54 protein-coding genes, 1 tRNA gene and 2 pseudogenes (1 of these 57 cut by a window edge) are annotated in these 57207 nt (G+C 65.4%); 26 read left to right on the top strand and 31 right to left on the bottom strand.

Annotation, left to right across the window (positions count from 1 at the left end; genetic code table 11):
* Together ACQP2D_RS21735 and fadD11 are read left to right on the top strand one after the other, a co-directional pair.
* On the top strand, positions 1-108 hold the 3' end of the coding sequence (locus tag ACQP2D_RS21735; protein ID WP_433677742.1) for a methyltransferase. 1005 nt of this gene lie to the left of the window's left edge; only the last 108 of its 1113 coding nucleotides appear in the window; its start codon lies off the left edge, out of view; it ends in the stop codon at positions 106-108.
* 279 nt (positions 109-387) lie between these two features.
* A complete protein-coding gene (gene fadD11, locus ACQP2D_RS21730; protein ID WP_433685728.1) occupies positions 388-2211 on the top strand; it encodes a fatty acid--CoA ligase FadD11 in 1824 nt (607 codons plus the stop codon).
* A 79-nt stretch (positions 2212-2290) separates the two neighbouring features.
* On the opposite strand, the gene ACQP2D_RS21725 is transcribed toward fadD11, so the two are convergent.
* Complete coding sequence (locus ACQP2D_RS21725) at positions 2291-2485, bottom strand: ferredoxin (protein ID WP_433677741.1); 195 nt, start codon at positions 2483-2485, stop codon at positions 2291-2293.
* Entirely contained in the window at positions 2482-3912 is a 1431-nt protein-coding gene (locus ACQP2D_RS21720; protein ID WP_433677740.1) for a cytochrome P450, read from the bottom strand. The genes ACQP2D_RS21725 and ACQP2D_RS21720 overlap by 4 nt, the downstream gene beginning before the upstream one ends.
* A 109-nt stretch (positions 3913-4021) precedes the next feature.
* On the opposite strand from ACQP2D_RS21720, the gene ACQP2D_RS21715 reads away from it, so the two are divergent.
* On the top strand, positions 4022-4681 hold the full coding sequence (locus ACQP2D_RS21715) for a TetR/AcrR family transcriptional regulator (RefSeq protein ID WP_433677739.1): 660 nt from the start codon (positions 4022-4024) through the stop codon (positions 4679-4681).
* A gap of 6 nt (positions 4682-4687) precedes the next feature.
* On the opposite strand, the gene ACQP2D_RS21710 is transcribed toward ACQP2D_RS21715, so the two are convergent.
* Positions 4688-5734, bottom strand: a complete 1047-nt coding sequence (locus ACQP2D_RS21710; RefSeq protein WP_433677738.1) for an MBL fold metallo-hydrolase — start codon at positions 5732-5734, stop codon at positions 4688-4690.
* 309 nt (positions 5735-6043) lie between these two features.
* A complete protein-coding gene (mshC, locus tag ACQP2D_RS21705; protein ID WP_433677737.1) occupies positions 6044-7282 on the bottom strand; it encodes a cysteine--1-D-myo-inosityl 2-amino-2-deoxy-alpha-D-glucopyranoside ligase in 1239 nt (412 codons plus the stop codon).
* Positions 7283-7952: 670 nt separating this feature from the next.
* Between mshC and ACQP2D_RS21700 the strand changes: the two genes are divergently transcribed.
* Positions 7953-8825: an LLM class flavin-dependent oxidoreductase gene (locus ACQP2D_RS21700; RefSeq protein ID WP_433677736.1), complete on the top strand. Its 873-nt coding sequence runs from the start codon at positions 7953-7955 to the stop codon at positions 8823-8825.
* 186 nt (positions 8826-9011) lie between these two features.
* On the opposite strand, the gene ACQP2D_RS21695 is transcribed toward ACQP2D_RS21700, so the two are convergent.
* From ACQP2D_RS21695 to ACQP2D_RS21680, 4 genes are all read right to left on the bottom strand, one after another.
* Positions 9012-9809, bottom strand: coding sequence for an SCO1664 family protein (locus tag ACQP2D_RS21695; protein WP_433677735.1), 798 nt, complete (start codon positions 9807-9809; stop codon positions 9012-9014).
* A 3-nt stretch (positions 9810-9812) separates the two neighbouring features.
* A complete protein-coding gene (locus ACQP2D_RS21690; RefSeq protein ID WP_433677734.1) occupies positions 9813-10397 on the bottom strand; it encodes a DUF3090 domain-containing protein in 585 nt (194 codons plus the stop codon).
* 83 nt (positions 10398-10480) lie between these two features.
* Positions 10481-11239 carry a histidine phosphatase family protein gene (locus ACQP2D_RS21685; RefSeq protein WP_433677733.1) on the bottom strand — a complete coding sequence of 253 codons (759 nt, stop codon included), beginning with the start codon at positions 11237-11239 and terminating at the stop codon, positions 10481-10483.
* A gap of 16 nt (positions 11240-11255) precedes the next feature.
* Positions 11256-12185 (bottom strand): undecaprenyl-diphosphate phosphatase, encoded by a 930-nt coding sequence (locus ACQP2D_RS21680; protein ID WP_433685727.1) that lies wholly within the window; start codon positions 12183-12185, stop codon positions 11256-11258.
* 339 nt (positions 12186-12524) lie between these two features.
* On the opposite strand from ACQP2D_RS21680, the gene ACQP2D_RS21675 reads away from it, so the two are divergent.
* From ACQP2D_RS21675 to ACQP2D_RS21655, 5 genes are all read left to right on the top strand, one after another.
* Positions 12525-13499, top strand: coding sequence for an aldo/keto reductase (locus ACQP2D_RS21675; RefSeq protein WP_433677732.1), 975 nt, complete (start codon positions 12525-12527; stop codon positions 13497-13499).
* A gap of 20 nt (positions 13500-13519) precedes the next feature.
* Entirely contained in the window at positions 13520-14560 is a 1041-nt protein-coding gene (locus ACQP2D_RS21670; RefSeq protein WP_433677731.1) for a heme/hemin ABC transporter substrate-binding protein, read from the top strand.
* Positions 14561-14645: 85 nt separating this feature from the next.
* Entirely contained in the window at positions 14646-14840 is a 195-nt protein-coding gene (locus ACQP2D_RS21665) for a hypothetical protein (RefSeq protein WP_433677730.1), read from the top strand.
* 38 nt (positions 14841-14878) lie between these two features.
* The gene (locus tag ACQP2D_RS21660; protein WP_433685726.1) at positions 14879-15952 is read left to right on the top strand and encodes a FecCD family ABC transporter permease; all 1074 of its coding nucleotides are present in this window, start codon (positions 14879-14881) and stop codon (positions 15950-15952) included.
* Positions 15953-16097: 145 nt separating this feature from the next.
* Positions 16098-16961, top strand: coding sequence for a heme ABC transporter ATP-binding protein (locus ACQP2D_RS21655; protein ID WP_433677729.1), 864 nt, complete (start codon positions 16098-16100; stop codon positions 16959-16961).
* Positions 16962-16981: 20 nt separating this feature from the next.
* On the opposite strand, the gene ACQP2D_RS21650 is transcribed toward ACQP2D_RS21655, so the two are convergent.
* From ACQP2D_RS21650 to ACQP2D_RS21635, 4 genes are read right to left on the bottom strand one after another with little or no spacing between them, the layout of a single operon-like run.
* On the bottom strand, positions 16982-17332 hold the full coding sequence (locus ACQP2D_RS21650; RefSeq protein WP_433677728.1) for a YrdB family protein: 351 nt from the start codon (positions 17330-17332) through the stop codon (positions 16982-16984).
* Between the two features lie 34 nt (positions 17333-17366).
* Positions 17367-19460, bottom strand: a complete 2094-nt coding sequence (locus ACQP2D_RS21645) for an MMPL family transporter (RefSeq protein WP_433677727.1) — start codon at positions 19458-19460, stop codon at positions 17367-17369.
* The gene (locus tag ACQP2D_RS21640) at positions 19461-19988 is read right to left on the bottom strand and encodes a hypothetical protein (RefSeq protein ID WP_433677726.1); all 528 of its coding nucleotides are present in this window, start codon (positions 19986-19988) and stop codon (positions 19461-19463) included.
* A 6-nt stretch (positions 19989-19994) separates the two neighbouring features.
* Positions 19995-20351 carry a hypothetical protein gene (locus ACQP2D_RS21635; protein ID WP_433677725.1) on the bottom strand — a complete coding sequence of 119 codons (357 nt, stop codon included), beginning with the start codon at positions 20349-20351 and terminating at the stop codon, positions 19995-19997.
* Between the two features lie 155 nt (positions 20352-20506).
* On the opposite strand from ACQP2D_RS21635, the gene ACQP2D_RS21630 reads away from it, so the two are divergent.
* Genes ACQP2D_RS21630 through ACQP2D_RS21620 form a run of 3 tightly spaced genes read left to right on the top strand, consistent with a single transcriptional unit; the run spans position 20507 to position 22966 of the window.
* Positions 20507-21565 (top strand): YncE family protein, encoded by a 1059-nt coding sequence (locus ACQP2D_RS21630; RefSeq protein WP_433677724.1) that lies wholly within the window; start codon positions 20507-20509, stop codon positions 21563-21565.
* Positions 21565-21885 (top strand): DUF5703 family protein, encoded by a 321-nt coding sequence (locus ACQP2D_RS21625; RefSeq protein WP_433677723.1) that lies wholly within the window; start codon positions 21565-21567, stop codon positions 21883-21885. Before ACQP2D_RS21630 ends, ACQP2D_RS21625 begins: the two co-directional genes overlap by 1 nt.
* A gap of 4 nt (positions 21886-21889) precedes the next feature.
* Positions 21890-22966 (top strand): quinone-dependent dihydroorotate dehydrogenase, encoded by a 1077-nt coding sequence (locus ACQP2D_RS21620; protein ID WP_433677722.1) that lies wholly within the window; start codon positions 21890-21892, stop codon positions 22964-22966.
* Between the two features lie 207 nt (positions 22967-23173).
* Here the strand turns inward: ACQP2D_RS21620 and ACQP2D_RS21615 are convergent, their stop codons facing one another.
* Genes ACQP2D_RS21615 through ACQP2D_RS21605 form a run of 3 tightly spaced genes read right to left on the bottom strand, consistent with a single transcriptional unit; the run spans position 23174 to position 24119 of the window.
* On the bottom strand, positions 23174-23551 hold the full coding sequence (locus tag ACQP2D_RS21615) for a hypothetical protein (protein ID WP_433677721.1): 378 nt from the start codon (positions 23549-23551) through the stop codon (positions 23174-23176).
* A complete protein-coding gene (locus ACQP2D_RS21610; protein WP_433677720.1) occupies positions 23548-23832 on the bottom strand; it encodes a hypothetical protein in 285 nt (94 codons plus the stop codon). Before ACQP2D_RS21610 ends, ACQP2D_RS21615 begins: the two co-directional genes overlap by 4 nt.
* Positions 23829-24119 carry a hypothetical protein gene (locus ACQP2D_RS21605; RefSeq protein ID WP_433677719.1) on the bottom strand — a complete coding sequence of 97 codons (291 nt, stop codon included), beginning with the start codon at positions 24117-24119 and terminating at the stop codon, positions 23829-23831. The genes ACQP2D_RS21610 and ACQP2D_RS21605 overlap by 4 nt, the downstream gene beginning before the upstream one ends.
* A gap of 460 nt (positions 24120-24579) precedes the next feature.
* Here ACQP2D_RS21605 and ACQP2D_RS21600 point away from each other — a divergent pair, with 460 nt between their 5' ends.
* Both ACQP2D_RS21600 and ACQP2D_RS21595 read left to right on the top strand, forming a co-directional pair.
* Entirely contained in the window at positions 24580-26082 is a 1503-nt protein-coding gene (locus ACQP2D_RS21600; RefSeq protein WP_433677718.1) for a PfkB family carbohydrate kinase, read from the top strand.
* A 144-nt stretch (positions 26083-26226) separates the two neighbouring features.
* Positions 26227-26952 carry a GTP cyclohydrolase II gene (locus ACQP2D_RS21595; protein WP_433677717.1) on the top strand — a complete coding sequence of 242 codons (726 nt, stop codon included), beginning with the start codon at positions 26227-26229 and terminating at the stop codon, positions 26950-26952.
* Between the two features lie 231 nt (positions 26953-27183).
* Here ACQP2D_RS21595 and ACQP2D_RS21590 read toward each other — a convergent pair whose 3' ends face one another.
* The 3 genes from ACQP2D_RS21590 to ACQP2D_RS21580 form a co-directional block, all read right to left on the bottom strand.
* Complete coding sequence (locus tag ACQP2D_RS21590) at positions 27184-27720, bottom strand: YbhB/YbcL family Raf kinase inhibitor-like protein (RefSeq protein ID WP_433677716.1); 537 nt, start codon at positions 27718-27720, stop codon at positions 27184-27186.
* A gap of 17 nt (positions 27721-27737) precedes the next feature.
* Positions 27738-29099 carry a M20/M25/M40 family metallo-hydrolase gene (locus ACQP2D_RS21585; RefSeq protein WP_433677715.1) on the bottom strand — a complete coding sequence of 454 codons (1362 nt, stop codon included), beginning with the start codon at positions 29097-29099 and terminating at the stop codon, positions 27738-27740.
* 232 nt (positions 29100-29331) lie between these two features.
* Positions 29332-29688: a winged helix-turn-helix transcriptional regulator gene (locus ACQP2D_RS21580; RefSeq protein WP_433677714.1), complete on the bottom strand. Its 357-nt coding sequence runs from the start codon at positions 29686-29688 to the stop codon at positions 29332-29334.
* Between the two features lie 61 nt (positions 29689-29749).
* Here ACQP2D_RS21580 and ACQP2D_RS21575 point away from each other — a divergent pair, with 61 nt between their 5' ends.
* The gene (locus ACQP2D_RS21575; protein ID WP_433677713.1) at positions 29750-30703 is read left to right on the top strand and encodes an NAD(P)-dependent oxidoreductase; all 954 of its coding nucleotides are present in this window, start codon (positions 29750-29752) and stop codon (positions 30701-30703) included.
* 109 nt (positions 30704-30812) lie between these two features.
* A tRNA-Leu gene (locus ACQP2D_RS21570) sits at positions 30813-30897 on the top strand.
* Positions 30898-32025: 1128 nt separating this feature from the next.
* Here the strand turns inward: ACQP2D_RS21570 and ACQP2D_RS21565 are convergent.
* Both ACQP2D_RS21565 and ACQP2D_RS21560 read right to left on the bottom strand, forming a co-directional pair.
* Positions 32026-33582, bottom strand: a complete 1557-nt coding sequence (locus ACQP2D_RS21565) for a toll/interleukin-1 receptor domain-containing protein (protein WP_433677712.1) — start codon at positions 33580-33582, stop codon at positions 32026-32028.
* 165 nt (positions 33583-33747) lie between these two features.
* Complete coding sequence (locus ACQP2D_RS21560; RefSeq protein WP_433677711.1) at positions 33748-34011, bottom strand: hypothetical protein; 264 nt, start codon at positions 34009-34011, stop codon at positions 33748-33750.
* Positions 34012-34266: 255 nt separating this feature from the next.
* Between ACQP2D_RS21560 and ACQP2D_RS21555 the strand changes: the two genes are divergently transcribed.
* Complete coding sequence (locus ACQP2D_RS21555) at positions 34267-34686, top strand: DUF4231 domain-containing protein (protein WP_433677710.1); 420 nt, start codon at positions 34267-34269, stop codon at positions 34684-34686.
* Between the two features lie 104 nt (positions 34687-34790).
* On the opposite strand, the gene ACQP2D_RS21550 is transcribed toward ACQP2D_RS21555, so the two are convergent.
* The 4 genes from ACQP2D_RS21550 to ACQP2D_RS21535 all read right to left on the bottom strand — a co-directional run bounded on the left by ACQP2D_RS21550 (position 34791) and on the right by ACQP2D_RS21535 (position 41734).
* Positions 34791-36356, bottom strand: a complete 1566-nt coding sequence (locus tag ACQP2D_RS21550; protein ID WP_433685725.1) for an ISL3 family transposase — start codon at positions 36354-36356, stop codon at positions 34791-34793.
* A 230-nt stretch (positions 36357-36586) separates the two neighbouring features.
* Positions 36587-37957, bottom strand: a complete 1371-nt coding sequence (gene ltrA, locus ACQP2D_RS21545) for a group II intron reverse transcriptase/maturase (protein ID WP_433677708.1) — start codon at positions 37955-37957, stop codon at positions 36587-36589.
* Between the two features lie 1050 nt (positions 37958-39007).
* On the bottom strand, positions 39008-39904 hold the full coding sequence (locus tag ACQP2D_RS21540) for a GNAT family N-acetyltransferase (RefSeq protein ID WP_433677707.1): 897 nt from the start codon (positions 39902-39904) through the stop codon (positions 39008-39010).
* 315 nt (positions 39905-40219) lie between these two features.
* A complete protein-coding gene (locus ACQP2D_RS21535) occupies positions 40220-41734 on the bottom strand; it encodes a hypothetical protein (RefSeq protein ID WP_433677706.1) in 1515 nt (504 codons plus the stop codon).
* Positions 41735-41924: 190 nt separating this feature from the next.
* Between ACQP2D_RS21535 and ACQP2D_RS21530 the strand changes: the two genes are divergently transcribed.
* Positions 41925-42470: a TetR/AcrR family transcriptional regulator gene (locus ACQP2D_RS21530; RefSeq protein WP_433677705.1), complete on the top strand. Its 546-nt coding sequence runs from the start codon at positions 41925-41927 to the stop codon at positions 42468-42470.
* A 77-nt stretch (positions 42471-42547) separates the two neighbouring features.
* Positions 42548-42796, top strand: a pseudogene (locus ACQP2D_RS21525) (sterol desaturase family protein); the annotation flags it as partial.
* 107 nt (positions 42797-42903) lie between these two features.
* Here the strand turns inward: ACQP2D_RS21525 and ACQP2D_RS21520 are convergent.
* Together ACQP2D_RS21520 and ACQP2D_RS21515 are read right to left on the bottom strand one after the other, a co-directional pair.
* The gene (locus ACQP2D_RS21520; protein WP_433685724.1) at positions 42904-43509 is read right to left on the bottom strand and encodes an Lrp/AsnC family transcriptional regulator; all 606 of its coding nucleotides are present in this window, start codon (positions 43507-43509) and stop codon (positions 42904-42906) included.
* A gap of 279 nt (positions 43510-43788) precedes the next feature.
* Positions 43789-43908 (bottom strand): annotated as a pseudogene (locus ACQP2D_RS21515) (AsnC family protein); the annotation flags it as partial.
* Between ACQP2D_RS21515 and ACQP2D_RS21510 the strand changes: the two are divergent.
* From ACQP2D_RS21510 to ACQP2D_RS21500, 3 genes are all read left to right on the top strand, one after another.
* Positions 43850-44902, top strand: coding sequence for a VOC family protein (locus tag ACQP2D_RS21510; RefSeq protein WP_433685723.1), 1053 nt, complete (start codon positions 43850-43852; stop codon positions 44900-44902). The pseudogene ACQP2D_RS21515 and the gene ACQP2D_RS21510 sit on opposite strands and share 59 nt — an antisense overlap.
* The gene (locus ACQP2D_RS21505; RefSeq protein WP_433677704.1) at positions 44902-46245 is read left to right on the top strand and encodes a carboxylesterase/lipase family protein; all 1344 of its coding nucleotides are present in this window, start codon (positions 44902-44904) and stop codon (positions 46243-46245) included. Before ACQP2D_RS21510 ends, ACQP2D_RS21505 begins: the two co-directional genes overlap by 1 nt.
* Positions 46246-46668: 423 nt before the next feature.
* Positions 46669-47892 carry a glycoside hydrolase family 19 protein gene (locus ACQP2D_RS21500; RefSeq protein ID WP_433677703.1) on the top strand — a complete coding sequence of 408 codons (1224 nt, stop codon included), beginning with the start codon at positions 46669-46671 and terminating at the stop codon, positions 47890-47892.
* Positions 47893-48093: 201 nt separating this feature from the next.
* Here ACQP2D_RS21500 and ACQP2D_RS21495 read toward each other — a convergent pair whose 3' ends face one another.
* On the bottom strand, positions 48094-49365 hold the full coding sequence (locus tag ACQP2D_RS21495; RefSeq protein ID WP_433677702.1) for an FAD-dependent monooxygenase: 1272 nt from the start codon (positions 49363-49365) through the stop codon (positions 48094-48096).
* A gap of 79 nt (positions 49366-49444) precedes the next feature.
* On the opposite strand from ACQP2D_RS21495, the gene ACQP2D_RS21490 reads away from it, so the two are divergent.
* Positions 49445-50008 (top strand): TetR/AcrR family transcriptional regulator, encoded by a 564-nt coding sequence (locus ACQP2D_RS21490; protein ID WP_433677701.1) that lies wholly within the window; start codon positions 49445-49447, stop codon positions 50006-50008.
* A gap of 649 nt (positions 50009-50657) precedes the next feature.
* Here ACQP2D_RS21490 and ACQP2D_RS21485 read toward each other — a convergent pair.
* The 4 genes from ACQP2D_RS21485 to ACQP2D_RS21470 all read right to left on the bottom strand — a co-directional run bounded on the left by ACQP2D_RS21485 (position 50658) and on the right by ACQP2D_RS21470 (position 53223).
* On the bottom strand, positions 50658-51317 hold the full coding sequence (locus ACQP2D_RS21485; protein WP_433685722.1) for a response regulator transcription factor: 660 nt from the start codon (positions 51315-51317) through the stop codon (positions 50658-50660).
* 15 nt (positions 51318-51332) lie between these two features.
* Positions 51333-51779, bottom strand: a complete 447-nt coding sequence (locus tag ACQP2D_RS21480; protein ID WP_433677700.1) for a sensor histidine kinase — start codon at positions 51777-51779, stop codon at positions 51333-51335.
* 38 nt (positions 51780-51817) lie between these two features.
* On the bottom strand, positions 51818-52006 hold the full coding sequence (locus ACQP2D_RS21475) for a hypothetical protein (protein WP_433677699.1): 189 nt from the start codon (positions 52004-52006) through the stop codon (positions 51818-51820).
* A gap of 116 nt (positions 52007-52122) precedes the next feature.
* A complete protein-coding gene (locus ACQP2D_RS21470; RefSeq protein ID WP_433677698.1) occupies positions 52123-53223 on the bottom strand; it encodes a PucR family transcriptional regulator in 1101 nt (366 codons plus the stop codon).
* A gap of 211 nt (positions 53224-53434) precedes the next feature.
* Here ACQP2D_RS21470 and ACQP2D_RS21465 point away from each other — a divergent pair, with 211 nt between their 5' ends.
* The 3 genes from ACQP2D_RS21465 (at position 53435) to ACQP2D_RS21455 (ending at position 57066) form a co-directional block, all read left to right on the top strand.
* Positions 53435-54970, top strand: a complete 1536-nt coding sequence (locus tag ACQP2D_RS21465; protein WP_433677697.1) for a class I adenylate-forming enzyme family protein — start codon at positions 53435-53437, stop codon at positions 54968-54970.
* A gap of 15 nt (positions 54971-54985) precedes the next feature.
* Positions 54986-56347 carry a thiolase family protein gene (locus tag ACQP2D_RS21460; protein WP_433677696.1) on the top strand — a complete coding sequence of 454 codons (1362 nt, stop codon included), beginning with the start codon at positions 54986-54988 and terminating at the stop codon, positions 56345-56347.
* Positions 56348-56694: 347 nt separating this feature from the next.
* Entirely contained in the window at positions 56695-57066 is a 372-nt protein-coding gene (locus ACQP2D_RS21455; protein WP_433677695.1) for a DoxX family protein, read from the top strand.
* Positions 57067-57207: the final 141 nt, after the last annotated feature.

Here is a 57207-nt window from a genome sequence, read left to right as displayed (position 1 = left end):
GATCGGATCGACACCACACCAAGGCATTCCCGCCCGAAAGACACCAGTGATCCACTACATGCCGCCCGAGCCATGGAGGTCACCTCACTGTGGCGGCTGGTCCACTAGATACGGTGCTGCGGTCACGTCCGAGGACACGACGGCGCGGTCCGCGCCGGTGACGGACCCAGCCGGCGCGGCGTGCGAGCACGTGACTCGCCAGCAGTTGCAGCAGGTGCTGGACGCGAGCCGCGTCTCGTCGGCGCGATCGTGCTCGGAGACCCCGCCGTCGGACATATCGCCACCATGGTCGGCGATGCGGCGCCGCAGCGAAATCGAGCGAAAACGGCACGCACGCACCATCTCGCGACCTACGGTCGGGAAGAAAATCCGGCCGTAGTGATTGTGATGGGTGCGATGACCGAACCGAATACCTCCTGTGCCGCGTTCCAGCGCGTTGCGGCAATCGATCCCGATGCGATCGCGGTGCGCTCCATCGGTGGCGGGCAAGCACTGACCTGGCGCGAGTACGCCGAACAGGTCCGGGCTATCGCAGCGGGTTTGCACGGGCTGGGGATCGGGCGCGGCGATACGGTCGCGCTGATGATGGGCAATCGGGTCGAGTTCTATCCGATCGAGGTGGGCGCGCAGCACACCGGCGCCACCTCGTTCTCGGTGTACAACACCCTCGCGCCCGAGCAGCTGAACTACGTCTTCGGCAATGCGGGCAACCGAGTGGTGATCTGCGAGGAACAGTACGTCGAGCGGGTTCGCACCTGCGGTGCGCAGATCGAAACCATTGTGTGCATAGATGCCGAGCATGCCGGAACGATCAGCCTCGCCGAGCTGAAGGCCAAGGGCCGCAATGATTTCCACTTCGAGGCAACCTGGCGGGCGGTGCGTCCCGACGATGTCGCGACGCTGGTCTACACCTCCGGCACCACCGGGAATCCGAAGGGCGTCGAGATCACCCACGCCAATCTGACCGCCGAGGCGCATGCGTTCAATGCCGTGCTTCCAGTCGAATTCGGCGACCGGCAAACCTCCTACCTGCCGACCGCGCATATGGCCGACCGGTTCACCGCGCTGTATCTGCAGGAGTATTACGGCACCCAGATCACCGTGGTGCCCGACCGATCCCAGCTGCCCGCGGCATTAGTGGATGCGCGGCCCACGATCTGGGGTGCGGTGCCGCGAGTGTGGGAGAAGTTCAAGGCGGCGATCGAATTCTCGGTCGCCAAGGAACCCGACGAATCCACCAGGGCCGCACTGCAATGGGCGCTCGGCGTGGCCGCGCGCAAGGCCGCCGTGCTGCTCGACGGGCGCACCGTCGATGCGGAACTGGCCGCCGAATGGGCCAAGGCGGACGTGCTGGTGCTGTCCAACCTGCGTGCCAAACTCGGCTTGGACCAACTGAAGTGGGCGATGTCGGGCGCCGCCCCGATCCCGCCGGAGACCCTCGGCTTCTTCTGCGGCCTCGGCATCCCGATCAGCGAGATCTGGGGCATGTCCGAACTGACCTGCGTGGCCAGCGCCAGCCCGCCCGCCGAGGCCCGCCTGGGCACCGTCGGACGGATGCTGCCCGGCTCGGAAGCCAAAATCGCCGAGGACGGCGAATTCCTGGTCCGCGGACCACTGGTGATGAAGTGCTACCGCAAGGAACCGGGTAAGACCGCCGAAGCCGTCGATGCCGACGGCTGGCTGCACACCGGCGATATCCTCACCCGCGACGCCGACGGCTACCTGCGGGTGGTCGACCGCAAGAAGGAACTCATCATCAACGCGGCCGGAAAGAATATGTCCCCCGCCAATATCGAGAACACCATCAAGGCCGCCACCCCGCTCGTGGGTTCGATCGTCACCATCGGCGACGCCCGCCCCTACAACACCGCCCTGATCGTGCTCGACGCCGAATCCGCGACCCCCTATGCGGCCCAACACGATCTCCCCGAAGCCTCCGCCGCCGCACTCGCCACCACCCCGAGCGTCATCGCCGAAATCGCCAAAGGTGTCGCCGCGGGCAACATGAAACTATCCCGAGTAGAACAAATCAAACGCTTCGCCATCCTCCCCACATTCTGGGAACCCGGCGGCGACGAAGTCACCCTCACCATGAAACTGCGCCGCACAACGATCGCCACCAAGTACGCCACCGAAATCGAAACCCTCTACACCCCAACCCCACCCACCACAGTCCACCAACCCGCTGCCGAACTCGCCTCAGAGGTCTAGTCCCAGCTGGACATTCCCTCACTGTGCGCTGGTGCAGGCAAACGCCGGGAGCGGCGCTGCGCCAGCGCATTCTCGCGGGTCAGTCGGGTGGGTGGTGGAGGGCTTGGACGGGGCAGCTTTCGATTGCCAGTTCGGCGTCGGGGTGGTCGGGGGCGGATACCTCGTCGACCAGGATGCGGACCTTGCCGGAGTCGTCGACCTGGAAGATGTTCGGTAGTAGGGCTTCGCACATGCCGTGGCCTTCGCAGCGGGAGCGGTCGGCGGTGATTTTCATGCGGGCCGCCGGGATTCGAGGCGAGTGGTTTGCAGGTTGATGGGAAGGCCGTCGAGGGGGATGGGGCCGGTTGCCCATCCCATCGGCGGGACGTAGCCGGTGGGGACCGACCAGCGATAGTGCAGCAGCATGCGGTGCATGATCGCCTTGACGGTCATGCCGCCGAAGTACAGGCCGATGCATTTGTGTGCGCCGCCGCCGAAGGGGGCCCAGGCGTAGCGGTGCGATTTGTCCTCGTGCCGCTCGGCGCTGAAACGTTCTGGATCGAACACATCCGGGTCGTGCCACCAGCGGTCGATGCGCATCGCGGGATGCGAGCCGATGACGACTATGGTGCCCGCGGGGACGAAATGGCCCTGAAGTGCGGTGTCGCGCACCGTCTCGCGGATCTGCTGACCGACCGGGGAATACATCCGCAGGATCTCCTTGAACACCAGATCAAGGGCGGGTAGCCGGTCCAGATCGTCGTAGTCGAGCGAATCCTTGCCCAGCTCTTGCGCTTCCGCGCGCAGCCGGTCCTGCCATTCGGGGTGCAGGCCCAACTGATAGCCCATCATCGACAGCGCGATGGTGCTGGTGTCGTGCGCGGCCATCAATACGAAGATCAGATGGTCGACGATGTCCTGATCGGTGAAGGTGTGGCCCTCATCGCTGGCGGTATGGCACAGCACGCTGAACAGGTCATCGCCGCGGCACGCACGTCTCGCGGGCATTTCCGCGCGACAGTAGTCCTCGAGCACCTTGCGCCCGCGCAATCCCTTCGCCCACAGACCCCCGGGCAGATTCGTGCGCACCAGCGCCTGTCCACCGCGTACCGCATCGATGAACGCCCGCTCGAGCCGCGCGGCCTCGGGGCCGAGGCGCGCGCCCATGAACACCTCCGACGCCATCCGCAGCAGCAAATCTTTGGTCGCGGGGAACAGCTGAAAGTCATTGCCTGGCAACCAATCACGCATGCCGCGCGCGATCGCGGGAGTGGTGATGTCGAGATAGCCGACCAGCCGCTGCCGGGTGAACGCCTGCTGCAGGATGCGTCGGTGGTAGCGGTGCTCGTCGAAGTCGCGCAACAGGATACCGCCGTGGAAGAACGGTCCGATGAAGAAGTCGTAGCCGCGCCGGGCGGAGTACACCTTGTCGCGGTCCGCGAGGACCTCCTCGATCGCCTCCGGGCTCACCACCATGACGACCCGGCGGCCGAGCATGCCCGACCACTGGACCGGACCGTACTTCTCGAATCGGCGCCGGGCGAAGTCGAGATTGTCGGTCATGGCCGGAAGCGCGTATCCGATCACCGGCAATCCGTAATCGCCGAGCACCGGCCGCAATTCGCTGCCCGCGGGCGGATCGGCGAGGGTTCGGGTCCGCGCGGGATACCGCTCGGCCAGTGCGGCCGCCGCGTACTTTGCCCGGAGGCCAATGGTCGCCATGGTCGTGATCCTCTCGCGCCTTTGCGAAGCTCCTGTGACCCAGACCATACCGGAATCAATAGTTTCCGTAAACGCTTGTTTCCTGATTGTGCTGCGGCATACTGGCCCTGTGACACGGGCAGCGACCGGGACCTACCGCGGCGCCTCCGCCGAACAGCGGCGCGAGGAACGCCGACGTCGTCTCATGGACGCCGCACTCGACATCATCGGCACCCAGGGCTGGGCCACCACCACGGTGCGCGGAGTCTGCGAACAGGCCAAGGTCGGTCCCCGCTTCTTCTACGAGAGCTTCCCCGACCTCGACGCCCTGGCCGCAGCCGTGCACGACGAGATCATCGACACCGCCATCCGCAGTTCCCTCGACGCCCTCGCTGCGGCACCCGACGGCATTGCGGCCAAGACCCGAGCCGCGGTCACCGCCATCCTCACCTCCGTCATCGATGACCCGCGCCGAGCCCGTGTCGCCTTCGCCGAGGCGCACGGCAGTGAAACCCTGATGCGCCGCCGCTCCGCCGCCATGCGCACCATCGCCGACGTCGTCGCCGATCAGGAACGCGCCCTGCTGGACCCGCCGCCGGGCAGCGACATCCTCGTGCGCGCGGTCTCGCTGATGATCACCGGCGGCGCCGCCGAACTGGTGCTGGTCTGGCTCGACGGCGGCATCGACGTCAGCCGCGACGAACTCATCGACCTCTGCGCCGAATTCGTCCTCACCTTCGCCGACAATCTGGCCACCATGGCCGCGCGCCTGCCACCCAGACCTCACTGACGCGAGCTACAGGGGAAACGTCAGGCGGTGGGGGCTGAGGTAGTCGAACGGGTCGTGCATGGGCCGGAACTGCGGGCGTTGGTCGGCGGTGATGCGGGCCAACTCGCCGCGCAGGGGTGCGTCGTAGCGGGCGGCTGAGGCGGTGAGACCGGGCAGCCAGTTGTCGTGGTGGCTGGGCACGAACAGTTCGGGGCGGATCGCCTCGATGTAGCGGCGGGGGTCGCGCAGACCGTTCCTGATCTGGTTGAAGCCCTGGACCGCGCCGATCTGCACGGTGGTGGCCGGTAGATCAGCGAAGACGTCGAAAACCTGCGGGGCCTTTTCGGTGAGCGGACCCGAGGAGTCGTGCCAGAGCAAGGAGAATCCGGGTACGCGGAATTGATAGAGCAGGCTGCCGCCCTCGGGGTCCTTGAGGCGCGGCGCGCTCTGCAGCACACCCGCCAACGTGGGTGGATGCTGCACGAGCGCACGCAACTCCGGCTTCGGGAAGAACGGCGCGGATCCACCCGGCCGCTCGGGGGCGGTCCGTGCGGAATGCACGTGGCGGACCGCGGTCACCTCGACCGGGCCCACGGTGAAGTCGTGCCGCTCCCCCGGCCGCGAACTGCTGTCCCCCAGCGTGACCGTTTCGAACGTCGGATCCGCCACCTGTGCACGAATATTCGCACCGTGCTCGGCGGTTCCGTACACGACAGCGCCGCAGGCCTGCGCGATCCGCCCCGCATCACCGGCGTGATCGAAATGCCCGTGCCCGATGAAGATCGCCTCCGGTGCCAGATCCGCCAGATCCTGCGCGGTCGCGGGCACATACCCGGTACTCGTCAACCGCGGCACCCACGCATCCAGCAGGAACACCGAACCAGCCATGGCGAACGCATAGGTCGTGCACCCCACCCAGGACAACACCACCCGATCCGCACGCACCGCACCGGTATCCGGATCCACCACATCCGCCCCGAAGAACCGCGTCCGCGCCGCAACAGTCCGCGCATCCCCCTGCGCGCCCGAGCTTTCCAACCGCCCCGCCGCGAGCACACCCCCCGCCTCGATCACCCCACGAAGCCTGTTCCGCCAACCCATCAATCCGCGAGGATGAATACCGCACACCCGTGTACAACACCACGGATCGCCGTGCCGAACAACCCATCCGCCGCCCCACGGCCCCACCTGAATCCGCCGATCATTCCGCCACGGCACGTACGCTGTCACACCGCACCTGCCCTGCCGGGCTGGGGTGAACCTTGGTGTCGCGACGTGCCGATCAAGGCGGTGACCTGTGGCCCGCAGTCGGTGCGGCACGCCTGGCAGCGCATCGACTGCGGTCGAGATTGCGGTGCAGTGCCCGGGTGGGCCAGCTGTGAGCTACAGCCGCACGCCGAGCAGACCGTCCACGGCGGTGGCGATGAGGGCCGGGGCTGCGGTGTCCTGGCCGCCGTAGTTCAGGGCTTGGGTGGCCCAGTTGTCGAGGGCGGCAAGGGCTTTCGGGGTGTCGAGATCGTCGGCGAGGTGTTGGCGCAGGCGGACGACGGTTTCCTCGGCGGCGGGGCCGGAGGTGAGCGCGGTGGCGCGGCGCCACCGGTCCAGGCGGCCCGTGGCCTCGGCGAGGACGGCGTCGGTCCACATGCGGTCCTGGCGGTAGTGACCGGCCAGCAGGCCGAGGCGGATCGCGGCCGGGTCGACTCCGGCGCGGCGCAGCTTGGAGACCAGCACCAGATTGCCCCTGGACTTCGACATCTTCTCGCCGTCCAAGCCGATGAGACCGGCGTGCACGTAGTGGCGGGCGAAGCGGCGACCCGCGATCAACGCCTCGGCGTGCGCGGCCGAATATTCGTGGTGCGGGTAGATCAGGTCGCTGCCACCGCCCTGGATATCGAATTCCGGGCCGACGCGGTTGAGCGCGATCGCCGCACACTCGATATGCCAGCCGGGGCGGCCCGCACCGAACGGGGCGGGCCAGGACGGCTCGCCGGGACGGGCGGCGCGCCACAGCAGCGCATCGATGGTGTCGCGTTTGCCGGGACGGTCCGGGTCGCCACCGCGCTCGGCGAACAGGCGATCCATGGTCGCGCGGTCGTAGCCGGATTCGTAGCCGAATTGTTCGGTGGCGTCGGCGCGGAAGTAGATATCGGGGAACTCGGCATCGTCGACCGTGTACGCCGCACCCGAGGCCAGCAGCTTCTGCACGAATTCGACGACCTCGTCGACGGATTCGATCGCGCCGATGTAGTCGCGCGGCGGCACGATGCGCAGCGCGGACATATCCTCGCGGAACAGGTCGATCTCGCGGGTGCCCAGATCACGCCAGTCCACACCGTCGCGGGCCGCGCGCTCGAACAGCGGGTCGTCGACATCGGTCACGTTCTGCACGTAGTGCACATCGTGGCCCGCGTCGCGCCAGAGCCGGTTGACCAGATCGAAGGTCAGATAGGTGGCGGCGTGCCCGAGATGGGTGGCGTCGTAGGGGGTGATCCCGCAGACGTACATGGTGGCCGTGGCGCCCGGGGTCACCGGGCGAACCTGCCGGTCGGCGGTGTCGTACAACCGCAACGGTGGCCCTGCTCCGGGAATTGTCGGTAGGGCGGTATCGGACCAGGACTGCATGGTTCGAGGGTAAAGGTGTGGTGGCGGCCATTGCGCCGCACCCTGCCCCGAGCGGTACCGTCGGTGCCGAACACCCCGGATCTGACCTGCCCCGATGTAGCGAAAATCGGAAGTCAATGTTTGCGCGCTCGCGGATCGAATTGCTGACAGTGGCGCAGGTCACTCCGCTTCTCGCCAATGCGGCAGGTCCAGCTTTCCTGCGGTTACACCGCAGACGAACGGTCGGACGTCGCATTCGCTCGCTGCTGCACAGCCCGCCAGCCAGCGCGGATAACGGCCGCGCAGCCGCAAGGCGCATCGTGATGGAGTCGCCTAGGAACCCATACTCGAACCGGACGGCGGATTCGAGGTGTTGCTCGGCGTCAACGGTCAGCACCACATCGACCTCTGCCAGGTGCTCCGCCGAGTGGTCGACGGTGCGCGGGCTGTCGATGGTCAGCTGGCAGCGGATCGGCGTCGAGTCCACGCCAGCGACATTTCGTACCGACTTCGGTCGGCGTCTTCTTCGGCGAACCGGGTAGGACCGTAGCGGATCCGTATTCCGGCGATCTGGGACCGATCGCACCGGCTGCCTCGAAGCCATCCGACATGGTGTCCCTGCGCCGCGGCGATTGCCGCAGCCGGAGCCGAATCCCGCCGCGGCCGAAGGGGATCGCGCTAGGTTGGACGGATGACTGTTCTCGGTGCGGTGTCGTTGCCCCAGATCTCTCCCGAACGTTTGGTGGCGGTGGCGGCCGCGGCCGAGGACAGCGGGCTCGACGAGTTGTGGCTGTGGGAGGACTGTTTCTGGGGCGGTGGGATCGCCAGTGCGGCAACGGTATTGGCGCGAACCGAACGGGTGCGGGTCGGCATCGGGGTGATGCCGGTGCCGCTGCGGAATGTGGCACTTGCCGCGATGGAAGTGGCGGCGCTGCTGCGGCTGCATCCGGGGCGGGTGGTTCCGGGATTCGGGCACGGGGTGCAGGACTGGATGGGACAGGTCGGTGCTCGCGTCGAGTCGCCCATGACACTGTTGCGCGAACAGTTGATCGCGCTGCGCGGCCTGCTGAACGGCGAGAAGGTCAGCACCGCAGGCCGATACGTGCGGCTCGACAATGTCGCCCTGGATTGGCCGCCGACCACAGCCCCGCCGATCGCTGCCGCGGCGACCGGCCCGCAGACACTGCGGCTGTCCGGTGAACTCGCCGACGCCACCATCCTCACCGCGCGGACCACCCCCGACGGCGTCCGCGCCGCCCGCGCGCTCATCGAGGAGGGCCGTTCGAAAGCCGGACGCACCGGAACGCACCGCGTGATCGTCAACCTGCTCACCGCCACCGGCCCGGACGCATTCGAGCGCCTCACCGCCGCTCAGCAACGCAACAGCGGTGACCACCCAGCCGAGGCAGGCGTCGCGGGCGATGCGCAAACCATCGCGGACACCATCCGCCGCTACGCCGATGCGGGCGCCGACACCGTCGTCCTCGAACCCACCGACGACGACCCGAACCTGGTCGATTTCGTCCACGTCGTCGGCACCGAGGTTCGCCCACTGCTGAGCTGACACCGCAAGTGTCTCGCCCATGCCCAGGTCGCTGATCTGCTGAATGCCTGATGCGCCTAGCCGGGCTCCAGTGCCAGCCCGGCTGTCGTGCTGGGGTGTCGGACAGTTCGTGCACTGATGCAGTCGATGCGATACCGCACTTCCCGCCGTCGCAAGCGGGCCACGGCGGTAATCACCGACGCGACCTCAGAACGCGGGCCACGGAATCGGTCGCGACGTTCGCGGCACCGGCATGACCGGGTTGTCCAGCAGCTCGCGCGTGCGTTCGGCGAGGGCTTCGATCTCCGCGTCGGTGAGATGCGGCGCGAGATCATCGGCGACCGCGCCGGGAAGCGCCTTGGCGAAGGCGGCGATATCGGCCATCAGTCCGTCGCAGATGGGTTTGCCCGCCCAACCCCACAGCACCGTGCGCAGTTTGTGCTCGCTGTGCAGGCAGATCCCGTGGTCGACGCCGTAGACCTGACCGTCGACGCCTTCCAGGGCATGCCCGCCCTTGCGGTCGGCATTGTTGAGCAGCACGTCGAGCACCGCCATGCGTTGCAGGCGCGGGTCGTCGGCATGGATCAGCGAGACCTCGTTGCCCGCCGGGTCCTGGGCGCGCAGCACCTCGCAGAATCCGTCCGGCACCGCGCCCAACGGCACCAGATCGACCAGATCGAGCCGGTTGCCCTGGTCGGTGTGGTTGTCCACCGACTCCACCCACCGCTGCACCATGCCGGGCCCGTACGGACCGTCGCGCAGGATTGTCTCCGGGATGACACCCCAGCCGAGTGCGTCCGACACCCGATACGAGGCGACCTCGCGCCCGGCGAGGGTGCCGTCCGGGAAGTCCCACAGCGGCCGCTCACCGCGCACCGGCTTGTAAACCACGCGAACCGGCACGCCATCGGAACCGTCCGCATCGCAGACCAGCGTGACGTTGCTCGCGGTCGTCACCCGCCCGATCACCGTCAATTCGGCGGTATGCCACCGAGGCTCGGCCACGGACTACTCCTCTAGCTCGGCCGCGCCGAAAATATCCCCGCGCTTGTATCCATTGGTTCGCACACACATATGCCCCCGCGGCGACAGCGGCTCCCCGCACAGCGGACACGGCGGCCGACCCGCCGCGATCACCCGCGTCGAGCGCAACGCGAACTCCCGCGCCTGGATCGGGGTCAGGAATACGCGCACCGCGTCCGGACCCTCCTCGGTGTCGTCGAGCACCACCGATTCGTCGACCTCGGTCTCGGTGATCGCCAGCAGTTCCACGACCACCGCACCCGCGTCGGCGTCCCAGCCCAGGCCCATGGTGCCGACCCGGAATTCGGCGTCGATCGGGGTCACCAGCGGGTCGCTGTCGGAGATGTCCTCGGCCTGCGGCGGTACCTCCGCGCCGAAGCGGCGCGCGACCTCGTCCAGCAGCAGCCCCATGCGATCGGCGAGCACCTTTACCTGCTGCTTCTCCAACAGCACGCTGACCACCCGTGGTTCCTGCACGGCCTGCAGGTAGAAAGAGCGATCGCCCGGCTCACCGACGGTCCCGGCGACAAAACGATCGGGGGTGCGAAATACATGGATTGCGCGAGACATCTGCACCTCCTGATACGTGACCCTGATCGACTACCCGCGGCGCTGGAATCTGCAACACGCCACCTACTCGTTTACAAGGAATCTCAACGCTCCGCATTCCCATTATCCGCACTCGGGGTACCACCTAGCTCGCCGCCGGGAACCGGGCCCGAGGTATCGACCGGTTCGGCGTCCGACGGCGGCCGGGAATCCGATGCGGGCCGTTGTGGTTTGGCTGCCGCCAAACCCGACAGATCTGCCCCCGTGTCGTTGAGCCGCACCACATACGGCGCGGTCGGGGTGTAGCGCACGACACTGATCGAGGCGGGCTCGACCACGATGCGCTGGAAACCGTCGAGATGGATGCCGAGCGCATCGGCGAGTACGGATTTGATCACGTCACCGTGGGTGCACGCCACCCACACCACATCGTGACCGGCCTTCTCGGCGAATCTGCGATCGTGCTCGCGGACCGCGGCGACCGCACGCACCTGCACCTGCGCCAGGCCCTCCCCGCTCGGGAAGATCGCGCCGGAGGCGTGTCGCTGTACCACCTTCCACAGCGGTTCGGTGAGCAGATCCGCGATCGCCTTGCCGGTCCAGTCGCCGTAGTCGACCTCGATCAACCGATCGTCGTACTCCGGTTCCAGACCGAGCTTTTCCGCCAGCGGCGCCACCGTTCGCTGACACCGCAGCAGCGGCGAGTGCACGATGTGCTCGATCGGCAGCACGGCGAGTCGATCGGCGACGGCGCTGGCCTGGGTGTTGCCGAGTTCGGTCAGATCGACGCCTGCACTGCGCCCGGCCAGGGTGCGGGCGGTGTTCGAGGTCGAGACACCGTGCCGCAGCAGGATCACCGTCATGGCACCAGCCTAACGATCATGTCGCCGACACCACTCCGGTCGCTAGCAGACCCATGACGGTCAGGCCCAGCACGATGCGGTAGCCGACGAACCAGTCCAGCGAATGTTTGCCGACGAACTTCAACAGCCACGCGACCGAGGCATAGCCGACGGCGAAGGCGAGAATCGTCGCGACCAGCAGCTGCGGGCCGCTGGCATTGAGACCCTCACCCGCCGGTTCGAACGCATCGGGCAGGCTGAACAATCCCGATGCGGTCACCGCGGGGATGGCCAGCAGGAACGAGAACCGCACCGCCGCTTCGCGCTCCAATCCGAGGAACAGACCCGCCGTCGCGGTCGCACCGGATCGCGATACGCCCGGGATCAGTGCGAGACATTGGGCAAAGCCCATGATCAGCCCGTCACGGGTGGTCAGCTGCTCGATCGGGCGGATCTTGCGTCCGTAGTATTCACCGGCGGCGATGACCAGCGCGAATGCGACCAGCATGAACGAAATCAGCCACAGATTGCGCGCGCCGGTGCGGATCTGCTCCTTGAGCAGGAAGCCGAGTACACCGATCGGAATCGTCGCGATGATCACATACCAGCCGATGCGGTAATCGAGTTCGCGCTGGGCCTGTTCGTCGAGGACACGCTTGTAGTCGGCGGTGATGACCGGCAGTTTCGTGGTCGGCTGGTCGTGCAGCGGCAGGTCCTGCTGACCGCGGCTGGTCAGCCTGTCGCGCAGGCCGGCGAACCACGCGACGATGATCCGCCAGATGTCCTTGGCGAAATACACCAGCACCGCGGCCTCGGTGCCCAGCTGGGTCACCGCGGTGAACGAGGCGCCCGCGTCATCGCCGAAGAACACCCCCGACACGATGCGCAGATGCGCCGAGGAGGAGATCGGCAGAAACTCGGTGAGCCCCTGCACCAGTCCGAGTACCAAGGCCTGTACCCAGGTCATCGACTCGCCGACCACGAATCCGCCTCCACTTCCGCCCGAAAAACCTTTTCCTACTGGGCAATTGGTCCGGCGGCCGATCACCTCGCTGTGACCATCGCCGCAATCACGCAGCGACAGTACAGTGTCGATGTTGCGACAGCGTGCCCGGCTGTTGCGCCGCGTGCGGGTCCGCGCCGATGGGGTGCGGACTTTCCGCTCGAACTGGGGTCCGCCAGGACCGAATTCGCTGTCGATGCCGCCGACTCGACAGCGCGCCGGTGCGACCCACTGTGCTGGTGGGCGTCGAGTTGCCTATCCACACTCTAGGCTTGGCGCCGTGACGAATGCGCGGACACGGTGATGGAACAGCGGACGGTCGGCCGCAGCGGCCTACGGGTGTCCCGGATAGGATTGGCGACCCACACCTGGGGCACGCACACCGACACCGACGACGCGGCGGTGCAGTTGGTAGCGTTCGCCGAGGCGGGCGGCACCCTGGTCGACACCTCGCCCGCCTACGCGGGCGGTGCGGCACAACGGATCCTGGCCGAACTGCTCGGCGATCTGGTCTCGCGCGACGATCTGGTGCTCAGCGGCTGCGCGGGTGTCGCGCCGCGGACCATGCCCGCGCCGGTGGGACCGACCGTGCCCACACCGGAACCCGTGCGCGCGACGGTGGACACCTCGCGGCGCGCGCTGCTGCGCCAACTCGATCGGACGCTGCTGGAATTGGGCACCGACTATCTCGATATCTGGCATGTCGCGGCCTGGGATCCGGCGACCCCACTCGACGAGGTCGCCGCCACCCTCGAATTCGCGGTCCGCTCCGGAAAGGTCCGCTACGCCGGGGTGCGCGGCTTCAATGCCTGGCAGGTCGCCAGCCTCGCCGCCGTCGCACCGGTCACCGTCGCGCAGACCCCGTACTCGCTGCTGGCCCGTGACACCGAAACCGATTTCATGCCGGCCACCCGGCATCACGGTGTCGGGCTGATCGCCACCGCGCCGCTGGCCGGGGGCATTCTCACCGGCAAATATCGCGATGGGGTGCCCGCCGATTCGCGCGGTGCGGACGAGGCGACCGCCGCCGAGATCCGGCATCGGCTCGACGACCGCGCCACCCGGGTCGTCGACGCCTTGGTGACCGCCGCCGACGGACTGGCCACCTCACCGCTGGCCGTCGCGCTGGCCTGGATCCGGGATCGTCCCGGCATCGCGAGCATGATCGTCGGCGCCCGCGATATCGGGCAGCTCACCGGGGTACTGGCCGCCGAGACACTGGAACTCCCGCGCGCCATCGCGGCGGCGCTCGACGACGTGAGTGCACGGACAGAATGACGGAGGCTAGCCTTACCTGCATGAGGTATCTCGACCGAGTCCGATCCGGCGGGGCTCGTTGCCTCCTGGCCGCGCTGGCGCTGGCCCTGCTGCTCGGTTCGGCCGCCTGCGGTACCGGCAGCGACACCACGACCTCGGGTGGGCGTGGGCCGGTCACCGCGAAACTGGAGAATCTGGACCCGGTGCCGATCGGGCCCGAACCCTCCCCCACGCTGCCGGTGACCGTTCGCTCCTTCGACGGGGCCGAGGTGACGGTGACCGATGCCAGCCGCATCATCGCCGCCGACCGCTACGGCACACTCGCGCAGACGGTGTGGGCGTTGGGTATGGGCGCCAAACTCGTCGGGCGCAGTACCGCGGCCGCGTTCCCCGCGGTCGCGAATGTGCCGAACGTGACCGGCGGCAGCGGGTCGCTGAACGTGGAATCGATTCTGGCGCTGCGTCCTTCGGTATTCCTCACCGACAGCACCAGCGCGGCGGCGCAAGTGCGTGAGCAGTTGCGCGCGGCCGGAGTCACCGTCGTCTACTTCGATCCGCAGCGCACCATGGACGGCGTGGTGCCACAGATCGAGGCGGTCGCCGCCGCACTCGGCATTCCCGATCGCGGCCACGCCTTGGCTCAGCGCACCCGCGACGAAATCGCCGCCGCCAGCGCCGCGGTGCCCGAACTCGACAAGCCCCTCACCATCGCCTTCCTCTACCTGCGCAGCACCGCCATCACCATGCTCGCCGGACCAGGGTCCGGCGCGGACGCCCTCATCACCGCTCTCGGCGCGCGCGACGCGGGCACCGCGGCCGGGTTGACCGAGCCGTTCGTCGCGATCACCAGCGAGGGCATGATCGCGGCCGCACCGGATGTGCTGCTGGTGATGTCGGATGGACTGAAGTCGGTCGGAGGCGTCGACGGACTGGAGAAGGTGCCCGGTATCGCGCAGACCCCGGGCGGGCGCAACAAGCGCATCGTCGACATGTCCGATGCGGTGGTCTTGAGCTTCGGCCCGAATACCGGCCGGGTGATCGCCGCCCTCAGCTCGGCCGTGTACGGCACCAAGCCGGCATGAGTGGCACGCCACGACATCGCGTACGGGACCGCGCGGATCGGTTCGCGCCCGCAATGGCGCGGCCGGTCGTTCGCGAGGTCGGGCGATGACCGCCGGTCTGATCGCCGTATTCGCACGCTCGCGGCGGCGCGAGACGAAACGCGGGCCGGACTCGCGGGGTTCGACAGCGCGCTTCTCCTACATGCCGGAGTCGATCGTCGCAGGGGCGGGCATGAGTGAATCGACCGCGCAGCGCAGTTCGCGCACGCCGGACTCCAGCGTCGGCGAGGTAGCGGCGTGAACGAAAAGGCTACGGGGACAACGGCGGCCGATTCGGCGATGCCACACAGTCCGCGGCCCGTCGTGCCGAAGTCGCGCGGGCGGTCGCGCACGACGACGGTGTTCGCGGTGTCGGTGGCCGCCCTGGTATTGCTGGCTCTGGCGTCGGCCGCGATCGGGCAGGTGCCGACGACACCCGCCGAGGTAGCGGGCAGTGTGCTGCATCGGATCGGGCTGGATTGGGGGCCGATGCCCGCGCATCCGTCGGGTGAGGTGACGTTGTGGCAGGTGCGCTTCCCGCGGGTGGTGCTCGCGATGCTGGTCGGGGCGGCATTGGCGACAGCGGGTGCCCTGCTGCAGGGGGTGTTCGCCAATCCGCTCGCCGAACCAGGCGTGATCGGGGTTTCGGCGGGAGCCGCAGTCGGTGCGGGCACGGTGATCGTGGTGGGTGGCGCGTTCGTGGCGGCCTGGTCGGTGGCGGCGGCCGCATTCGTGGCGGGACTGCTGACGACACTGCTGGTATATCTGCTGTCGCGGTCGAACGGGCGCACCGAGGTGGTCACGCTCGTGCTGACCGGTGTCGCGATCAATGCCTTCGCCAGCGGGTTGATCGCGTTTCTGCTGTTCATCGCCTCTCCCGCCGCCCGGGACCAGATCGTGTTCTGGCAGTTGGGCAGTCTCAACGGCGCCACCTGGGAGGCGGTGCGCGTCGTCGCCCCGCTCACCGCGCTCGGAATTCTCGCCGCGATCCTCATCGCGCCCCGCCTGGACCTGCTCGCCCTCGGTGAATCCGCCGCCCGCCACCTGGGCGTCGATGTGGAACGGCTGCGGCGCAATGTCATCGTGGTGGTCGCCGTGCTCGCCACCGCGGGCGTGGCCTTCACCGGCATCGTGCTGTTCGTCGGCCTGATCGTGCCGCATCTGGTCCGCATGCTCGTCGGCCCCTCCCACCGCATCCTCATCCCCTTGAGCGCCATCGTCGGCGCCGTCGTCCTGCTCGCCGCCGATGTCGCCGCCCGCTCCCTGGTCCATAACGCCGACCTCCCCCTCGGCATGCTCACCTCCCTGATCGGCGGGCCCTTCTTCTTCTGGCTGCTCCGCCGCACCCGCGCCCGGGCCGGAGGTTGGGCATGAGCCGATCAGTTGGTCGAGGACGCACGCAGTGTGCGGGCGTGCCGCAGGGCCGAGGACGCAGTGCATATCGCGGCCGGACGGGATGCCTCAGCCGGACGGAGTGCCGACGCTGCCTGCCCGAGCGTGACGGCGGGGAGGTGGAGAAGTGAGTGCTGTGTTGGCGGGGTTGAGTTCGGTGTTCGCGCGGACGCATGAGCTGCCGGTGGCGCCGGAGCGGGGGGCGGTGACCTTGCGCGCGCGGGGGGTGAGCGTGGATCGGCGGGGGGCTTCGGGGGCGCATACGCGGCGGGTGCTCGAGGCGGTCGACTTCGAGGTCGTCGCGGGGGAAATCGTGGCGCTGGTCGGTCCGAACGGTGCCGGTAAGTCGACGCTGTTGGCGGCGCTCGCGGGTGAGCTGGAACCGAGCGAGGGCTCGGTCGAACTCGACGGGCGGGCGTTGGCGCACTGGTCTCCTCTGGATATGGCGCGCCGTCGGGCGGTGCTGCCGCAGAGCCATACCGTCGGGTTTCCGTTCACCGTCCGCGAGGTGGTGGCGATGGGCCGGGCGCCCTGGGTGCACACCGAGCGGCGCGAACTCGACGATGCGCGGATCGCCGCCGCCATGACCGCCGCCGATGTGGAACACCTTGCCGCGCGGGCGTTTCCGACGCTGTCCGGTGGCGAACGCGCCCGCGTCGCACTGGCGCGCGTGCTCGCCCAGGACACCGCAACCCTGCTACTGGACGAACCCACCGCCGCCCTCGACCTGGGCCACCAGGAAGCGGTGCTGAGCCTGGCCACCGCCCGTGCAGCCGCGGGCGCGGCCGTCGTGGTGGTCCTGCACGACCTCGGCATCGCGGCCGCCTATGCCGACCGTGTCGCGGTCCTGGAGTCCGGCCGCCTCGCCGCCGACGGCCCACCTCGCAAGGTCCTCACCACTGAATTACTCACCCGCGTCTACCAACACCCGGTCGAAGTCCTCGACCACCCGATCACCGGCGCCCAACTGGTCCTCCCGGTCCGCCGCTGACCCGGTCCGCAGCAGCGATCTCAGGCCTGCCGCCACAGCAACCGCAACGCGCCGTTCACCGCCCACACCGCGAAGAACGCGATCCCGGCCACCGCCGTGAATGCGAGGCCGATCAGCACCGCGGCACCGCCGAACCACGCGATCTCCACCGCGACGCGCCAGCAGCCGGTGACGGGGAATCGCGCGTTCTTGCCGCCACCGGCCGCGAACAGCGCCCACACCACGACGAACATCGCGGGTGCGCCGATTCCGGCGATAACGCGCAGGATCGGGTTCGTGTCCAGGGTGAATCCCCAGATCGCCGCTCCGGCGAGTACGCCCAGCTCCAGCAGGAACATCAGGGCCAGATTCGCGCCCTTGACCATATTCATTCTCGATCCTCTTGCCCACTCGGGGCGGTCGAACTCAACGCCAGATCAGCTTCAACACCGCGGGTGTCAGCAGCATGCGGACTATCGACGCGTCCAGGATCAGCGCCGCGATCATCCCGTAGGCGATGTACTTCATCAACACCAGATCGGAGAAGCCGAACGCACCGGTCACCACGATGAGAATCGCTGCCGCCGAGGTGATCACGGCACCGGTGTGGGCTATGCCGTAGCGGATGGCCTCCGGCGGCGACGCACCGTCGGCGCGCGCCTCGGCCATTCGGGACAGCAGGAATACCTCGTAGTCGGTGGACAGTCCGAATACCACCGTCACGATGAGCGCCAGCACCGCGAACATCAGCGGCCCCGGCGTGAAGTCGAAGATCCCGGCGCCGTGCCCCTCGACGAACACCCAGGTGAGCACGCCGAGTGTGGAGGCGAGGCTCAACGCGCTCATGACAACGGCCTTGAGCGCCAGCACAATCGAACGAAACGCCAGATACAGCATGGCCAATGCCGCCACCGCCAGGATCGCGACCAGCAGTGGCAGTCGCACCAGCAGCCCATTGATGCTGTCGCGCTCGAGCGCGGGCACTCCGGCCACCATGATCTCGACCCCGGCCGGTTCCGGAATCGCTCGCAGCGCGTCGATCACCGCGTCCGCGTCGCGTTTGTCGGCGAGACCGGCATTGAGCACGTTGATCCCGTCCTTGGTCGGCGCACCCGGTTCGAAACGTCCCGTCAGACCGGGAACTCGGCTCGCCTCGTAGCGAATATCGCTGAGCTGCTGCGGATTCGCGCCCACCACGACGAGTTTGATCGGTTCGGTGCGGAAGCTCGGGAACAGCTGGTCGAACTGTTCCTGTGCGACCCGCGCCGGATTGTCCTGGGACAGATACCGTTCGCTGATCCCGCCGAATTCGATATTGCGGATCGGGATGATCAACGCGAGCAGTCCGAGCACGATCGGCACCACCACCGCCCACGGCCGCCGCATCGCCCGCTGCGCCAGCCGCGAGAAGAATCCGGCGTCGATCTGCGCCTCGGTCCTGGTACGCGAGAAGCGATGCCAGCCCCACAGATCGATCCGGCGCCCGACGATGCTCAATACCGCCGGCAGTGCCGTCACCGATAGCAGCGCGGCCAGCAGGACCGAGCTGATGCCGCCATAGGGCACCGACCGCAGCACCCCGTTCGGGAAGATGAACAATGCGGCCAAGCTGATCGCGATGATCGCGGCCGAGAACAGCACGGTGCGCCCGGCGGTGGCGACGGTGCGCGCGGTCGCGTCCGCCACACTGTGCCCGGCCGCCAGCTCCTCCCGGAACCGGGTCACGGTGAACAGGCCGTAGTCGATCGCCAACCCCAGACTGACCAAAGTGACCACCGCACTGGCGAAGACGTTCACATCGATGTGATCGGTGAGTACTCGGATGGTGCCCTGGGTGCCCAGCACCGTCATCCCGCCGATCAGCACCGGCAGCAGCGCTCCGATCACTCCGCCGAAGACGAAATACAGCAGGACCGCCACGATCGGCAGCGCGATGATCTCGGCGCGGCGGATATCGTCCTGCATGCCCTGATTGATGCCCTCGACGATCGGCTGCAGCCCGGCCAACTGCACCGTGGTGCCGCCCGGCCCGCCGCCCGCGCGCCCGGCTCCGAGCTCACTCTTGATCGCGGTGTAGTTCTCGACCGTCGCGGTGCCTTCCCCACGCAGTCCGACGCTGGCGAAGGCGTGGGTGTGCGAGGCATCGGTGGCCTGCGCGGCGAAGGGGCTGTCCCAATAGCTGTCGACCTTCAGGATGCGGTCGGGGTGGCGGGCTTGCAGTTGTTTCAACGCAGTCGTCACCGCGTTGCGCACGGTCGGGTCGTCGACGGTCATCCCCTCGGGCGCGGTATAGAGCAGGATGATGTCGCTGTCGGTATCGCGGCCGAAGGTGGCGTCGGCGAGCTTGGACGCGGCGACCGATTCACTGCTCTCGTCGAACCAGCCCTCCTGGGTGAGCCTGCCCGAGAGATCACGGCCGTACCAGCCGGAGAGCAGCACCGCGACAATGGCGATGCCCAGCACGAGGTAGCGATGGCGGTGGATGAACCGTCCCCACCGCAGCGACCCGGATTCGATCATCTAGCCGCAGGCCGGGGTGCGGTAATCGGCGGAGCGCAGGATGCCGCACAGGTCGGTGCGTGAGATCTTCCACTTGCCGTCGAGCAGAACGAAATGCACGACGGTGGTGCGCACCGCGGTGCCGGTGCCGTCCTTGTCCAGCCGCATGGTCGCGGTCAGCGTGCCGTCGCGGTTGTCGAAAACCGGATCGGTGACGCCGTAGATCGCGCGCGGATTGTCCTGCAGTGCCCGGTACATATCCGGAATGGCGTTGCGGAAGGCCTCGCCGTCCTCGATGAGGTCGGTGCGTTCGGAGTCGGGCAATGCCGGATCCAGCGCGCGTTTGATCTGCGCATCCAGTTCGGCTGCCGTGGGCAGCGGCCGGTGCGCGGCGCTCGACGAGGTCGCGATCGAGGACGACAGCGAGGCGATGGCCGAGGAGCGCGCGGCGTCGACCGAGGCCTCGTCGGGTCCCGTGCTGCATGCGGTGGCCACCGCGACCAGAGCGGTCGCGGTCAGCACGGAACGGGTGAATCGTGAGGTAGGCATCACCATCTACATACCATCGATGACGGCACTGATCCGCCCCAGCAGAGCGCGCACGGTTGTCACATCCCGGTCGGCGGCCGCTTCGACCGGTTCGGCATCCGGGATCATGTCCCGCACCAGCGCGACCACACTGCGTTCATCGTCGAGATCGATATCGGTGGCTCGTGCCTGCGCGATCGCGACGACATCCTCCGGCCCTGGTACATCGCTGTCCAGGTCCGCTCGGTAGATCTCCAGCACGACGATGGACCGCACCGTGCGGAAGGCGTAGGGCCTGCCATCGGCCGTGGTGCCGAATCCGTGAGCAAACGGACCAACGGTTATGTCATCGATGGCAAATCCCGATGGGTGGTCGGCTTTCAACCGGATCTCCCTGAATTGGACACTGTTTCAAGTCAACGGTAACCCCGATCACCGACATTCACCGGTAGCGACGACCCCGGTAGGCCGGGAAGGTGCGCCATCATGGTCAGATGGTGATGTAGCGGGATGATCGTCGTAGGTAAGGAGTTCGCTGGATGCGCCCTCGTGGTTGGGTCCCCTCAGCACTCGCGAGCGTGGCGGTGCTGGTGCTGATCGCCGGATGTTCCTCCGACTCCGACGGCGACAAGCCGCAGACCCGGCCCGCGGCCACCGCGGCGGTCGCCCCCGAGCGGACCGCGCAACCCAGCGGGGACGTCCTACGGCTCGCGAACCCGATCGGCGGGCTGCTCGCGGAGACGGGCACCGGCGCGCTGGTGGCGCTCGAAACCAGCCGCGACGCCGGTACCACACTGTTCGTCATCGACCCCGCGACGATCGCGCGCAAGGATGCTGCGGGCGCTTCCGACATCGGCATGCGCACCCTGATGCTGCCCGCTCGCGGCGCCGGCTTGGCACAGGGGAAACCGGGTGAACTGCTGATCCCCGCCGACCACCGCATCATGCGCGTCGACATCACCTCCGGCGTCACCACCGAGGTCCCCGTCGACGGGGACGCCAGATCGGTGCGCTACCGCGACGACGGCACATTGTTCGTCGGCACCGCGGACGGCAAGGTGCGCCGACTCGCCCCGGACGGCACCGTCGCCGAGACCATCTCCGGCCTCGCTTCCGCCGACGCACTGGCCCTGACCGGCGATCACCTCTCGGTCCTGGACCGACGCCAGACCTCGCTGACCCAACTCGACCTCAGCAAAGATCGTCTCGGGCTGGCGCTGCGCGCGGGTGATGGCGCGACCAACCTGATCACCGACCCGTTCGGCCGCATCACCGTCACCGACACCGCCGGTAACGAACTGCTGGTCTACACCGCAGGACCGCTCGTACTGCGTCAACGATTCCCGGTAGGATCGTCGCCTTACGCGATCGCCTACGATCAGCGGTCCGACACGGTGTGGGTGACGTGCACGCAGAGCAATGAAGTCGTCGGATTCGACCTGTCGACAGGTATACCGAAAGAGGTGGGCCGATACCCGACGGTGCGGCAGCCGAATTCGGTGACCATCGACGAGCGCACAGGTGATCTGTTCGTCGGTTCCGCGACCGGAGACGGTCTGCAGCGGATCCGCGCGGACCAGCGGAAGAAAGGGCAGTGATGGCGCCACAATCAGCGACGGGCCCGGAGGAGGCAGCGCAGCGTGACCACGCGGGGCGCCGCGGCCGCCGCCAGCCGAATCGAGGCTCGCGCGCAGCACTTCCGGCGAGCTGGGAAACCAGCAGCGACGACTACGAATACGTGCCGCTGCGGCTGCCACCGGAGGTGACTCGGGTGACGGCGTCGATGCGGCTGGCCATCCAAGCCGAATTCGGCGGTTGGGAACTGTCCCGCGTGCGGGCCTATGCCGACGGCAGCAGGCGGGTGCTGTTGCGGAGGCGAAAAACCGCACTACTACCCCAGCCCGAACCGGGAATGTGAGGCCATGTATTCACTGCTGCTGCGCCTGATGTTCCTGCTACCGCCGGAACGCATCCACCACCTGGCGTTCACGGCCATGCGGCTGGCCGCCCGGTTCGCGCCGTCGCGCTGGGCGATGACCAAGGTGCTCTCCACCGATGATCCGATCCTGCGCAACCACGCATTCGGCATCGACTTTCCCGCGCCGCTGGGCCTGGCCGCCGGATTCGACAAGAACGCCGACGGTGTCGACGCCTGGGCGCCACTGGGATTCGGCTTCGCCGAGATCGGCACCGTTACCGCACAGGCCCAACCCGGCAATCCCACACCGCGCCTGTTCCGGCTGACCGCCGACCGCGGCCTGATCAACCGGATGGGCTTCAATAATCACGGCGCTGCCGCGGCAGCGCAACATCTGCGCGCGCGCCGCGGCGGGGTCCCGATCGGTGCGAATATCGGCAAGACGAAGATCGTCGAACCCGCCGACGCCGCAGCCGATTACGCGGTCAGCGCCGCCCTGCTCGGCCCGCTCGCCGACTTCGTCGTCGTCAATGTCAGCTCCCCCAACACTCCCGGACTGCGTGACCTGCAGGCCGTCGAATCCCTGCGCCCGGTGCTGCAGGCCGTGCTCAACAGCGTCGAGGTTCCGGTACTGGTGAAGATCGCCCCCGATCTGTCCGATGAGGACGTCGACGCGGTCGCCGATCTCGCCGTCGAACTCGGCCTCGCGGGCATCGTCGCCACCAACACCACCATCCGCCGCGACGGCCTGCGCACCGATCCCGCCGAGGTGGCGGCCATGGGTGCGGGCGGGCTGTCCGGTCCGCCCGTCGCCGAGCGCTCCCTGGAAGTCCTGCGTCGCCTCTACCGCCGCGTCGGCGACCGCCTGGTGCTGATCTCGGTCGGCGGCATCGAAACCGCCGACCAGGCCTGGGAGCGCATCCTCGCCGGAGCCACCCTGCTGCAGGGCTACACCGGTTTCATCTACGGCGGACCGTTCTGGATGCGCCATATCCACCGCGGGCTGGCGCAGCGGCTGCGCGCGGGCGGATACCACTCGATCGCCGAGGCGGTCGGGGCGGACCACGTCGCGCATACCTGATCCCGACCGGTCGTTTCGGCGACGATGCATCGTTGCCCTTGGCCGACGGGATGCCGACCATCCACGAGATCGACCAGATCGTCGCTCCGATTCGATAGTCGCGGCGATGGACATCCGCCGCGATGACATCGGCCGTCTCCCCTCCGAGCGACCGATGCATCGTGCCGCACGCTATCCGAACACCCGCGGTGGCCGGTCCGCCCGCAGCTACATCCGATGGGAACCGACGGTGCACCCGGCGGTGCCACGGCCCGCCGGGTCACCGTCATCATCCTGAATCTCATTGGGCCGCTGGTGGAGCCGGGCCAGGATTCGCTTGGACAGCCGGATCACCGCCTCCTCCCAGATGATGCCGACCGTCCCGGCCAGGATGGCCGCGTCGGCGTGGGCATGGCGATCGTGGACGCTGTCGAGATCGCTCAGGATCTCGTCGAGTTCCATACCGGCCATTGCCTGTTCACGGGTGAGCAGCCGGTCGGGTAGCCAGCTCAGCCGCCATCCCGCGGTCGCGGCAACGGATTCGCGGTACGCGGACTCGGGCGAAAGATCGCTGATCATGGTCCATTCGGTGGCCATGACGGTCATGGGTGCCTCCGGTGTTGCAGTTCGAGCCCGATGAGCTCGAGGGGTATTCCGAGTTGCCCGGCGCATACGAAGGCCCGTGCCTGAACCGTCGAGTCGTGCCGGAAGTCCTGGGTGCTGAAGATCTCCGCGAGATCCATCCCCGCCATTGCCTGGTCCCGTGTCAGCAGCCGGTCGGGCAGCCAGCTCAGCCGCCACGATTTCGCCCATTCCCCCGCCAGCCGGTGGGCCGACTCCGCGGTGATATCGCTGGTCATGGACCATTGAGTTACGTAGATGGTCACGAATGCCTCCTGTCGAGCATCCGTTGGTGCAGCAGGTGCAGGGTCTGTTGCACGGTGAGTCCGAGTTGGTCGGACAATGCCCGCGCGTGCGCGTCGTGGTCCGATGCCGGGTTCGGGTGGTTCAGGATTTCCTGCAATTGCATTCCGGCCCAGGCCTGTTCGCGGGTCAGCTGGTTGGGCAACCAGCTCAGTCGCCATGCCGGTTCGTCGTCGCCCACCGCCCGCCACGCCCATTCGTCGGGCGTGACGCTGCTGGTCATCGACCGGCTGCATTCGTAGATCGTCACGGCTGTCTCCAGGGGCGGAGGATGTCGCCGACCGCATTGTGGGTGCACTGAGCCCCGGTCGACCGCTGCGGCGCGGTCTGCCGGGGCTCGCTGCTCCCGCATGGAGCAGGGCGACGACGATAGCTGGTCTGTGCGAATGTCCTCGGCGAACGTGAATCGCTCACCTAGACCGTGGCGCGGTTCGGCTCGAGTTCGGTATCGGTCCCGCCGGCCCTTGCCTCCCCGCGCCGACGGGCGTTCCGTATCAGCAGAATCACTTTCATCACCAGGCCCTCCCGAGTTATCTGGTGGGCGACCCGCAGTCGCCGTAACTCAGTGTGGCATTTGCCATTCACTACGGTCAATTGCCGTTGTAAGTTGGTAATTGCCGGTTCATTCGGCGGCTAAACCCGAAGACTGGGTAACTCCCATGGACACCACGACGAAACACCGACGAACCACACGGAGATGGATCTCGCCCATGGTCCAGCAGGACTCACGCACGGTTGCCATCCGCAATATCCTCACCCGCCTCAGCAAGCGCTCGGGCCTGAGCGCGGATCGCTTGCGTACCACCGAGATCGACGTCGCTCCGCTGCTGGATCTGCCCGTTGTTCAGCAGCGTGCGCAGCAGGAGGGGGTATCGCCGGAGGAGGCCGTGCTACCGGTGATCAGCGACCTGGCGCGGCAGCTGGATCCCACCAATCGGTTGATCGCCGATGTCGAGCTGTCGCTCGGGCTGCTGCGCGAAAAGCATTCGGCCGGAATCGATCACGACCGTCTGTACGCAGCGGACCTGGGCGAGCGCCGGGAGTATCTGACCGCGCAGTGGCGGCTACTGCACGAGGCGCTCGGGGCCGAGTCCATCCCCGCCGCGCCGTCGGTGCGGTCGTTGCGGGCAACGCCCGAACGTCGGGCATTCACCGCCTTGGCCGGACAACTGGCGACCGCTTCGGCGTATTCGGTGTCGAACTACCGATTCACCCCCGAACCGAAAGTTCTTATCGCACTACCGGATTCGCAGTCGCGCCGAGGGGTGGTGACGGTCATCGGATCCGCGGTGATCGACCATATCTACCGGATCAGTAATATTCCGTCGGCGGGCACGTCCACGCCCGGCAGTTTCGAGGTGCATGCTGGCGGCAAGGGCCTCAACCGTGCGGTCGCCGCCGCGCGCCTCGGACTCCGGGTACGGCTGGTCTCGGCCGTCGGCGACGATGACGCGGGCAGGCACATCCTCAACTACCTGGCCGCGGAGAACGTCGATACCGAGTTGGTCAGGGTGGTGCCCGGCGCGCAAACGAACGTGTCGGCGGTAATGATCACCAGCACCGGTGTGTCCAGCAAGATCGGCTGCGAGGACGACCGCATCTGGCAAGGCGCATATGACATGCGCGATCCCAAGCCGCGTGCGGCACTCGAATCCTCGGACGCGGTCCTGTTGACCTTCGAGCAGCCCGCCGACGCGATCCGGCGGGTGCTGGCCGTGGTCCGCGGCCTGGCGAATCCGCCTTCGCTGGTGGTGCATCCGTCGCCACCGGTCGATTCGCCGCAGTACTTCTATGAGTATCTGAATGCCGTGGACTACCTCGTGGGCGCGCCCTGGGAACTGCGCCGCATGCTGCCCGGAGAATCCGCCGCGGCCGGACCCGGCGATGCGCAGCGACTGCTCAGCCTCGGCGTGCGAGCGGTGTGTACGACCGAGGGGTTCCGGTGCACCGTCCGATCCGCTGAGGTGAATGCCGATATCGCGAATTTTCCAGTCGCACTGGAGGATTCGCCGGGCGCCGCGGCGGCGTTCTCGGCAGCGCTGGCATATCAGCTCGTCACCACCGGTCGACCGGCCGATGAACCGGCATTTCGGTGGGCGACAGCGGCCATGGTCGCAACCCAGTCGTTCGGCGATATTCCCGACGCCATGCCGTCGGTCCGCGACATCGACCGCATTGTGCAGCTCGCCGGGGAAGCGTCGGCAGGGGCCTGACGACGGGGTTCGGCGCGGCTCGAGAGATTTACAGCGCCGAAATCGGTGATCGCGTTAGAGTTCCGTCGTTCGCCTGGCAGCCCGAGGAATCTCGTGCCGCAAACGACAGAAAACCCAACTATCCACATCGTCTTCGGAGGAGCATTGACCACAGCTGTGCCCGATCGTGGTGAGACCGCCCATCGGCTCACCCGCAAGGGGCATGATCTGCAGGTTCGTGTGATGGAAGTGGCCGGTGGCGCCGAGTACGGGCATGTGCTCGTCTTCGGCGATGCCGACGATGGGTGTCTGGTCCGGGTGCATTCGCGGTGTCTGTACGGCGAAGGACTCGGCTCGGATGATTGCGATTGTGGGCCCGAACTCGACAAGTCCCTGGATCTGATCTGGGCCGAGGGCAGCGGTGTCCTGGTCTATCTGGAGCAAGAGGGCCGTGGCGTCGGCCTGATCGCCAAGGCGCTCGGCTACCGGGAAAGCCAGCGTTCGGGCGCGGACACCTTCACCAGCTACGAGCGGCTCGGATTCCCGGCGGACAGTCGCAGCTATCTGCACGCGGCGAAGAGCCTGCAGGGGCTAGGACTGACCCGGGTGCGCCTGCTCACCAACAATCCGGACAAGGTCGCGGAGCTGCGCGCGGCCGGTCTGACGGTCATCATGGAGCCGCTGCTGACTCCGGTACTGAGCGCGCGAGCCGCCGCCTACCTCGATGCGAAACGTCGGCGCCGCGGCCATTTGATCCCCACCAGCGATGTGCCATGGGCGCCCGATGTGCAACCGGTATTGAAGCGTAAGAGCCGCATCTGGCGCATATTCACGATGCGCGGCCCGGTCCGGCGGGCCCGCCGCCGGACCGCACTTTCCGGGTCCAAGTAACGAACACGATTACCCCGGCGTGACCGCCCAATCTGGCTAGCATCAGTCAGCCGCGCTGCTCGGCGCGCAGTACAAAGTACGCCGAGGAGATCGGCACGCTGTGCGCCATGCCGCTGGCCGAATCGGTCGTGAACGTTTCCCAGGTCTACCCGACATGACTGTGGCCCTGGGCGAACGCTCAGGGCCACAGTCGTTTTGGTCCGCGCGGTCGCCGGCAGACCTGAGCGCTTCCTAGGCGACCTCGTACTTGGCGACGATGGTCGCGCGGGCGAGGGTGTGGGAGAAGAGGTTGAAACCGAGGAAGGCGGGAGTGCCGTTCTCATCGATCGCGAGGCTGTCCACGTCGAGCGCGTGCACGACGATGAAGTAGCGGTGGTACCCGTGTCCCGCGGGCGGTGCCGCCCCGACGTATCCGGGGAACCCGCCATCGTTGCGCAGCGTGACCGCACCGCTGGGCAACGACCCACCTTCGCTCCCCGCGCCGCGCGGCAGTGAGGTGGTGCCCGCCGGGATATCGGCCACCGCCCAATGCCAGAAGCCGGATGCGGTCGGCGCATCCGGATCATAGACCGTAACCGCGAAACTCTTTGTCTCCGTGGGGAATCCGGACCACGACAGCTGCGGCGAGATATCCTTGCCGCCCGCGCCGAACACCCCGCTGACCTGATCGTTGTCGAACGTCTGGCCCTCGGCGACATCCTCGGACGTCAGCGTGAAGCCGGGCACCTGCGGGAGCGCGTCGTAGGGGTTGTACGAGTAGTCGGGCACGATGGTCCTTTCGATCGTCAGCTGTTCAACAGGAAGTGTTCCAGCACTCGGGTGCCGAATTCGAGTGCCTGCACCGGAACCCGCTCGTCGACGCCGTGGAACAGCGCGGCGAAGTCCAGTTCCGGCGGCAGTTGCAGCGGTGCGAAGCCGAAGCAGCGAATGCCCAAGCGGGCGAAGGCTTTTGCGTCGGTACCGCCGGAGAGCATATAGGGCACCGTGCGGCCCTGCGGATCGTTGGCGAGGATGGCGTTGTTCATCGCGTCGACGAGGTGACCGTCGAATGTCGTTTCGTAGGAGTCGAGTTTGGTGATCCACTCGCGTTCGACGTCCGGGCCGATCAACTCGTCCACCTCACGTTCGAATGCGGCCTGCCGTCCCGGCACCACCCGGCAGTCGACGACCGCCTCGGCGGTCTGCGGGATCACATTCGCCTTGTAACCGGCCTGCAGCATGGTCGGATTCGCGGTATCGCGCAGCGTGGCACCGATGATGCGGGCAATGGTGCCCAGCTTCGCGAGCTGACCCTCGATATCGGGACTGGACGGATCGAACTCCAACCCGGTCTCCTCCGCGACCGCGGCAAGGAATTCGGCCACCGAATCCGAAAGCACCAGGGGGAATGTGTGTTTACCGAGCCGCGCCACCGCCGCGGCCAGAATCGTGACCGCATTGTCTTCGTGCAGGAACGAGCCGTGACCGGCACGGGCCTTGGCGCGCAACCGCATCCAGCCCAGTCCCTTCTCTGCCGTCTCCACCAGATACAGGCGACGTTCGGTGCCGTCCGGGCGCGGCACCGTCAGCGAGAAGCCGCCGACCTCCCCCACCGCCTCGGTGATCCCCGCGAACAGGTCGGGCCGGTTGTCGACCAGCCACTGCGAACCCCACTTGCCGCCGTTCTCCTCATCGGCGAGGAAGGCGAAGACGATATCGCGCGGCGGCACCGTGCCCTCGATTTTGAACTGGCGCGCGATGGCCAGCATCATGCCGACCATATCCTTCATATCGATCGCGCCGCGGCCCCACACATAGCCGTCGCGCACCGCACCGGAGAACGGGTGCACACTCCAGTCGGCGGCCTCGGCGGGCACCACATCCAGATGCCCGTGGATCAGCAGCGCACCGCGACTCGAATCGGCCCCCTTCAACCGCGCGAACACATTGCCGCGACCCGGCGCCCCCGACTCCACATACTCGGTCGTATAGCCCGCCTGATGCAGCTGATCGGCCACCCATTGCGCACACTCGCGCTCCCCCTTGGTGGTGGCCAGATCCCCGGTGTTGGAAGTGTCGAATCGGATCAGCGTACTGACCAACTCGACCACCTCGGATACGGCTCGAGATGCGGTGTTCGGACCGGATGCTTCGCCAGTTGCAGACACGTACCCTTTCCTACCATCTGGTACCGGCTCTGCCACGCCGAACCTCCGGCGCACGAGCGGGTTCGCACCGCCTGTGGTGCGGATTCGCGCGCCGATCGCATCAGCATCACGATGATCGCAACCACTGCGCGGTCGGACTGTGCGAGTAGGATCGCCGGCCCGAGCGTTGATCGCCGTCGATTCGAAAGAGCTCAGCCGCCAGCACTTTCCGCGAGCGTGACCTGTCGTCGCGTCACGCCGACTGGTGGACGCGGTCGGCGCCGATCCGCTCGATGCGTTCGCGACCCCATGCGCCCAGCGGCTCCAGCGCCGCATTGAGCGCGCTGCCCAACTCGGTCAGCCGGTACTCGACCTTCGGCGGCACCTCGCGGTAGATCTCGCGATCGACGATGCCGTCCTCCTCCAACTCGCGAAGCTGCTGGATCAGCATCTTCTCCGAGACCCCTGGCAGACCTCTGCGCAGTTCGCCGAAGCGGCGCACGCCGTGGTTCTCCAGCTCCCAGAGGATCAGCGCCTTCCACTTGCCGCCGACCACGTCCATCGCTGCGTCGATGCCGCAGAAGTATGGTCCGGATCTCTTTCCACCCATCGCCTGACCTCGCTACCTGTTCGCAAACGTGTCGGTAAGTACCCGACCAAATAGTAGGTACTTGCCGACCCCTCGGGTACCGAGCAACCTTGGGGCCAGCGCGCTGACCACCATGTTCTCCAAACTCGAGGAGTTGACACCCGCAATGTCGGACACTCAGCACACCCCGGTGACGGTGCTCGGACTCGGTGCGATGGGCCAGGCCCTGGCCTTAGCCCTGGTGAAGGGCGGCAGGCCGACCACGGTATGGAACCGAACGCCCGGCAAGGACGCCACACTCGTCGCTGCCGGCGCCACCAGTGCGGTCACGGTGACCGACGCCATCGGCCACAACGGCCCGATCATCGCCGTGCTGCTCGACCACGCCTCCGTGCACGCCACCCTCGACCCGGTCGCCGACCGACTCTCCGGCCGCCAGTTGATCAATCTGACCAGTACCGCCCCCGAGGAGGCCCGCGAACTCGCCGCCTGGGCCGCCGCCCACCGCATCGGCTACCTCGACGGCGGCATCATGGCGATACCCGCCATGATCGGCCAGCCCGGTGCCTCCATCCTCTACAGCGGGTCGTCCGCACTGTTCGACGAACACCGCGAAACACTCGAATTACTCGCCGCCGCAGACTATTTCGGCACCGACGCCGGACTCGCATCGATGTACGACTTCGCGCTGCTGTCGAATATGTACGCCATGTTCACCGGCTTCCTGCACGGCGCGGCGATGCTCCGCTCTACCGGCATCCCGGCCAGCGCATTCGCCGAACGGGCGGTCCCCTGGGGCACCGCCATGGCCCAGCTCATCCCCGAATACGCCCGCGTCATCGACTCCGGCGACTACACCGACCCCTTCCAACCCCTCGACTTCCACAAACCCGCCGTCGACGCCATCGTCCGCGCCAGCCGCGACGCCGGCGTCGCCCTGGACATCGTCACCCCCATCAAGAACCTCATCGACCGCCAGATCGCCGACGGCAACGGCCCCCTCGCCTTCGAACGCACCGTCGAGGAACTGGCCTGACCACTCCGCGCGCCGTGCGCTCCCCCGAGCGCACGGCCCCAGAAAACTCCAGCTAAACCCGCGATTTGGTCAACGCGGCCACATCCGATAACCTTGCTGAGCACCACCGGTCCGGGTGGCGGAATGGCAGACGCGCTAGCTTGAGGTGCTAGTGCCCTTTATCGGGCGTGGGGGTTCAAGTCCCCCTCCGGACACAGACAGTACGTCACGTCACCCGTTCTACCTGTGGTTATGTAGAAAGGGTGGGTGACAGCGTTGACTGAATCAGTGCATAACCGCAGGTGGGAGCCCTGTGGGGGTTCAATTCGGGGTCAGCTGAGAGAATCCTGAGAAGCCGGCACGTCGGCCCGGCGAATCGTGGACAGTCATATCACGGAAGTCTTTCCAGCTCTGCAGGTATCGGTCGAGGCCCTTCACCTCAATCTGGGATACGGCCCCGCTCGCCACGCCGATCAGAAGAGGGCCTTATGCGGAACGTTCGCCCGGTCGACTCCTCGGTCGAGACCGCCCGGTCGACGCCCACACGCCTATCGCATGACAGCGCCAGACCAACGGCACTCAGAGTCGTCGTCCCGAAGGATCCACCTGACCTCAAACTGGCCGCTGCTCGCGCCCTGCGCGCCTCATCCAAAAATGTTGCGTCCGAGGCGCGATACCCCGGACGCCCGAGCATTGACACGCGAAAAACGAGGCCGCATTCAGAATCTCGTTGGCCTCCTTTAGATCTCGCCCCTCTCGTTCGAGTTCTTTGATCCGCGCCTGCTCCGTGCTGGCCGCACTGGGAGCCTTCCGATGTCGATCTGTGCCTGCTTCACCCAGACCCGCATGGTCTCGGCGTGGATGCCGAGTTTCAGAGCAAGCGCCTGGCACGCGGCGCACACCGACCGTTAGCCGTCGACTCGGTCAAGCACCATCTTCACCGCACGCTCACGCTGCTCGATCGGATAATGCTCACGCCTGTGCGACGCCGGCATGTCGAACTTCGAATACAGCGTGCTCGCGCGGTGATCATCTCGATTAGATCGTCTTCGCCGTCCTCGGCGATGACGTGCCCACGTTCAAACCGAAAGGGGAGCATTCCCCTCCATGGCCGAAAACGATTGTCAACACCGTCCAGCGATCCCGGTCAACATCCCAGTCGACAATCCTGTTGACGAAAAGCCACAGAGCAGAGAAAACACCCTCTGAACTGCGACTTTAATGCACTACATACGTGGGCCAAGGGGGACTCGAAGCACTTCCGGCACCCCGTGCTCGCACGTCAATTTCGGTGCAATATCCTGCGTTTCAGCCAGACGTCCGAAAGCCGAGGCGGCGCATCGCTAGGCGAGTTCCCAGAGACGAACAGTGCCGTCGGCGCCAGCGCTGGCCAGTCGCCTCGGGCCTCCTGCCGCAAGACGTAGCCTGTCTGGACACCATGCCACCGATAGTGCGGCGTAGGGATCGGAATTCCACTCGACTGCGGGATGTGCGATCACTGAACACAGCATCGTGCCGGAGTCGGACGACCAGATCCGCACTGTCTCATCGTTACCCGCGGACGCGATATGCCTCCCGTCGGGTGACCAGGCCACCGACTCCACTCCTGCAGTGTGGCCCCGCAAAACGAGGGTGGACTCTCCGCCTTGCGCGTCCCATATCCGCACGGTGTGGTCGCGTCCAGCAGATGCCAGGAACCGACCATCCGGCGACCACGCCACAGATTCCACTCGCCCCGAATGGCCGCGCAGGGTCAATCGGTGGCCGCCGGTGCTGGCGTCGTGCAGACCGACGCCATGCGCGCCGCCGACGGCCAGCGTGCGACCATCCGGCGACCACGCCACCGAGGTGATGCCGCCGACACGCCCTAGAGTCGTCCACTGGAGTCCGCCGGTGGCGGCGTCCCACACCCGCACGGCCTTGTCCCGGCCGCCGACTGCCAGGCGACTGCCATCCGGCGACCACGCCACGGACAAGACCTCGAGGCCATGGCTGGCGTTGAATAGCCATGCCTGAAGGGTTTTTGCCGCGGAGAGTGCGTTGTTCGCCTTGAGGGTGTGCTCTGCTCGACGGGCGGCGACATTCCAGATGGTGACGGTGCCGGAGTCGCCACCCGACGCTATGTAGCGGCCATCGGGTGACCAGGCGACGGTACGCACGTAGGCGGCGTAGCCGCCGGATGCTCCCGCGATGCGAGTGTGGTCCTTCGGCGCCCACCGCATGCTGCCTGTGATCGTGTCCCATATTCGGATCGTGGTGTCGAATCCGCCCGATACCAGATTCCCGCCATCCGGCGACCACGCGGCTGAAGTGACCCACCCGGACCCGTGTCCGGACAAAGTCCGCAATGGCACAAGGTCTGCGCGAGATACCGGCGTGCCGGGATCAGCCCCGCGCGCAACGCCGGTATCGACATCTCCGGGAAACAAAAGGGACGACGAGCCGGGAAAGGCCGGTGCGGCTGCCGGTGTCGCCCGCCCAGAGCGGATGGCCGCGACCTGTTCGAGCAAATGTGCAACGGACTCGGCTTCGGACAGACCGAACAGGTCGAACGAGACGATGCCCCCGAGTATCCCTTCCCTCGGGCAGTTCTCCAGCCGAACAGGAATCAGCCTCCGGCGCAGTCCCACCGGATCACTCCGGAACGCTGCCGTCCACTCGACCTTCCCGTAAACCGACTGCAGATACGCGTTCGACAACAGCGCTAGCGTGTGATCGGATTTCGCGACGCCTTCGTCCATCTTGGCGATCCAATGCGTGCCGGGAACGAAGTCCCATGCCTGAAGCAGCACCCGATAGCCCGCCTGCTCTAGCTGACCCCCCACCCATACGGCCCACGCCCGATCGACCTTCGTATAGGAGACGAAGAAATCCCACTGACCGTCCAGGCTTTCCGGCATACCCCCGCACCACCTCATCGATCCGCCGACCTCGTCGCCACATCGTCCCACAGTCACCCGCCTGAGAATCCCGATTCAGTCCTGGTCGTGTCGTATGCAGACCCGGGGCAGATTCCGCGCCGCTCCCAGGGATGTTCAGTTCACCCTCCCCCTTCATCCCTTGGTTCAACCACGCGCAAAGCGTTTGTGTAACGTCCATACCAATCCGGACACTTTCGGCGTCATCGCACCTGCGGTGACATCGTGCAGATCTTCCGGGACCAGCACGTGGTGGCCACCCACGTCCGGCATCTGCCCGGGCGAGCGACGAATCTCGACCACTACCCGCCGGTTCGCCTTCCACCTGCAAGGCCCGACCTGGTGCCGCAAGATCGCCGCCGAGATCGGTCCGGCCTGTGAACTGGTCATCGGGGAGTTGTTGTCGCCCAACGCGATCCATCACCTGCGGGCCGCTCAGGGCATCCGTCGGCTGCGTGAGAAACACGGCCTGGACCGGGTCGAGGCCGCTTGCGCCCGCGCGATCGAGGCCAGTGGCCCGTTCTATCGCACGGTCAAAGGCATCCTCGCCGCCGGGATCGACACCGACGACCCGATCACCGGCCCCACAGGGGCGGTTGCCGAACACGATGATCGGCACCTCCGTACAGCCGATGGGGCGTGGTCGCTGCTCATAGACTGCCGCTCATGGATGAGGAGCAGGTCGATCCGGTGTGGGAGCGGTTGATCGGCCAGTTGAACTGGTACAGCGCGAAAAGTGCTGCAGCGCAACGTGCCTACAAGCAGGTGAAGCTCGGTCAGATCGTTGTCGGTGCTGTAGTACCTGTGGTCGCGTTGTCCGCGCCGGCTGTGGTGACCGCAGTGCTTGCCGCGGTTGTGGTGGTGGCCGAAGGTGCGCAGCAGCTATTTCAGTGGCAAACGAATTGGTTGAGTTATCGCTCCACTGCCGAGGCGCTCAAGCATGAGAGGTTTCTCTACCTCGCCGAGGCGGGGCCGTATCGGGATGTAGATCGTCGAGCGGTGCTCGCAGAACGTGTCGAGAACCTGTTGGCGCTGGAGAATTGCGAATGGGTGGGCTCGAACGCCAACCGTCCAGAATCGGGTTGAAGTTCGCGATTGTGCGCGGCGGTCCCTGGATGACGTCTGAGTTGTCAACGGCACGCGAATTTTGGATCTGGCACGGTTTGCGTGATTCCGTCTGGTCGGGTTTCCTAGTCGCTCAACAGGATTCGTTTGCGGAGCAGGTCGGGTTTGGCGCGGCCGAACATCTGGCGTTTGATCATTTTGATCCGGTTTACGTGCCCTTCGACCAGCCCACTGCTCCAGGGCAGGGTGAGCCCGGCGGTGACGGCGTCGTGGTCGCGGCGCAGGCCACGGACGAACGAGTGCAAGGCGGGCAGGTCGTCGGCCTCGACGCCGGTCATCCATTTCTCCAGTTCACGACCTCGTAGTTCGGTCATGATCACAGCGAAGCCACGGACGTGGCCGACCAGCGCGGTCAGTTCCGAGCTCGCGTCGAGGATGGCGTCGAGCTGTTGGCGATGTTGTTGATGGAGTCGTGCGGGGTCGCTCATGATCCAGCTGGCGACGCGGCGGACCGCGGGTGGTTTGCGCGCTGGCGGACGGGCCTGGCCGGCGGCGCGGAAGGGCTGCAGGTAGTTGAGCAGGATCTTCACGCTGCCGCGGTAGCCGAGTGGTTGGATCTCCCGGAACAGCTCAGTTGCGTTGGTGCAGCCCTCATTCCAGCGTTGATGCAGGTAGGGCTTGTAGTCATCGAGGATGCCGGGCCGCCGCCCTGTTCCGTTGTTAACCAGCAACTCCTCGACGGTGGCGGCGCGCGCGAAGCGACGGACGGTGCCACGGGCAAGCCCGAGCCTGCTGCCGATCTGCAGAAGGCTGACGCCTTCGGCTAGCAGTGTGTGGACGGCTGTGTGGCGTTCGCGGGCCCGGACAGCCCATTTGTCGGTTCTGATCTCCGGTGGCTCGGCAGGTTCTGGAATGGGCTTCGCCTGCGGGTCGACAAGGACCGCGGCCTTCAAATCATCTTGGGACTGTGCCTCATTGGCGATCACCAGGCATTTTCGATGATGAGCGACCACCCGTTCGACGGCCTCGCCGAGGTTGTGCCAGATATGCCACCTGTCCGCGACTTGCAGGGCGTTCGGCGCTCCGGCGGCGATGCCGTCGGCGTAGGCGCCGGCGCGGTCGCGGCAGACGATCTCGACGCCGGGATGAGCACGCAGCCAAGTGGCGAGGGTGTCGGCAGTGCGGTCTTCGAGCACGTCGACCGGCCGCCGGGTTTCGATATCGATCAGGATCGTGCCGTAGTGGTGCCCGCGGCGCAGCGCGAAGTCGTCGACCCCGAGTACCCGCGGTGCCGCATGGTCTGGATCCGGCAGCGCCCGGATCTGCCGCAGCAGCGTCATCCTGCTGACCGTGGCCGCCAGATGCCCGGTCATCCGCGCTCCCGCACGACCACCCAATGCCAGCGCGACCGCGCGCAGCAAACGTTGCAGAAGACTCGTGCGCCGGGCGTGACGAGCCGCCAGCCCAGGCACCTGCTCAGCGAAAGTCCTTCTCCCGCAATCAGAGTTGCCGCAGAACAACCGTCTCACCCGCAGCCGGATCACCACCTCCCGGCCGGTGATCGCCGTGTCGGACAACCGCCGCCGATAGCGACTATGAACCCGACGCGAGAACGTTCCGCAGTCCGGACAGGCGACCGTCTCGTCGCGAGTACGCACGTCGAGGTTCACCCGACGCCCGACCGAGGTCATGCCGTCGATCTGCAGCCCGTCCAAATGTGGGAACAAGACCGCGAGCGGTCCAAGATCAGAACACCGGCGACATGATCGATCATCAAGTGCCCGTTGGCAATACAAGCCTGGTCAATCGCTGAGTAGGCCCGGGGCGCGGTGGCGGGATTGCTCCTGCTCCGTTTCCCCGGACCTCTCGCCGAACCCGCCGTGCGCCTCTCAACGCAACGGGCTCTCCACGGTTTCTGCCGTCAGGCTGGTTGAAGAGTCGCCCATCGATTCGGGATCGTATGCCCGCGCCAGCGATAACGGGTGACCGTCACGCTGTTCAGGTCGAACAACACGGTCCCGTCCGCCGCCGTGATGGGCAGCCACCGCCCAGCGGGGGTGGTGTAGCGACGGCGAATGTCGGTCCAATTCCAGCGGTGCCGGGTCTGCAACATCACAATCATCCGTTTCCAAACGAACTTCTGGACAACGGCGAACCGCTGCTTCGCCACGGCATGCTTGAAGCAGTTGGACCAACCACGCAGAATCTGGTTGAGCCGGGTGATCACAAAGCTCAGACTCTGCTGGGACAACCGATGGGTCAGGGCACGGACTTTCACCTTCAGCGACCGGAGGGGCCGGTCACCGATGAAGGTGTAGACGAACCACTTATCCGAGCCACGCTTGCGACGCCACTGGATGTGGAATCCCAAGAAATCGACCCCGTCCGATAGGTGCCGCACCGTAGTTTTCTCCGGTGATAGCCGAAGCCCTAGCGGTGCAAGCACTTTCGCGATCTGTTCGCGTATCGCCTCGGTGTCGTGCTCGGTCCCGTGGACCAGCACGACGAAGTCGTCGGCGTAGCGGACGATCCGCCACGTCGGCAACCCCTTGCGGCGACGGTAGGCCCGCTTGGCCTCACTGGCCATCGTCGCGCCCGGCTTCCATGGCGCCATCACCTGCTCATCGAGCACGCTCAGCGCGATGTTGGCCAGCAGTGGCGAGAGGATGCCGCCCTGCGGGGTGCCGGTCATCGTGTCCTGATACTCGCTGAGCTCGGTGAGGATCCCGGCCTTCAGGAACGCTTTGACCAGCATCAGGACGCGTTTGTCGGTGACCCGCAACCGAACCCGGTCCATCAGGGCCGTGTGGTCGATCCGGTCGAAACACGCCTCGATATCCGCATCCAGCACCCAGCGGTAGCCGCGGGTGCCGTAATAGTGGATCTCGGCGATCGCGTCCTGCGCCCGCCGGTTGGGCCGGAAACCGTAGGAGACCGGCTCGAAATCGGCCTCGAAAATCGGTTCCAGCACCAGCTTGAGCGCGGCCTGAACGACCCGGTCGGTCACCGTCGGAATCCCCAAACGGCGGACTTTTCCCGCCCCGCCCGGTTTCGGGATCTTGCGCTCCCGCACCGGAACAGGCCGAAACGACCCGTCTTTCAACGAGTCCCGCAGGTCATTCAGGAACCCCGGAACCCCGATCAACTCCTCGACGTCGCTGACGGTCATGCCGTCGACGCCAGGAGTGCGAGCCCCGTGGTTGCCCGCGACTCGGTCGAACGCCACGATCAGCGTCGCCGGGTCGTGCACGAAGTTGAACAGGTCATCGAACCGGCGGCCAGGATCGGCCACCGCCCAACGGTGAAGCTTGGCCTGCATCTCCGATACCCGCCGGCGCGGCCCCACGGGCTCGATCGGCGTGGCGTCACCATTCGGTGGCGCGTCTTTCGGCATTGCAGCATCCGTCCTTTCTCGAAAACCGCTGCCGCCCTTCGCCATGTGACCGGCTTTCCCGGCCTCGGACTACTACGGCGGCTCCGCCCCACCCGGCCCGTTCGACGGTCGATGCGTCTATCCCCAAGCTGCGCAACCGGATTGCTCGCCGCTCGGGGAACCTGACCGAATGGTTCCCGTGTTCGCTATGTTTCGCTCGACGAAGTAGGAGCCCAACTGTGTCCCTGCGGCATCGCCACGAGTACGCCGTAGACCTTCCCCGTGGCCTCCGGACCGGCTTTCGTAAACCGATCCAGGAGTTCCCCAACCACCACGAAAGTGGCGGGTGCGCACCGCTTCCTGCCCAGATCCGCCAGGTTCGAGCAGGCGGCACATAAAGGGACGTAACAACGCTGGTTCCTCGCGTACTCCTCTTCATCCCGCTCGCCGGACCCGCACCATCTGGCAGTACTGGCCACGTCCCGGCTTTGTCAGGGCCGCTCCCACCCTCCCCGGCACCACCCGGATCAGGCTGCCCTCAGCTCCATCGACCTGCTACGACAGGCCGACGATGAAGGTCTCTCACCTCCATTCGAAACACAGCGCCTCACGGCGCAAACGCAAACCGTGCCAGATCCCGGATTCGCTTTCCGTTGACATCCGCGTCGTCGAGTGCTCCGGTCGCGACAGCCAGCTCACCGAAACGTACCGCTGCTCGCGGCGCCTGTCTGAAGTTCTGAAGTCCCTGTCTTGCACGTGATCCTGTTCCACACGCTTTGCGGCACTGCAACCGAGCAGGGCTGGTCAGAGGTTGGACCGCCCCGCGACGCTCCGGCGCGGCGGCCCGCCGGTGTCGTACTGGTAACCCTGCATGTTCGATGCGGTCGTATTAGAGCTGATCTGCCGGACTCACCGCGGGCTGTCGTCGCCTGGAGTCGGCCCATTCACATATGGGAGAGAGCACCGGATTCACGTTGGTTCTGTGACCACACGTTGATGTTCAAACCAGATTGCAGGGACGGTCGATCCGTTCGGCAAGGGCTGTGGTCGCCGGTCCATTACCGTTGCGCCGATCTTGTCGCAGATGCGCTGCACCGCGAGATTCGACTCGTTCGTGCCGATCTCGACGCTGGTGTATCCGGCGTCGTGGATCGCGTCGACGAGTGCAGCCACCGCTTCGCTCGCATAACCGGCTCCCCGGTGACTGGCGCCAATCCACCAACCGATGGAACGCGACGATGTCTCGTCGCCGGTGGGGTGCACAGTTGCGCCACCGATCACGGTTGCATCTGACCGCGACTCGATCACGAGAAGCCCCGGAGTCGGGTGGCCGCCGCCGACAGCCTTGATCAGTGCCCGGCCATTTCGTTCTGTCCAGCCGTTGCTGGCGAGCATCGCATCGTCGATCGTGGCTTCGAGCGAGATTGCGTCCTTCGGCGCCGGTCGGCGCAGGGTGAGCCGCGAGGTTTCGATGTCCCGCAGCACGTCGTAGCGCGCACTGGTTTCCATGTTGGCGAGTTCGCTGACGCGCCACACCCAGATCCAGCCCGCGACGAGGACGGTGACCACCACGAGCAGCAGCCAGACACCAACGATGAGTTCGTTTGCGGCGGACGGTAATCCGGCCGTAACTGCGACGCCGATGACTGCTGCGGGAAACCCGAGGACTGCGATCCATCGCGCGAGCCCAAGGGTGGCACGCCGGGGCCAGCGCTGAAATGCCGCTTTGGCAGAGGCGATTCGCCAGGTCGGGAACATGCGCGAACGATACTCGATTCCGTCGTATTCGTCGCGGATCCGAACATTGCGTTCGGCGTAGATCCCGAGTAGGAAGCAGCGGACCTGTAGCACCTCACGATTCGTCACAGGGTGGGTCGGCGTTCACCCGGAACTACCGGGTCAGGAGAGATCGCACCGGAATCGACATACGGACGGGTAGATCACGAGAGTGGGCCAGAACCCACAAACGGAACCCGCCGCTAACCTACTTCACAGACCACATCATCCGCGCCGCGCTCACCGAGATCACCGATGTCATCATCGTGGCGCCGGAGCACATCTACGTGAAGCGAAATCCCGCAGAACTGCCATCGCTGCCGACGGCTCCGGCAAACACTCGGGATCGAAATCACCGCATCGGCGGGAGTGGCACGTTTCCTCCTCCCGCCCACAGCGTGGCGGCTACGCCGTCGAAGGTGAATCTCGCCGCGTCGCACCGGAGGTTGTCACCGAGTCCTTATCGACACTGTCGATGAGAACGGGCGTCGCCGACACCCGCAGGTGCAGTGTGCCCTCGGCAATCTCGGTCGGCACTTCGCGCCCGTGGGCGTCCACGGCGCACGCGCTGGGAAACGGCCACGGCCACGCGAGTTCGCTGGGAGAATCATCGGAGTCCGAACTGTCCTCACGGCGTACCCACACGACCAGCGCGGGCGAGCCATGCAAGCGTTCCGCGTCGAACACATACAGATCCGGACGGTCAATGACAGCAAGCCGTCGGACCTGTGTAACGCCGTCGAGCAGACGTGCCAGCAGTTCGAAGGTGTCGGCGGCCGGATTCCGGTGGGCGAGAACACCACCGTCACTGTCCATGAGTTGGAGCTTGCCGAACATCAGCACCCCCGCGACACGACTCTCGCGGTAGAAGTCCCACTCCGGCGCAATCGGATAATACAGGTTTCGCCGGATCCCCTCCGCGAGCGCGAACATGGTGCGCATCACCAGATTCCGGCACGCCAGTCGATGGCGGTAATCGTCCAGTTCGGGCGCGCACCCGTGCATGAACATCTGCAAGGTGGGCGGCAATTCATTCATACGCCGGTACAGCGCAACCACGGGCTCGTCCACGGCCGACTCGATATCCTCGAGGGTGTCAGGCATCGGGGCTTCCCCGAGGAACTGTTGCTGATGCACGGCAAGCAGATCGACCAGGTACGGCATATTCTCGGGGAATTCGGTCGGCAGCGGGCCGCTGTGTTCACTTGCGACAATAGGCTTCTCACATCCATACGCCGCCAGTTGCGCCCGGCTCGCATGCACGAGTTGCGGTACCGAGTACGGGTCGCCGTAGGGGTGGAGATCGAAGACGTCGAAAGCATCGGCCCCGTCCCGCAAAACCCGGCCGAAAAACCGGGCCCAGGTTTCGGCACCGGCCGCTCCCTCACCCAGCATCGCCCCCGGCACCGCAGCTCCGAGCACCACCAACGCGTCGGGATCCGCAAGCTTCACCGCATCGTGGAACGACTGCAGTTGCGCCACATACTGATCAGCTGTACCTGCCCAGAACAGCGGTAGGCAAGGCTCGATCTCACACTGCCAGAACCGGATCCGTCCCGGTTGCCGCCCGGCGAGCTCCCGCACGAATCGCTCATAGCGGTCGACGTCGATTGCCGGCGACGCAGGCAGCCAGCGCGTGGGATGTTGCGTGGCCCACGGGGAGCTGCAGCAGACCGTAACCCATGCTTCATCGTCGCCGGCAAGTTGATCCAGCAGCGAATCCAGAGAGTCCCAGACGAATCGGCCCGGCTCCGGCTCGACCTGGGACCAATAGATATTCACTCGCACGATCCCTGCGCCCAGGGCGCGGGCCTGCGATACGAACTGCTCCGGCGGACCGAAAAGTCCGAAGGTGGTAGCGCGAACAACCCCGAGACGTACGTCCTGCAACAGCGAGCCCTCGGATGAGGTAGCGGGCATGACAGCTCCTCCGATGATTTAGAGCACTAATAGTCCTTTATTTGAGCGTAGAGTATCAGAACATCCGCCGCTATAAAGGACATACAGTGCTCAATGACGCGAGGAGTGGCCATTGCCGAACACGTCGAGAGACACCGGTGATCACCGCAGGGAGCCCCGCCGCCGCGGGGCGGTGCTGGAGGAGGCGATCTTGCATGCAGCGTGGAACGAGCTGACCGAGGTCGGGTACAACCGCTTCGGGTTCGACGGCGTCGCCTCGCGCGCCGGGACCAACAAGACCACGATATATCGCCGATGGCCCAGCCGGGCCGCGCTGGCGATCGCGGCGTTCCGTGCGGCCACGCCGGCAGACCAGGTGCCCGACACCGGCGAACTGCGTACCGATGTGCTGGCGATGCTGCGTGGAGCCGCCGACAGAATCGCATCGCATCAAGGCGAGATCCTGCACGTGCTGGCCACCGAATTACACAGCGACCCCGAACTGCTGCGTGAGGTCCGAGACCAGCTCACCGCCACCGCGATCACCCGATGGCTCACCGTCCTCGGCCGCGCCGTCGCCCGCGGTCAGGCCCGGCCCGAGGCGCTGACGCCACGCATCGCCACGGCAGCCATCGACCTGCTCCGCACCGAATACCTCGTTCGAGGGATCACAACGATCCCCGAAGACACCATCGTCGAGATCACCGACACCATCTACTTGCCACTCGTAGCGATACCCGCGACACAGGACCGATGACAGGCCTATGCGCCGTTAATCCTGATCTGTGTCAACGGCGCCGCGATCGCGCTCTCGTCCGCCGGCACATCGGAGGCATCGGTCCGGCGAAATACGTACTCGCGCTCAATGCAGGTCACCGTTTCCACCACCTCAAATGGGCGGGCGTCGGCGACGTCAACTTCGGCCTGTTCACCCTGATCTGGGACCACATGTACCGCACCTGCTCCGATGACCCCACCCACCGATTCACCACAGACGAACTCGGCATAGCCGCCAAACCGGACTATCCCACCGACTACCTCTCCCAACTACTCCACCCGTTCACCAACGACGGGAAATGCTGACAGAGTCGCCGAAGCCCGTCAGATCCAGCCCGCATCGACGTAGCGCCCGGACTTGCCGAATCAGCCACGCCGATACAGATCGATCGGTGGATGCTGGACATACCGAGTCATCTCGGCGGAGCGCCCAGCACATTTCCTGCTCGTTTGTACTGGTGAATGATCGGCGCCGTCTCCATGTGCCGCACGGCTGGGATGGCACCCAGTCGTGCCTCGATGTAGTGGTAGAGATCATCGATGCTGCGGCAGCCGACGATCGCGGCGAGGTTGGTCGCACCCGTGGTCGCTGCGGCGAAGGCAATCTCCTCGTGTTCGGCCAATTCTGTTCCGACATTGGCCAATTCAGATGGCGGAACCGATAACCAAAACATAGCTTGAGTTGGATACCCCAACGCTGCCGTGTCGATGTCGACGTCGAAATACAGTGCCTTCGCCGCGCGTAGATGTTCTAGGCGACGCTGTACCGCAGAAGTCGACAATCCAGTGGCCTCTGCCAGTACCCGGAGGCTGCTGCGCCCATCGACCGCCAGCGCCGCGAATAACGCCTTATCGACATCATCGGGTAACAGGTGTGCTGCGGCGTCGGTTGCCCGGTCCGGGCGCAGTCGCGTGACTTGTTCCGTGCTCAGCGCGCTGGCTCGAGGGGCCCACGCGGTGGCGCCACCGAAATAAGTCCGGAGAACACAGTAGGCCGACACAGCCTTCACCTGCGCCACACGTGGTAGGCGCCCCAACAGGGCGGAATCCTGGCGCCGGTGCCCCGCCGCCCTAGCGAAACAAACGATTTCGGTGCCGGCCGAGGTCAGATTGACCCAGGAAGTATCCGGCCGGTGGGCCAGCCTTTCGGCCAGCGTCGCCGCAGCCTCGGGGACGCACTGCAGGCGCAGTAGCCACAGGACCTGACCGAGTCCTGCGGGGTCCGGTAGGCCGACCACCCTCAAGACGCCCTCGGACCGCAAGCGGTGGTACCGCCGGGCCACTGTCTGATCGGAGACTCCGAGCACTTCGGCGACCAGCGCGAACGACACCCGCCCGTCGACCTGGAGGGCATGAGTGATCTTCCTGTCCAGATCGTCGATTTCAACGGAATTCACCGACCGGACGATAGCGGACATCGAATTCATGCAAGCACTGCCGGGCGAATGGAACCGGCAGACCTCACGCGGCACAGTTGGCGGCGGGCCGCGACGCCACGTCTGCGGCGAAACACGAAGGGACCTCACCATGACCGAAATCCGGCCGGACACCGACTACCTCGATCACTCCGTGGTCATCAACCGCGACTACGTCACCGTCTGGGATGCCTACGAGAGGCTGGGCTTCTTCTTGAGTCCGGAATCCCGGCACAAGGTGACCGTCTCCGACGACGGCGAAATGGTGCCGAGCATGACGGGTAATCGCTGTGCGTACTTCGGCGAGTCGTACATCGAACTCATCGGTATCGTCGATGACTCCTGCCCTGACCCATGGGGGGTGCTTCCCCTGATCGACGGCAAGTACGAAGGACTCCGCGGCGTGTCGTTCGGCTTCGGTAGTTCGGAGTCCGCATTGCAGCGCCTCCGCGACGCAGATCTGGAGTCCGGCGCCGGCATCACCGAGCTACAGCGTCCCGTCGACACCGAGGACGGCTCCCGCCTGCTCCGGGCGAGGGTTGTCCACGTCGCCCGTTCACGCACGCCGGAAGGGATCATGCACATTTCCGAGCACCTCACTCCGGAGTACGCCCACCAGCCCCGCTACTTGCACCACCCGAACGGCGCGCAGTCGTTGGACGCGATCCTGCTCGCAGTGCCCGACAGCAAACTGGAATCCTATGTCGATCGGTATGCCACGATCCTGGGCCGCCAGCCCATCGTCGACGGCGAGCGCCGGCGATTCCAGCTTCGAGCCGGTGCAATCGAGATCCTTGCCGGTTCGGCACTGCAGTCCGTCCTGCCCGGACACGCTGCCCCTGTGCTGCCGTTCTTTGCGGGCCAAGCAGTCAACGTGCCGAGCATTGACAATGCGCGAGACTTGATCGAAGACAACGGCCTCACCGCCATCGACTGCCCTGAGGGCTTCTTCGTCGATGTGGAAGGCAGCGCCGTCATCTTCCGTCAGGCCGCGTGATGATCGTCGAGACCTCCTCCGGACGGATCCGAGGCAGCAGTGTCGACGGCGCACACCGCTTCCTGGGAATCCCCTACGCCGCTCCCCCGGTCGGCGAATTGAGCTTCGCTGCGCCGGTGTCACCACGGCCGTGGACCGGGGTGCGCGACACACTCGTCCCCGGTGCCGCCTGTCCGCAACCGTCCTCGCGTCTGGAAGACATCCTCGGGCCGATGCGCGTGCCGCAAGGACCCGACTGCCTGAATCTCAACGTGTGGACCCCAGGTCTCGACGGCTCCAGACCAGTCATGGTGTGGTTGCACGGCGGCGGGTTCTCCAGCGGCTGTGGCGGTCAAGACTGGTACGACGGAGCACAGCTCGCGTCCCGCGGCGACATCGTCGTCGTCACCATCAACTATCGGCTCGGAGCCCTGGGCTATCTGCACCTGGGGGAACTCACCGATGAGATGGGAGACGGCAACTTCGGCCTGCTCGACATGCTGGCCGCGCTGAGGTGGGTGCACCGGGAAATTCATCGGTTCGGAGGGGACTCCAACCAGGTAACCCTCGTCGGTCAGTCGGCCGGTGCCCTGTGTGGAGTGGTTCTGATGTCCGCCGAGCCCGCTCGTGGTCTCTTTCAGCGGGCCATCCTGCAGAGCACCCCGACGTCGGTCTCCCCCGCATCGTCGGCGGAGGCCACCGAGGTGGCTGAACAATATCTCGCACAACTCGGTCTCTCTCCCGATCAGGCGCACAAACTCCGGGAAGAACCGTTCGGCCGCCTGCTGGAAGCACAGACAACTCTCGCCCGGCGGCTGGCGAAACCGCTGCGACTGGCCCCGCCCTTCCAACTCACAGCGAAACCCGGTCTCGTCGCGGAAGATCCGATCGCCTGCGTACCGCCCGATATCGACCGCTTCGCCGGTTTCACCGCCGACGAAGCGACGGCTTGGCCTATACCCGCCGATCTCGACCACCACACAGCTGCGGCGCTGGCAGAAGGATTCGGTGGACAGTACCCACCTGATACAACCGGATCGGATCCTTCGCAGGCGCTCGTGAAGGTGGCGACAGACCACTACTTCGCCTCGGGCATTCCACGTCTCGGCGAGGGCGGATACGCCTATCGATTCGACTGGCATCCGAGCGATACGCGCACGAAGGCCTGCCACTGTATCGAATTGCCCTTCGTTTTCGGCACTGTGGATGCCTGGCGCACGGCCCCGATGCTGGGCGGTGAAACTCCCCCTGCCTACTTGATCGACACGATCCAACAAGCCTGGCTGTCGTTCATTCAAACCGGGATACCCGGACCTGGATGGAGCGTTTATCGCAATCAACAAGATCTGCGCTCCCTGTCATAGCCCTGCACCACGGGCCGGCTGACAACGCATCGGCTGCTCGATATCTGGTCTATTTCTTCGGCAGTACCAGGAGAGAATGTCATGGCTTGTAAGAGGATACCGATGGTGGCCATGACCATTTCGATCCTATTGCGTTCCGACCAAGGTCGCACGCAGCTACGGCTCGAGGCGAGCAGGCCGGAGCCGAGCCGCCGACCGGGCCGGATTATGCGCACTGGTTGGGCGGTGTTCGCGACCGTGCATTCGCGCACATGATGCCTGTTCGATCTTCCCGTTCGTTGTTCTTCCTATTCATCCGCGGACGCGGCTGATTCGACCTGCTCAGGCGACGGTGAACGGCACCGATTCCGGGGTGGGTCCTTCGACGCCGGAAATTCCCAGCGGTGATAAAAAGCGGCTGCAGACATGTGAAAGCATTATTAGATGGTCGACGATCAGGCCGTATTCAGCTCACGAACCATCGCCGAAGCCTCCGCCTCCGCGGGGCCAAGCCCCGGCGCCACCGCTCCCGAAACCGCAGGTCCGGCCAACTCCACCAGCTGCCCGACCTACGGCTGGACGGGCTGGACAGTCGAACTGTCCCCACCGCCGAAAGCCCACAGCGCAGTCAAACAAATGACCGCGCTGGTCCAAGTGGTATTTCAAGCGATGGTCGACCAACTCGGTGTCGGCGACAAGGCCGCAGTGCCCGATGTAAACGAATTGCTACGCCTAACCGGCCTATCCGACACAATCGACAAGTCCCTGGTCACCGATGCGCACAACATCGCGGTCGAGCGAATGCAAGGGATCAAACAGGGCTTGATCGCGCAACACAGGCACATCACTGCCAGCGTAGCAGCGACCGCGAAAATGGGCACCGCACTCAACCGCGACATCTGGAACGAGGTCGCCGATCTCCGCGCTGCCCTGCATGCGGCAGGCAACGGGAAACTATCAACACAGATGGAGATCGGGCTACTCGATCGGCTGCGAACCTCATTGCGGACGGTTTGGCAGAAGTACAACGCAGTCACCGACGCGAACAAATCCAATGGAAACGCAATGGGCCCACTGACTCTCGACGACCTGAAATCCCTCGCACCTGGAGCGGATCCCGACAAACTTCGGCAGTACCTTCCCTACTTGAACAGGGCGATTCTGGAAGCGGGTATCACCACCCCGAAGCGCGAGGCCGCATTCCTGGCACAGATAATCCACGAAACCGACAAGCTGAAAACGCTCACCGAATACGGCGACGAGGACCGTTTCAACCGCCTCTACGGGCCGCAGACCGCGGTCGGCCGATCCCTCGGCAACACCAACACTCCAAGAGACGGCGCCCGCTACCCCGGGCGCGGCGCCCTCCAGATCACGGGGCGCTCGAACTACCGGGAGGCGGGAAAGCATCTCGGCATCGACCTGGAGAGGTATCCGGAGGAGGCCGCCAAACCCGAACACGCCTTCGACGTTGCCGCCTGGTACTGGACAGAACACGACCTCAACGCCGCCGCCGACCAGCTCCCCGACGATCCCGACAAGCTCGGCCGATTCGACGCCATCAGCCGAGAGATCAACGGCGGTAGCAACGGTGCGGCTGAGCGCCGCGAGTACTACCTCAAAGCTCGTGACCGTCTCGACGGTCGTGACGTTCCCGACGCCGATTAGCCTCGGCCCCACGGACTTGGAGGATCGACCACGTCGATATCGAGGGGCCCTCACCCGACGATCGGGCACACACAACCCGATCGGTGTTGTAGGGCGCCATCACCGTCGGAGTCGTTGTCGACGACGTGCCTTTCGATTGGTCGTTCCACCTTGTCGTGCGCCCGTGCCGATCGAGAATCGCGGGGCACGAGAGAGCTTCGCCTACTGCGAACTCGTATAGCGGCTGGCCTTGTCACCTTGTGAACGTGTGCCGTTGTCTGCCGATGCGGTGATTGCCGACGTGTAGTCATCGACCGCCATCGAGTTGTACACGCGAGAACTCTTCGTGGTCAGACGGAGCAGGGCGCGACTGGGCCCGGCCGGCAGGACCGACAGCAGACGCGTTGCCTGGACCAGGCCTGACAAGCCCAGTCTGGAGGACGGGATCAAAGTCTTGGCCGCGCTCGTGGCCACCGCGTGGCTGTCGCGCACGGGATCTGCCATCGCCCGCTCGTAAGCGGGGAAGGCCCGCTCGTAGTCGCCGTTCGCACACGCCAATTCTCCGGCAAGCACGTAGGCACCGACGACCGCCAGGCTGGTGCTACCTCCAACGGCCGGTCCGGGGCAGTAGCCGGCGTCCCCGACCAGCACGACACGGCCACGTGACCAGGTATCCATCCGGATCTGCGCGATCGAGTCGAAATAGAAGCTGTGGGTGCGGTCGAGTTCATCCAGCAAGCGATCCACATCAGGGTGCATTCCTAGGAATGCCTCACGCAAAAGCTGCTTCTGCCGGGTCGCGTCGTGGTGGTGGAAATCGAGTTCGCGTTCACTTCGGAACAGGAACAACGCGCGCGCGTCGTCGAGATGGCGCGCACCGTAGATACCAACGGTGCGGCCGACGCCGGTGTGGATGCGGAGTTCACGGTCGAGTCCCGAGATCGCAGGGACCGTCAGCACCCCGAGATAAGCACCCGCGAAATTGCTGAATCGGGACTCGTCTCCGAATACCAGGCGGCGCACATTCGAGTGCAGCCCGTCCGCTCCGACGACCACGTCGAATCGCCGCGGCGCGGCCTTCTCGAAAGAGACGTCGCCGTCAGGAGAGATCTTTGTGATCGAATCCCCGAAGAGATACTCGACGTCGTCGGAAGCGGCGTCGTAGTAGATCCGACTCAGATCATCGCGCATGATCTCCGCGTGCCGTTCGGAAGTGGCGTCGAAAACCTTCGACAGATCCAGCCCAACCGGCCGACGAGCACCCTCCCTGCGAAGAGTCATCCGGTTCGTACCGGTGACTCGCTCTTCGATGCGCGACAGCACGCCCATTCTTTCCGAGATGTCCATCGCCGGCAGGAACAGGTCGACCGCGTGACCACCGCTCTTTCGTAGGGCCGGCGCCCGCTCGACGACTGTCACGGAGCAGCCGTTTCGGGTCAGCCAGTACGCCAGCACTGGGCCGGCGATGCTCGATCCGGAAATGAGAATTCGCATGCCACTTCCTCCTTGCTTACTTAACGATAGGTAAGTCTAGCAGAGATTTACCTATCGTTAAGTAAGCTAACCTTGTGGCATGGCCCGTCCCGCCGATACGAAACACCGCATCCAGGAAGTAGCCCGCGAGCTCTTCGCCCAGCAGGGCGTACAGCGCACCAGCCTGCAGGACATTGCCGCCCGACTGGGTATCACCAAACCTGCGCTCTACTACCATTTCTCCTCGCGTGAGGAATTGGTGCGCAGCATCGTGCAGCCGATCATCGAGGAAGAAGAGGCGTTCCTGGCGAGCCAGGAGGGATTGCCAGAGGTCGAGCCTCGCTCCCTACTCGAAGGCTACTTCGATTTCCACTACCGCCACCGCGACGACATGGTCCTCATGCTCGGCGAACTGACCACCCTGGCCGATCTGGGCCTGATCAACCGCGTGTTGGACTGGCGTCGGCGACTGACGAGGTTGATCTACGGCCCGGACCCGACACTGGAGCAGGCTGCCCGCGCCACGATCGCCTTCGGCGGAATCCAGGACTGCACAATCCAGTTTCCGGACGCACCGCACGGCGAACTTCGCCGAGCGGCCGTGAGCGGTGCGTGCGCGACATTGCGTCTCCAACCGCATGATGGAGCCACAGACGGAAGGTAACCGATCGGGAACTGGCGCCAGTGCGTGAAGCAAGCTCGGACGACGCGGTCGTGAACAGAAGCCGGACGAACAAGCCGGCCGCACCCGCGATCACGACGGTCCAGACATGACCGTGATCGATCGGGTTGGGCGACAAAATCGTTCGGCCCAATTCGGCGACGGCCACCAGTGGCGCCAGACCCACGACAGCCCCGATCACCTACAGGATGACAACGGCGGCAAAACTCCCTGCGTAGGGGCGCAGCAGCTGTGCCAGGCTCGGTCCCGCCGCAGTATCGGCTCGCATTCGGTTCATGAGGTCGAGTCCATTTTCGGGACGAACGGAATGATTGGTTGCAGTTCGGGATCCATGACCATGCCGTCGATTGTTGCGTCGGCCGGGCACGCTTCGCTTCCGCCAGCGGGTGTCCCCAGCTACGTGAACACGCGTACGAAACATGCGCTCGACTGCGTCGGTCGCCGTAGCCGATTCAGCGTCCGAGCCATTCACTTGCCGAAAAGTGCACAGCCGGAAGGAAGGTCACGTCGCTGCCGAACCGGCCCGCAGTTCCTGCGCCAATTCCCTGAAACAAGGCGGTATTTCGTTGCGGGCATTGGGCGCTGTGGGCTCATGGTTGCCGGTACCATCAGGGATGGATGAACCGACGTTCTACGTGGTGAATTCACCCAGCCCGGTCTGGTAGGCGATCACGACCAGCTGCGCGCGGTCGCGCGCACCCAGTTTCACCATCGCGCGGCTGACATGCGTGCGTGCGGTGGCCGGACTGAGAAACAGCGCTGCGCCGATCTCGTCATTGCTCATGCCTTGCCCCACCAGTGCCAGCACTTCGCGTTCACGGTCGGTCAGCACCGCGAGCCGGTCCTCGGCTGACTTAGCCGCCCGGCGCTGCGCTGTGAACTGGCCGATGAGGCGGCGGGTGATCCGGGGTGCGAGCAGCGCGTCACCCGCGGCGACGACTCGGATCGCGTGCAGAAGTTCGGCTGGACCCGCGTCCTTGAGCAGGAACCCGCTCGCGCCCGTCTGCAAGGCATCGAAGACGTTCTCGTCGGTGTCGTAGGTGGTGAGTATGAGCACCTTGACCCGCTCCATCCCATTGGCCTCGGAGATCTGGGCGGTGGCACGTATCCCATCCAGCTGTGGCATGCGGATGTCCATGAGGACGACGTCGGGGCGGGTGGCGCGGGCGAGTTCGACAGCTTCTGCGCCCGTGGTGGCTTCACCGACTACCGTGATGTCGTCTTCCAGGTCGAGCAGAACTTTGAAGCCGGAACGGACCAGGCGTTCGTCGTCGGCCAGCAGTACCTTGATCGGTGGTGTGGGAGTTCACAACCGCGATCCGACCGGCGTGAGGGGCAGGCGGGCAGTGACCTCGAAACCACCATCGGGACGCGCCGTCGCATCGAGTTCACCACCGAGCAGCTGGCAGCGTTCGCGCATTCCGACGATCCCGCGTCCGGTCGTGGGGGCGCTGCCGCTGCGAGCGGGGTCGCGGCGGCCCGCATCGATCACCGTTATCCGCAACGCGTCGATGCTGGGTTCGAGCGCCACCGTCACCCGGGTCGGGCTGACGTGGCGGATCACATTGGTGATCGATTTCTGCACGATGCGGTACGCGGCGCTGCCTACCGCGCTCGGCAGCGGCGTCGCCGGCGCGGTCTGCTCGAAAGCGATGTCGAGTCCGGCATCGGCTCCATCCGCCTGTGGTGTCGAAGCCTGTTGGCCGCCCGCCGGTAGGTCCCCGGCGCTTGCGGTTTGAGATCTGATCGGCACGCTCGGGGATCACCACCCGGATAACGCTTGCGCTGCAATCATGTCCGGTTCGCCGCCGCCGAGTACGCCTTGTCCGCGATCATCGTGTCGGGGTTGCGCCGGGGTGGCCCGCTCTCGAGGCGGGGCACCGCCGGCTGCTCGAGTACCGCAGGCAGCATCGATGAGTTCGCGGACTGGCCGGGCGTGATCGGCACGGCCATGCCGCGGCCGTTGCAGTCGGTGGCCACGTGCGCCTTGGTAGTCAGCCCGTCTCGTGAGCGGCTCAGCCCGTGGTCGGCTGGTTCATGACCCACACCCCGGGCTGGCGGCGCGGGCCTCGGTGGCCGCCCAACAATCCGGTGGCCTACTGCCCGTTCGGGCTTTCGCTAGTCGGTGACTGTGGGTGCCTGCCGCCGGAATGCAGTCGCACACGTTGCAGCGCCCACCAGAGTTCGAGGGCAACGCCTGCCCGTCGCAGATCGATGCCCGCTAGTTTTTCGTATCTTGTAATGCGATAGCGGATGGTATTGGGATGGACGACAAGCCGTTTGGCGGTAGTTTCGACGTGCTGTCCGCAGTCGAGGTACGCGCGTAGCGTTTCGAAAAGTATTTCAGCGCTGTCCGATCCAGCGACACCGTCGAGATATCGGTGAACCATCTTGTCGCCGACTTCCGTGTCTGCGAGCACGGAGGGGAGCAGGCCCAGCGATGCCAGGTCGAAAATCCCTTTGCAGCCGAATGCATCCGCTGTATTGAGGGCCCGGGTGGCCTCGCCGAATCCGGGCGTCAACTCGTCGACTCGGGCGGCCGCCGCGGTGCCTACGGCCACAGGTGCATCCTTCGGCAGGCGTTCAACAAATCCGGCTAGATCGCCGTCGACAGTTGTGGTGAACCTCGAGGAAGAGAACCGGGTCAGATGTCGTTCCAGGGTCTCGCTGGAATAGGAGTCGGCGGGGCGCGCACGAAAAGGCACGACCGTCATCTCCGAGTCCAGACCGTAGCGTTGGGCTAGTGCGGATATCTCGGTTCGCCCCAAGCTGCCGGTGAGCGCGGCCCGAACGAAGTCCCCCCGAACTCGATGATCGAGGCGGGCTCGTTCGAGCTCGACCTCGCGGTGCGCGGCACTGAATTCGATGATGGCCGCGTCCATCACGTGGAGCAGTTCTCTGGTGAGGTCCAGCTGCAGGCCGTCGGTAAAGTTGTAATTCCTGCCAATCTCCTGGATCTCATCGATCAGTTCGCGGCACCCCACACGCCAGCCGCCCAGTAACTCTTCGAGCGTTATGCCCTGACCGGCACGTACGGTTCCGAACTCGCGGAACATTTGTGTGTCATGGACGGACGGGCCACGCTGCTCTACCAGAGCAGCAAGTACGGTGTCGATGAGCCGCTGGGTAAAGGGCATCAGCTCAGCTGGCTCGAGGCGTCGATAGCCAGCTGCGGCTCGACGCGAGGCCTTGATCATGCGACCGGTCAGAAGGACTCGTCTGGAGGCCAATTCGGCAACCAGATCGCTTCTGGACCTTGACGACTGAGCCTCCATGACGGAAGTCATTATACGGCGTATTAGAAAATATTACAACTCAGTCGATCGCCAGTCTGTTCCTGGCTCCATGGTGAAGCGCGGAGACCTTCGTGATCCTTGTCGTTAGGGAAAGAGCATGGAGGATCCAACGATGGACGTGACGACGCTCATGCGCCAGGCCGCCGAGTTCGGCGCCAAGTACACCGCGATCATCACCGAGAAACAGAGTCTTACCTTCGAGCAGGCGTGGGAACGCGGTGTGCGGCTCGCCAACGGGCTTCGGGAGATGGGAATCCGGCCAGGTGACCGTGTCGCGAGCCTGGAGGACAACAACCTGGGATGCGTGGACACGGTCCTGGGGTGCGCGATCGCCGGTGCAGTACGAGTACCTCTTTACCCTCGCAACTCCGGCGAGGCGCATGCGCACATGGTGGCTGGTACCGATGCCAAGGTCTTACTGACCGATGATGTCTACGCGTCGTCGGTTCGCGATCTGACCGATCAAGTCGACAGTTTGCAGCACCTGTTGGTTCGCGACGAGAACTACGAGACATGGCTCGCCGAACAGGATGCAATCGACCCGCTGATTCCGGTCGAGCCCGACGCCTGGTACATCATCCGCCACTCCGGGGGCACCACCGGCAAACCGAAAGGGGTTGGCTATACCAACCATGACTGGGTCCTCAACTGCCGCAACTGGGCAGGTTTGATCGAACGGATCGACACGGACAGTGTGGTCGGCCATGCCGGGCCGATCTCCCACGCTTCGGGCTATCTGTTCCTGCCTGGTTGGCTGGCCGGCGCGTCAAATCTCGTCTTCGGAAAATTCGAGCCCGGCAAGGTGCTGTCGATGATGGTGCACGACCGAGTGAGTCACATGTTCGCATCGCCGAGCTTGCTCGCCGCACTTGCGCGTCACCCAGACGCGCAGCGACAGTGGCCGAACCTTCGATCGATCGTCGTCGGCGGAGCGCCCATCACGGACGCCACCGCTTTGCTCGGCAAGAAAGCCTTCGGCAACACCTTGTTCCAAGGTTTCGGGCAAACAGAGGCAGTCCCGATCGCCGGTATGGGACCCAGGGAGTGGTTCGGGACAGTGCAGGGCTCGACGCCGATGCGGTCCGCCGGTCGAGTATTGCCGTACGCCCAAGTACAGATCTGGGACCGGGACGGAAAGGTGCTTCCGATCGGAGCCGAGGGAGAAATCGTAGCCAGAGTCGAAGGCCAGATTCGCAGCTACTGGGGTGATCCAAAGCTCACCGAGAGCCGTTTGGTCGACGGATGGGTTCGCACGAAAGACATCGGGCGTCTCGATGAGAACGGATACCTGTATGTCCTCGATCGGGAAGAGGACCTGATCGTTTCGGGCGGATTCAACATTTGGCCTGCCGAACTCGAAACCGTCATCGAGGATCATCCCGCTGTACTGGAGGCCGCGGTTTTCGGCATCCCCCATGAGCGCTGGGGGGAAACGCCAATGGCGGTGGTCACCGTGCAACAGGACTACGTTGTTACCGAAGACGAGATCATCGACCTGTGCAAACGACGACTCGGCTCGTACAAGAAGCCGAGCCGCGTCGAAATTCGAACCGAACCACTCCCGAAAAGCGTGGTGGGGAAATTGCTGCGCAAACAGTTGCGCGAACCGTATTGGAACGACCGCGAGAGTCGCGTATCCGGGGCATAGCCGACGAAAAGCGTCGTGACCGCATCCGATAAGCTGCCTCAGAAATTCATGGCCAAAATGCTTGCTGTGAGAGATCGTGGCCGCGGCCTTGGGGCCGGCGCGGATCAGAACCCATCGTCCGGTGAGGTCTTCGGGCGAATCCTCTATTCATTCAGTACTGGAGAAAAAATGGCCAACGCGCGAATAATTGGAGCGGCGACAACCTCCTTTGGGCGCTTTACGGACTCTACTATACGGTCACTGGCGGAGCAGGCGGTATCCGATGCGCTAGCGGACGCAGGAGTCTCACCGGACGAAATTGAAAGCGTGTTCTTTGCCAATGGGGTGGCCGGGCTGCTCACCGGTCAAGAAATGATTAGAGGTCAGTCTGCGCTGAGAAATACAGGATTGCTGGGACAACCGCTGGTCAACGTAGAGAATGCATGTGCTTCGGGCTCTACCGCATTTCAGTTGGCGGCAGCAGCTGTGGAGTCAGGGTCTGTTGACATCGCGATCGCAGTGGGTGCCGAGAAACTTTCCCATCCCGAGAAGGCCCGGTCGTTCGCAGCCATCGGTACCGCCATGGACCTGCTTCAGCCCGATGACTTCCGACGGGCAGGAATCGAACTCGGCCCAGATCTCGATTCCGGCGACAGGAGGAGTTCGCCATTTATGGATGTCTATGCTGCGAACACGCGTCGTTTCATGTCCTCCGGTCGAATTTCCGCGACCGATTTTGCGAACGTTGCAGTGAAGAACCGTGAACACGCCGCCCTGAACCCAAAGGCACAGTTTCGCGAGCCACTGACGCGGCAGCAAGTCCTCGACAGTCGCATGGTCTCGGCCCCGTTGACCTTGCTGATGTGCTCACCCATCGGTGATGGCGCGGCAGCTGTGGTGGTTTGCTCCGCCGAGTATGTCAAACGCATCGGCGCCGATTCCGTCACAATCCGCGGCTACACCTTGGTCAGCGGAATCGACCGTGCGGACGGAAGCCTGCCGGCCGTCACTCGAGCGGCGCGCGCAAGTTACGAGAAGGCAGGGATCGGCCCGGAAGACGCGCAGGTCATAGAGCTGCACGACGCAGCTGCTCCAGCGGAACTCATCGCGTACGAAGAACTCGGACTGTGTGAGATCGGCGATGCGGGAAAACTCCTGCACTCCAACCAGACGCGACTCGGCGGTAAGCATGTCGTCAATCCGAGCGGAGGGCTGTTGTCCAAGGGGCATCCCATCGGTGCCACCGGGTTGGCGCAACTGGCTGAACTCACAGACCAGCTGCGAGGTCGTTGTGGCGATCGCCAGGTCCCGAACGCTCGGGTGGCCATCGCCGAGAACGCCGGTGGCTTCCTGGGGAATGATCCGGCAGCCGCCTCGGTCGTCGTGCTGGCTACCTAACTGGAGAACCTCGACCCGCTACGGCGACGACAACAGCACCTGACCAAACACGACATTGCGACTCGCGACGTCTGCCCAGCAGCCTCAAGGGTCTACAGCTCGCTCCCACGGGCCCTGATGAAGGCCATCGCCCGCCGCGTCGGGCAGGTCGGCGCAGGAAAGGAGAGCCCGGCACGTCGCCACCTGACATTCGGTGCTCCTGCTTCGTCGATGTCAGTGGGAACGTTGGGCGTTGTCGACGTCGCCTCGCACCTGAGGCAGATCGATATTCTCCCTGCGCCTCGGTCGTAGATGTAGCGCTTTTGGTGGTTGCATCCAGTCGGTATGTTGAATCAGAAAGACTTCAAATGAGTATCTTCTTATGGGGCCTGCAAGGGGTCCTTGCCGCCGTGGTGGGGATGTCCGGTCTCGGCAAACTAGCGCAGCCAAAGGACAAGCTGGCCGAGACTTACACCTGGATGCAGGATGTGTCCAAGGGGACCGTCTGGTTCATCGGTTTGGTGGAGGTTGTCGGCGCAATCGGACTGATCGCCCCGGCCGCGACCGGTATCGCTCCGGTCTTGACACCAATTGCAGCAGCCGGTCTGGCGATATTCTCGTTGCTTGCCGCCATTCTCCACATCCGTCGCAAAGAGCTGCGTGGCGTGGCGATTGTAGCCATCCTATTCGTTGTGGCTGCGGTGATTGCGTGGGGAAGATTCGGGCCTTACGGGTGGTAGCCCGATTCATCTGTTTGTCTGCGAGGCTCTCGCCGTGAAGGCGTACGGCTCAGCAACCTCGGCCACAAAGTGGTCGGGATAAGTAAATAAGTCCGCGACCTGGATCCGACTGCCGAATCACAATTCGCGAAGGCTATTTGT

Origin of the sequence: Nocardia sp. CA-119907, from assembly GCF_050955995.1 — a bacterium.
Taxonomy (GTDB): domain Bacteria; phylum Actinomycetota; class Actinomycetes; order Mycobacteriales; family Mycobacteriaceae; genus Nocardia.
This window is presented reverse-complemented; position numbering and strand designations above follow the sequence as displayed.

Excerpts from the sequence above, each read along its gene's own strand:
- ACQP2D_RS21650 (WP_433677728.1), bottom strand. The coding sequence starts at position 17,332 with ATGAATATGGTCAAGGGCGCGAATCTGGCCCTGATGTTCCTGCTGGAG.
- ACQP2D_RS21500 (WP_433677703.1), top strand. The coding sequence starts at position 46,669 with ATGGTCGACGATCAGGCCGTATTCAGCTCACGAACCATCGCCGAAGCC.
- ACQP2D_RS21565 (WP_433677712.1), bottom strand. The coding sequence starts at position 33,582 with ATGCCGGAAAGCCTGGACGGTCAGTGGGATTTCTTCGTCTCCTATACG.
- fadD11 (WP_433685728.1), top strand. The coding sequence starts at position 388 with ATGGGTGCGATGACCGAACCGAATACCTCCTGTGCCGCGTTCCAGCGC.
- ACQP2D_RS21680 (WP_433685727.1), bottom strand. The coding sequence starts at position 12,185 with ATGACCTGGGTACAGGCCTTGGTACTCGGACTGGTGCAGGGGCTCACC.
- ACQP2D_RS21675 (WP_433677732.1), top strand. The coding sequence starts at position 12,525 with ATGGAACAGCGGACGGTCGGCCGCAGCGGCCTACGGGTGTCCCGGATA.
- ACQP2D_RS21550 (WP_433685725.1), bottom strand. The coding sequence starts at position 36,356 with ATGACCTCGGTCGGGCGTCGGGTGAACCTCGACGTGCGTACTCGCGAC.
- ACQP2D_RS21505 (WP_433677704.1), top strand. The coding sequence starts at position 44,902 with ATGATCGTCGAGACCTCCTCCGGACGGATCCGAGGCAGCAGTGTCGAC.
- ACQP2D_RS21665 (WP_433677730.1), top strand. The coding sequence starts at position 14,646 with ATGACCGCCGGTCTGATCGCCGTATTCGCACGCTCGCGGCGGCGCGAG.
- ACQP2D_RS21555 (WP_433677710.1), top strand. The coding sequence starts at position 34,267 with ATGGATGAGGAGCAGGTCGATCCGGTGTGGGAGCGGTTGATCGGCCAG.
- ACQP2D_RS21615 (WP_433677721.1), bottom strand. The coding sequence starts at position 23,551 with ATGACCGTCATGGCCACCGAATGGACCATGATCAGCGATCTTTCGCCC.
- ACQP2D_RS21660 (WP_433685726.1), top strand. The coding sequence starts at position 14,879 with ATGCCACACAGTCCGCGGCCCGTCGTGCCGAAGTCGCGCGGGCGGTCG.
- ACQP2D_RS21645 (WP_433677727.1), bottom strand. The coding sequence starts at position 19,460 with ATGATCGAATCCGGGTCGCTGCGGTGGGGACGGTTCATCCACCGCCAT.
- ACQP2D_RS21625 (WP_433677723.1), top strand. The coding sequence starts at position 21,565 with ATGGCGCCACAATCAGCGACGGGCCCGGAGGAGGCAGCGCAGCGTGAC.
- ACQP2D_RS21720 (WP_433677740.1), bottom strand. The coding sequence starts at position 3,912 with ATGGCGACCATTGGCCTCCGGGCAAAGTACGCGGCGGCCGCACTGGCC.
- ACQP2D_RS21700 (WP_433677736.1), top strand. The coding sequence starts at position 7,953 with ATGACTGTTCTCGGTGCGGTGTCGTTGCCCCAGATCTCTCCCGAACGT.
- ACQP2D_RS21465 (WP_433677697.1), top strand. The coding sequence starts at position 53,435 with ATGGACGTGACGACGCTCATGCGCCAGGCCGCCGAGTTCGGCGCCAAG.
- ACQP2D_RS21690 (WP_433677734.1), bottom strand. The coding sequence starts at position 10,397 with ATGTCTCGCGCAATCCATGTATTTCGCACCCCCGATCGTTTTGTCGCC.
- ACQP2D_RS21470 (WP_433677698.1), bottom strand. The coding sequence starts at position 53,223 with ATGATCAAGGCCTCGCGTCGAGCCGCAGCTGGCTATCGACGCCTCGAG.
- ACQP2D_RS21580 (WP_433677714.1), bottom strand. The coding sequence starts at position 29,688 with ATGGGTGGAAAGAGATCCGGACCATACTTCTGCGGCATCGACGCAGCG.
- ACQP2D_RS21620 (WP_433677722.1), top strand. The coding sequence starts at position 21,890 with ATGTATTCACTGCTGCTGCGCCTGATGTTCCTGCTACCGCCGGAACGC.
- mshC (WP_433677737.1), bottom strand. The coding sequence starts at position 7,282 with ATGCAGTCCTGGTCCGATACCGCCCTACCGACAATTCCCGGAGCAGGG.
- ACQP2D_RS21495 (WP_433677702.1), bottom strand. The coding sequence starts at position 49,365 with ATGCGAATTCTCATTTCCGGATCGAGCATCGCCGGCCCAGTGCTGGCG.
- ACQP2D_RS21535 (WP_433677706.1), bottom strand. The coding sequence starts at position 41,734 with ATGCCCGCTACCTCATCCGAGGGCTCGCTGTTGCAGGACGTACGTCTC.
- ACQP2D_RS21670 (WP_433677731.1), top strand. The coding sequence starts at position 13,520 with ATGAGGTATCTCGACCGAGTCCGATCCGGCGGGGCTCGTTGCCTCCTG.
- ACQP2D_RS21640 (WP_433677726.1), bottom strand. The coding sequence starts at position 19,988 with ATGCCTACCTCACGATTCACCCGTTCCGTGCTGACCGCGACCGCTCTG.
- ACQP2D_RS21685 (WP_433677733.1), bottom strand. The coding sequence starts at position 11,239 with ATGACGGTGATCCTGCTGCGGCACGGTGTCTCGACCTCGAACACCGCC.
- ACQP2D_RS21490 (WP_433677701.1), top strand. The coding sequence starts at position 49,445 with ATGGCCCGTCCCGCCGATACGAAACACCGCATCCAGGAAGTAGCCCGC.
- ACQP2D_RS21630 (WP_433677724.1), top strand. The coding sequence starts at position 20,507 with ATGCGCCCTCGTGGTTGGGTCCCCTCAGCACTCGCGAGCGTGGCGGTG.
- ACQP2D_RS21455 (WP_433677695.1), top strand. The coding sequence starts at position 56,695 with ATGAGTATCTTCTTATGGGGCCTGCAAGGGGTCCTTGCCGCCGTGGTG.
- ACQP2D_RS21725 (WP_433677741.1), bottom strand. The coding sequence starts at position 2,485 with ATGAAAATCACCGCCGACCGCTCCCGCTGCGAAGGCCACGGCATGTGC.
- ACQP2D_RS21600 (WP_433677718.1), top strand. The coding sequence starts at position 24,580 with ATGGTCCAGCAGGACTCACGCACGGTTGCCATCCGCAATATCCTCACC.